Genomic DNA, 56274 nt, shown 5'->3' on the forward strand with positions numbered 1-56274 from the left:
GGGCCCATGATCGCGGTGAACTCGCCCTGGGGGAAGGTGACGCTGACGTTGTCGAGGGCGACGACGCGGGTCTCCCCCTCCCCGTAGACCTTGTTGAGACCGGTGGCGCGGGCGGCCGCCAGGCCGGTGTGGACGGCGGTTGCGGTCGACGGGGTCACGGGGGGCTCCTTGTGCTCGCGGATTTGTACCTCCATGTTCCGCGAGGTGATCATGGTCCTGCGTCGATCCGCCGGACGGTTGGGCCTACCGCCGCTGGGCGTACGGGAGGGTCGGCCCCTCCTCCTGCGGTATGACGCGAACCCTGAGGCAGGGGGGATGGCCGGAAGGCTGTCCTTCGTGGCCGAATTCCAAACGGTTCGTCAGATGGCAAGGAAACATGACAACTTCCGCGGCCGGGAACATGCAAAAGGACGAGCCGGGCGACTAGGCTCTGGGGGGTTCGCAGGACGCCCGGATGGTGGAACGCAGACACGGGCAGCTTAAAACTGCTTGGCCGCGAGGCCGTGCCGGTTCGAGTCCGGCTCCGGGCACCGATATCCCGGCGGGGGCGCCGACGGCGTCCCCGCCGGTGGTCGTTCAGGGGATCCTCCTCGCGGCGTATCCCGAAATTTTTGCCAAGCCATTACCCTTGTACACGGGCGGTGCAGTGCCGCCACGGAGGGAATGAGCAATGAGAAGCAGCAACCCGGTCTTCTCGCGGGAGGGGTCCTTCACCCGCGACACCGGCTACGCAGGGTTCGGCAACACCGCGCAGGCCGGGAGTCCGAACGGCGCCAACCCCTACGCGGGCACGGCCTACGCCCAGCAGCCGCAGGGTCAGGCCCCGCTGACCGACGACCAGCTCTACGAGATGTACAACGGCCCGTCGGCCGGTCCCGCGGCCACCGGGCGGATGACGCTCGACGACGTGGTCGCCCGCACGGCGATGACGCTGCTGACCCTGGTCGCCGCCGGTGCGGTGGCCTGGTTCGCGCTGCCGTTCGAGAACTTCGGCTTCGCGATCGGCGCCAGCCTGGTGGCCATGGTCGTCGGCATGGTGGTCTCCTTCAAGCGCAGCGTGAGCCCGCCGCTGATCCTGGCCTACGCGGCCTTCCAGGGCTTCATGATGGGCGCCGTCTCGCACGCCTTCAACACCATGCTGAACGGCATCGTGATCCAGGCGGTGCTGGGCACCGCGGCGGTCTTCGCGGCGATGCTGTTCGCCTACAAGAGCGGCCGGATCCGGGTCACCGCGCGGTACCAGCGGATCGGCATCGCGATCGCCATGGGCTTCGTGCTGCTGATGCTGGTCAACGTGGTCGCGATGGCCTTCGGCGCCGACATGGGGCTGCGCTCCGGCCCGCTGGGCATCGTGGTCGGCCTGATCGGCATCGGCCTGGGCGCCTTCTTCCTGTCGCTGGACTTCGCGGCGATCGAGGAGGCCATCGCCCAGGGCGCCCCGCAGCGCGAGTCGTGGCGGGCCGCCTTCGGGCTCACCGTGTCGCTGGTCTGGATCTACATGGAGATGCTGCGGCTGATCGCGATCCTGCGCGGCGACGACTGACGGTCCCTCCCGTCGTGAACCACTGCCGCCGGGCCCCGGAGCGACTCGCTCCGGGGCCCGGCGGCTTTCTCGCTTACGCTCCTACCCATGCATGACGTAGAGCCCCTGGTCGAAGCCGTCGAGTCCCTGGCGGATCGTTTCCGCTCGCTGCCGCAGAGCAGGCTGCTGGGCGCCGTGCCCGGGCACGCCTCGCGGGCGGCGGCCGCGCTGGAGCTGGCCCGGCGGCTGGCCGGGACGGCGCTGGCGGCGGAGGGCGGGCCGTGGCGGGAACTCCCGGACGCCGGGGCCTTCGCGGTGGGGGACCAACTGGCCGTCGCCGGGCACGACCTGGCGGCCGCGCTCGCGGCGCTGCCCGGGGGCGCCGAGGTGGCGCTGCCGGACGGGCCGGTGGCGGTGGCCGAGGTGCTGGCCCGGGCGGTGGCGGCGGTGCGGGAGACGGCGGCGCTCTGCGGCTGAGCGCGCCCACCGTCGAGAGGCCGTAGGAGCCCGTCGTCGGCAGGTGTACCTACGGGCCCGTACGGAGGCGCACAGGCCCGTACGGAGGCGGACAGGCCGAAGGCCGGCCGGGTCGGTAACCCCTTGACCCGGCCGGCCTTCGGCGCCTGCGTGCTGGTGAGCTGGTGAGCTGGTGTCAGATGCTCGCGACCACCCGGTCGGCGAGCACGTAGACGGCCTCCTCGTCGGTGGAGAAGGTCAGCGAGTACGAGCCGGAGAAGCGCGAGCCGCCGAGCAGCCGGACGTGCTCACCGGCACGGACCGCGTCGATCAGCCGGTACGCGGCCTCCCGGTCGCCCGGGGCCACGCAGAGCGTGGTGCCGTCGGCGAAGGCGTACACGTCCAGGGTGCCCAGCGGGCCCGGGCGGACGTCGATCAGGGCGACGGCCTCCTCGGCGAGCGCGGCCAGCCGGTCGTCGGTCCACTCCCGGGACGGCGCCTGGCTGGGGACGAAGTCGGGGTGCGAGGGGTGGCGGCGCGGGTCGGGAGCGGGGGCCGGGGCCTCCTCGACGACCGGGTCGGTGTCCAGCAGCCCGGCCTCCAGTCCGGTGGCCAGCAGGTCGGCCTCACGGCGGGCCTTGGCGTCCTTGGCGGTGGCCTCACCGGCCGGGTGGCCGGGGCGCAGCGGCGCGCCGCCCTCGGGGCCGGGCTCGGCCGGGGCGGTGCCGTCCTCGTTGATCAGGTCCTCCAGCGCGGAGCGCAGCGCCTCGCCGAACTCCGGGTCCATCGTCCCGGCGTTGTCGACGGCGTCCTGCGGGCCGGTGGGGCGGGGGAAGAAGAGCGGCCACTCGTCGGTGCCGGAGAACGATCCGGAGAACGCTCCGGTGAACGGGGAGTCGAACAGTGGCGCGTCCTCGGCCGCGCGGGCCTCCTGCTCGGCCCAGAACGTCCGGGCCTCGGTGATCTCCCGCTCGCGGTCGGCGGCGAGCGCCTCGGTGACGGCCCGGCGTATCGCGGCCTCGTCCACCGGTGCGGGCACGGCGCGGGCGGCGGCCCGCGCGTCCAGCCGGCGGGAGAGTCCCCTGAGGTGGAGCAGCACGGCGGTCGACACGGCGATCAGGATCAGCAGCAGGATGGTGTAGACGGCGCTCACGGAACGTACTCCTAGCGAGGAGCGGAACGGGGTTACGTGTCCACATTGCCGCATGCGGGGCTGTTACCGCAGTGGCGAATGTCCAATTCCTCCGGGACTTTCGCTCTTGTCCCCAAATTGTTAGGTAACACCGTTCTACGCAGTGGAGTTGATCCGCTCCGCAGTGTCGATTTCCGGGCCGAAAACGAAAGAAAAGAGGCCCGGATCGACCTCGCGGTGTGATCCGGGCCTCAATTACGCTGCGTCACTCCAAACGGGTGGTCCAGACCCTTCGGAGGGTGACCCGGGGGTCAGCTGAGGCGCTCGACGACCATCGCCATGCCCTGGCCGCCGCCGACGCACATGGTCTCCAGGCCGAACTGCTTGTCGTGCCACTGGAGGGAGTTGATCAGCGTGGTGGTGATCCGGGCGCCGGTCATGCCGAAGGGGTGGCCGACCGCGATGGCACCGCCGTTGACGTTCAGCTTGTCCAGGTCGACGCCGAGGTCGCGGTAGGAGGGGATCACCTGGGCCGCGAAGGCCTCGTTGATCTCGACCAGGTCGATGTCGTCGATGGTCAGGCCGGCGCGCTTGAGCGCCTGCCTGGAGGCTTCGACCGGGCCGTAGCCCATGATCTCGGGGGAGAGCGCGCTGACACCGGTGGAGACCACCCGGGCGAGCGGGGTGATGCCCAGCTCGCGGGCCTTGGTGTCGGACATGACGACCAGCGCGGCCGCGCCGTCGTTCAGCGGGCAGCAGTTACCCGCGGTCACTGTGCCGTCGGGGCGGAACACCGGCTTCAGGCCGGACACGCCCTCCAGGGTGACGCCGGCGCGCGGGCCGTCGTCCGCGCTGACCACGGTGCCGTCCGGGAGCGTCACCGGGGTGATCTCGCGCTGCCAGAAGCCCGCCTCGATGGCGGCCTCGGCGAGGTTCTGCGAGCGGACGCCGAACTCGTCCTGCTCGGCGCGGGTGATGCCCTTGAGTGCGGCCAGGTTCTCGGCGGTCTGGCCCATCGCGACGTAGGCGTCCGGCACCAGGCCGTCCTCGCGCGGGTCGTGCCACGCGCCGCCGCCTTCCTCGGCGCGCTTCCTGGTGCGGGCCTGGGCCTCGTCGAAGACCGGGTTCATGGTGCCGGGCAGGCCGTCCGAGGTGCCGTTCACACTGCGCGAGACGGTCTCCACGCCGGCCGAGACGAAGACGTCGCCCTCGCCCGCCCTGATCGCGTGCAGTGCCATCCGCGTGGTCTGGAGCGAGGAGGAGCAGTAGCGGGTGACGGTGGTGCCGGGCAGGTAGTCCATGCCCATCTGGACGGCCACGATGCGGGCCAGGTTGTGGCCCTGCTCGCCGCCGGGCAGGCCGCAGCCCAGCATCAGGTCGTCGATCTCGCGCGGGTCGAGCTGCGGCACCTTGGCCAGGGCGGCCTGGATGACGTGGGCGGTCAGGTCGTCCGGGCGGACGTCCTTGAGGGAGCCCTTGAACGCCCGGCCGATCGGCGAACGGGCGGCGCTGACGATGACGGCTTCGGGCATGACGGGCTCCTCGCTGAGTGAACGGCGGACCTGACGTCCGGGAGGAAAGTTACCGCCTGGTAGATCAGGCGTCACCCGCTCCGGCGTGTGAGCTGGCCGACGTGCTCCCGGGGGCCGTACCGGTTTCCTTCCCGCCTTCGGAGCGGGGCAGACCGATCCGCAGCCGGTGCCGCAACTGGGCCCAGCGGCGGCCCGGGCCCTCCGCCGGCACGGCCGCCACCTCGGTGCCCTCCCGCCCGGCCGCCGCGGCGGCGGCCACCGCGACCGGCAGCACCGTCCCGCCGGGGACGGCCGTGGCCGGACGCTCCTCCTCGGGCCAGAGGCCGAGCGCGGCGCAGACCGAGGGCAGCACGGCCATCGCGGCGGTCGCGTAGCCCTGGGCGGAGGGGTGGTAGCGGTCGGCGGCGAACATCTCCGGGCGCGCGGCGAACTCCGGCCCCAGCAGCGAGCCCAGCGAGACCGTCCGGCCGCCCGCCTCCACCACCGCGATGGTCTGCGCGGCGGCCAGCTGCCGGCTCAGCCGGCGGGCCACCCAGCGCAGCGGCGGGCGCACCGGCTTGATCGTCCCGAGGTCGGGACAGGTGCCCACGACCACCTCGCAGCCGTTGGCGCGCAGGGCGGCGACGGCCTCGCCGAGCCGGCGGACGGCCAGTTGGGCCGGGCTGTGCCGGGTCACGTCGTTGGCGCCGACCATGACCACGGCGACGTCCGGGTGGTGCGGCAGCGCCTGCTCCAGCTGGCCGGAGAGGTCGGCGGAGCGGCCGCCGGAACGGGCCACGTTGACCAGCCGGACGGGGCGCTCGGCCACCGAGGCCAGTCCGGCGGCCAGCAGCGCGCCCGGGGTCTCGCCGGCCCGGGCCACCCCGAGGCCGGCGCCGGTGGAGTCGCCGAGGACGGCCAGCACGAGCGGGGCCCGCGCGGCGGCGGCGCGGTCGGCGAAGGCCTCGCCGTAGACGCCGTCGGCCCTGGGCGGGTGGGTCTCCAGGACGCCGATGGCCTGGACGGCGAGTCTGCTCTCGGTCAGCAGCACGCCGACCAGGCCCACCCCGAGCAGGCCGAGCCCGCCGCCTCCGTAAGCCGCCGCGGTGGCGATCCTGCGGGCCACCCGGGCCCGCGAGTCCTGTGCCCCTGGCATCCGGTGCCCCCTTGCCGTGCTCCTGCCGGCCCCTCCGGGCCGTGGCGATGCCTGCACAGCGGTCTTACCCGCGCCGGGCGCCGGAGTACCGGGGGCAGCGGTGGGGGTGGGCCATTGGGGGAGGTGTGAAAGAGGGGAACCGCGGGGCGGGTGCCACGGCCTAGGCTTTGCAGTACCGAAAGCACTCGCATGCCCACAGACCGGGAGGACCCCCGTGCGGTACCACAACTCGATCATCGACCTGGTCGGCAACACGCCGCTGGTCAAGCTGAACAAGGTCACCGAGGGCATCAGCGCGACAGTGCTGGCGAAGGTCGAGTACTTCAACCCCGGCGGCTCGGTCAAGGACCGCATCGCGATGCGCATGATCGAGGCCGCGGAGGCCTCGGGTGCCCTCAAGCCGGGCGGCACCATCGTCGAGCCGACCTCCGGCAACACCGGTGTCGGCCTGGCGATCGTGGCCCAGCAGAAGGGCTACAAGTGCATCTTCGTCTGTCCCGACAAGGTCTCCACGGACAAGATCAACACCCTGCGCGCGTACGGCGCCGAGGTGGTCGTCTGTCCGACCGCCGTCGCCCCTGAGCACCCGGACTCCTACTACAACGTCTCCGACCGCCTGGTCAGGGAGACCCCGAACGCCTGGAAGCCGGACCAGTACTCCAACCCCGACAACCCGGCCTCGCACTACCACTCCACCGGCCCGGAGCTGTGGGAGCAGACCGAGGGGAGGATCACCCACTTCGTGGCCGGCGTCGGCACCGGCGGCACCATCTCGGGCACCGGCAACTACCTGAAGGAGGTCTCGGGCGGCAAGGTCAAGGTGATCGGCGCCGACCCGGAGGGCTCCGTCTACTCGGGCGGCACCGGGCGGCCGTACCTGGTCGAGGGCGTCGGTGAGGACTTCTGGCCGACCGCCTACGACCGCGGCGTCGCGGACGGCATCGTCGCCGTCTCCGACAAGGACTCGTTCCAGATGACCCGCCGCCTGGCCAAGGAGGAGGGCCTGCTGGTCGGCGGCTCCTGCGGCATGGCCGTGGTGGCCGCGCTGGAGGTGGCCCGCGGGCTCGGGCCCGACGACGTCGTGGTGGTGCTGCTGCCGGACGGCGGCCGCGGCTACCTGTCGAAGATCTTCAACGACGACTGGATGGCCGACTACGGCTTCCTGCCCTCCTCCACCGACGAGGCGCACATCGGCGAGGTGCTGGCCCGCAAGGAGTCCATCGAGCAGGGCGGCGTCCCGCAGTTCGTCCACATGCACCCCAACGAGACGGTCGCCGAGGCGGTCCGGGTGCTGCGCGAGTACGGCGTCTCGCAGATGCCGGTGGTCTCGCCGGGCGCCGGCCACCCGGACATCATGGCCGGCGAGGTGATCGGCTCGGTGGTGGAGAAGCTGCTGCTGGAGGGCATCTTCGCCAAGGAGATCGAGCTGACGGACACGCTGGACAAGGTGATGTCCAAGCCGCTGCCGGTGGTCGGCTCGGGCGAGACCGTCACCAACCTGATGACCGTGCTGGAGAAGGCCGACGCGGCCGTCGTGCTGGTCGAGGGCAAGCCGCAGGGCATCGTCACCCGCCAGGACCTGCTGGGCTTCCTGACCGGTCGCGGCCAGCACTGACGCGGCGTCACGGCCGCGCCGCGTCGCCGCCACCTCGCCGCCACCTCGTCGCGGGCGGATGCGGAGGATTCGTCCACGGGGAAGTGGTACACCGGCGTCACCTGTCCGCAGCACGTGGTTAACACGGCTCGGGCATCGTGGTGGTCAACGGCAGGACGCCGAGTGAGGCGACGGCAACCGTCCGGGAGCGGCTCCCCGGCGACCGCGGTCGGCTCCGGACACATCGGGTGGCCCTGACCCGGCCGCCGTGTCCTCCCGCCGTGGGAGGCGCCGTCGTCCCGCCCCTGCCCGGCTCCGGCCGGCTGACAGGGTGCGGCGGCTCCCACGGCAGCACCGCGCCGGCCACGGCGCGTGTCCCCGCGGCTCCCGGGTGGGGGAGCCCCCGCGGGGGAGCGGTGGGGCCGGTCCTTCTCCGAGGGGCCGGCCCCTTCCGTCCGCCCCGGGCCTTCGGTCCGCCATGGGCTTGCCGGGCGCCCGGAGCGTGCTCCGGGCAGCCGCCCGTGCGCCGCGCCGGGCGTGGCCGTCCCGTACCCTCGCACGCATGACCAGCACTGAAACGACCGACCAGGACGCCCCGCGCTACGTCCGGGTCAAGATCGAGCTCATCGCGGAGATCACCGACGAGGGCGCGCTCAAGGCCGCCGCCCTGGAGGCGGTCGGCGCGGACGAGTACCTCGACGACGAGGAGCGCGCCCAGTCCGTCGAGGCCATCGAGGTGGACCCGTCGGGCTCGCTCGCCCACTTCATCGACCCCGTCGCGCTGCTCGGCGAGGTGCCCGGGGTGGAGCTCGCCTCGGCGACCTGGGAGTCGGCGCAGACCGAGTTCGACCCCGAGACCGAGGAGTGGGACGAGTACCAGGTGGACGAGTCCGCCGAGTAGGACGGAACACCGGGTGACGGCCTCCGCCGTCACCGCTCGTGAACGCCCGGTCCGCCTCGCGGATCGGGCGTTTCGTCCCTCTCCGTCCGGAAGTTGGGTCATCTCATACGATCGCTTACCCTTCGGTGATGGAACCGTGAACGGGCGGATTGCGTTTCTGTATCCGTAAATGCCCGGGATGATCAGCAGGGAGACGCGACGTGACGGCACGGGACGGACAGGGGCGGGCGGCCGGAAGCAACTGGAGCCGGCGCGGGGTCCTCGCGGGACTGATCGGTGCGCCCGTCCTGCTGCTGGCGGCCTGCAACGACAACAGCGGCGGCGGCAGCAGCAGCAGTGGCAGCGGCAGTGGCTCCGGCGCCGTGAACGGCACCCCGGCCTCCGGAGGTGCGAGCAGCAGCGCCGCCCCGAAGACCTCGGCCGCCGTCATCACGGTCACCCCGGCCGACGGGGCCGCCTCCGCGAGCTTCAGCGAGCCGGTCAAGGTCACCGTCACCGAGGGCACCCTGAGCAGTGTCAAGGTCACCGACACCACCGGCAAGGAGCTGGCCGGCCAGCTCTCCGCCGACGGCACCGGCTGGACCTCGGCCGCCGCCCCCGCCAGCGGTACCAAGTACGCCGTCGCCGCCACCGCCTTCGACAAGGACAAGCTGGAGGCGGACTCCAACGCCGTCTTCACCACGGCGACCCCGGCCAACACCTTCGTCGGCTACTTCACCCCCGAGGACGGTTCGACGGTCGGCGTCGGCATGCCGGTCTCGATCAACTTCAGCAAGCCGGTCACCGACCGCAAGGCCGTCCAGCAGGCGATCACGGTGACGGCCGAGCCGGGTGTCGAGATCGTCGGCCACTGGTTCTCCAGCACCCGCCTCGACTTCAGGCCGCAGGAGTACTGGGCCAAGGGCACCAAGGTCACCCTCAAGCTGCGGCTCAAGGACGTCGAGGGCGCCAAGGGCGTGTTCGGCACCCAGTCCAAGGACGTGAGCTTCACCGTCGGCCGCGCCCAGACCAGCGTCGCCGACCTCGCCACCAAGAAGCTCACCGTCACCACCGACGGCCAGGTCAGCGCGGTCTACAAGATCTCCGGCGGCTCGCCCGAACACACCACCTGGGGCGGCAAGATGGTGATCTCCGAGCAGTACACCCAGACCCGGATGAACTCCCAGACCGTCAACCTGGGCAGCGAGTACGACATCGCGGACGTGCCGCACGCCATGCGCCTCAGCACCTCGGGCACCTTCATCCACGGCAACTACTGGTCCTCGCCGTCGATCTTCGGCGGCCAGAACACCAGCCACGGCTGCATCGGCCTCCAGGACACCAAGGGCGCGCAGGACACCGGCTCGGACGGCTACAAGTTCTACAAGTCCTCGATGGTCGGCGACGTGGTCGAGGTCCTGAACTCCGGTGACAAGACGGTGGCCCCGGACAACGGCCTGAACGGCTGGAACATGGGCTGGGCCGCCTGGAAGGCCGGCAGCGCCGTCTGACCCGGCGGCGCGGTGGACGGCGCCACGAAGGAGCCGTCCACCGCGTTCCCGGCCGTCGGCCGCGCTCCGGCCGACGGCTCAGCGCTTCGCGTAGTCCGCGAAGCCCTGCCAGTCGACGATCACGCAGGGCTCGTCGCCGAGGATCCAGGCGTCGTGCCCGGGCGGGCAGACCATGAAGTCGCCGGGGCCCACTTCGGCCGCCTGGCCGTCGTCCATGACGATCTTCATCCGGCCCGAGACCACGTACCCGGTGTGGGCGGCCTGGCAGCTGTCGGTCCCGGCGATCGGCTTCACGTGCTTGGACCACTGCCAACCCGGCTGGAACACGGCCCGGCCCACCGGGCCGCCGTCCAGGTTGACCAGCCGCAGTTCCCCGGTGCCCGCCTCGAAGGGGCGGACTTCCTCGGGATCGTCGAAGTTCCGCTGGTAGAGACCGGACATGGCGCACTCCTCTCCCACGAGGACGGCCCGGTCACCAGCGGGTGGCCGGGCCGGCCTGCTGGCCCTTCCAGTCTGCGCCCGGATCGGGGAACGGTCACTTTGAGTGGCCGCCGCCGGGTGCCGGAGAGCGGCCCGGGGGTGCGGGAGGTCAGCCCTGGGTGCGGGCGACGCCGATCGGGCAGGAGGCTCCTGTGCCGCCGAGGCCGCAATAGCCGTTGGGGTTCTTGGCCTCGGACAGGTACTGCTGGTGGTACGGCTCGGCCGGGAAGAACGGCCCGGCCGGGGCGATCTCGGTGGTGATCGGGCCGTGACCGAGCGTGGTCAGGGCCGGCTGGAAGGCGTCCCTGGTGGCCGCGGCGGCCTCGGCCTGGGCGGGGGAGTGGGTGTAGACGGCGGAGCGGTACTGGGTGCCCACGTCGTTGCCCTGGCGGTTGCCCTGGGTCGGGTCGTGCGCCTCCCAGAAGGTCTTCAGCAGGCGCTCGTAGGAGATCACCGCGGGGTCGAACACCACCCGGACCGCCTCGGTGTGCCCGGTCAGCCCGCTGCACACCTCCTCGTACGTCGGGTTGGGGGTGTGGCCGCCCTGGTAGCCGACCAGCGTCGTCCACACGCCGGGCAGCCGCCAGAAGGCGCGCTCGGCGCCCCAGAAGCAGCCCAGCCCGAAGTCGGCGACCTCCAGGCCCTCCGGGTACGGGCCGGTCAGCGGGTGGCCCAGCACGGTGTGCGGCTCGGACAGGGTGAAGGCCGGGGTCGGCCGGCCGGGCAGCGCCTGGTCGGCGGGGACGAGCGAGGTCTTGTGGCGGTTGAACAGCACGGCCTGCTCCAGCGGGTCGGGAAAGGTGGCGCAAGGTCCAACGCGGACGGCCGCCCCCGGATTCCGGGAGCGGCCGCCGGGGCCGGGCGCGGGGTCGGTCAGCGCTTCTTCCGGCCGGCCCCCTTGGCCGCCTTGACCCGCAGGTCGACGAAGGACTGCCGGGGGTCGCCGAGGTAGCTGAACGGCTGCGGGACGTACCGGCCCAGGGCCTGGTACTGCTCCAGCGCCTCGGCCGGCCGACCGGCCAGGGTCAGGGTGTACGCGAGCCAGCCGCGGGCGGTGCGGATCCGGGGGTGCTCCGGGTCGGCGGCGGCGAGGTCGGCGAGCGCGGCGTCCAGGGCGGCGCCGACCTCGGGCCGCTTCCAGGCGCTGAGCCGCTCCCCGTCCTGGCCGAACTGCTCGAAGTACGCCTCCAGCTTCATCGGCGCGAGCAGGCTGCCGGCCGGCGCGGCGGCGATCGCCCCGTCGATGAACCCGTGCATCAGCTCGTGGCTGCCGTGCCACTTGGCGCACCAGTACTGGAGGGCCCGGTTGTGCGCCGCCCAGTGGTGCGGGTCGCGCTCGGTCAGCTCGGCCCAGTGCGCCCGGAACCGGTCGTTGGACCAGCCGAGGCCCATGGCGACGGGGACCTGGGCGACCCACGGGTTGGGGTCGCCGGCGGGGGCGAGCGCGGCCGCCTCGACGGCTGCCTCCCCGGCCTCCCCCAGGACCCGGTGGAAGGCCGCGAACTGCTCGCGGGTGACGTGCTGGGCCCGGGCCGAGCTGCGGATGTTCCAGGCCAGGACGACCAGGGCGTCCGCGTGCAGCAGGGCGGCGGCCGGGTCCTGCGGGTGCTCCGCCCGCCAGGCCAGCAGCCAGGCGTCGTCCTCGGCCGCCAGCTCGGCCAGCGCGCGCTGGCGCCGCCAGCGGACGTCGGCGCGGACGTCCCCGGTGAGGTGGGCGGCGGCCGGCCGCCAGTCGCCCGCCTTCGCGGCGGCGAGCGCCGCCTCCTCCTCGGGGCCCGGCTCGCCGTCCAGGACCAGGTCCTCGGCGGGCACCAGCCCGTGGCCGGACGCGGTGGCGGTGTCCCTCCCCCGCTCCTCCTCGGCCTGCCGTGCCTCGTGGTTCGCGATGGTGGTCCTGGCCCGGTCCAGCTGGGCCTGCTTGCGCTTGGCCAGCCGGGTCATGACGACCGGGAACAGCAGCACGAGGCCGACGACGGCGAACACGATGATGCCGGTCAAGGGAGATCCTTCCTGGGTGCGGTGCGGTGCGGTGCGGTGCGGTGGGCTCAGACGGCCGGGGCGGTGGACGACGGGAGGCCGGCCCCGGCGAGCAGTGCCCGCAGCGGCTCGGTGTCCGGCGTGTCGGTGCAGGCGGCGTCGAGGGCGGTGTCGAAGCGCCTGGCGAAGCCGTCCGGCAGGTGCAGTTCGGCCGGTCCGGACCAGGACAGCTCCCAGCCGGCCAGGCCGGCCTCGGCCAGCGTGACGACGGTGGCGTGCGCCAGTTCCTTCCGCAGCACCGGGCGGGCGAACTCGCGGGCGGCCCGGCCGGTCGCGGCGGCGGCCTCCTCGCTCCTCGGCAACCGGCCGGTGAACTCCCAGGCCCGGCCGGCGTCGACGGCGTCGAGCAGCCCGTGGACGGTGGGCGGCAGGCCCAGGGCGGTCAGGGCCCCGCGGGCCGGGACGGCCGCCTCGCGGGCGTGGACGAGCATCGCCGCGCGGACCAGCTCGGGCCAGCCGACCCGCTGCTTGCGGGCCGCCTCCGGGACCAGCGAGACGGCCTCCAGCTCGGTCAGCACCCGCTCGGCCTCGTGCAGCAGGGCGAGGGCCGGGCCGGTGGCACCCGGGCCGCGTCCGTCGTCGGGAAGCGCCTCGATCGCGGCGACCCGGCGGTCGATCGGCGGGTGCGAGTCGTACGGGTCGGGCTGCTCCGAGGGCAGTTCGAGCGCGTACTCGGCGAGCTCCTCCCGGCGCTTCGGATCGGCCAGCAGGTGGGCCAGGCCGCCGTAGACCTGGCCGGCCGGCGGGAGCAGCCCCGCGTCCCAGCCGATGGTGGCGTAGCTGCCGAGGTAGTGGTCCTGGGCGGAGTCCAGGACCGGCATCCGGCGCAGCGCCGCGGCGGTGACGTCCCGGCCCGCGAGCTGGGCGGCGACCTGGTCGGCCGCGTACTCCTGGCGGCGGCCGACCGCCTCGGAGACCCGGAAGTAGAGCTTGGCGTAGAGGGTGAAGAGCTTGGCGAGGACCCGGTCGACCCCGCCGGTGGCCACCGCGCCGGACGGCTTGCGGCCCTTGGCCAGCCGCTTCTCGGCCTTGGCGGCCAGCTTGGCGGCCTCCTCGGCCTTGTGCTCGTCGGCGCGCTCGTGGAGGCCGCCGATGGTGTGCAGGATCGCGCGGCGGCCGGCCACCGTGACGGCGGCCAGCTTGACGTCCCGGTTGCTGTAGTGGCCGAACTCGTGCGCCAGCACGGACTCCAGCTCGCCCTCGGTGAGGCCGATCAGCAGCGGGGCGCCGATGACGAGGTGCCGCTTGCCGGGGACCAGGCCGAGCAGTCTGGTCTCCTCCAGGACGCCCGCGTTGACCTCGGGCACGAGCCGGATCTCGGCCGGTCCGCGGACGCCGGTCCGCTCGGAGATCCGGTCGACCACGGCCCACAGGGCGGGCTGTCGCTCGCGGGTGAGGAGCACGCCGGCCACCTCGCCGTCGTCCTTGCGACGGCGGGTCAGGAACACCACCCGGACCACCGGGTAGGCGACCGCGGCGGTCAGTGCCCAGACCTTGATCAGGGTCGGGCGGAGCTCGCCCGAGGCCTGGTACAACGTGATGTCGAGGACGAGCAGGCCCACGACGATGCCGAGGGCGAGCAGGTAGAAGCCGATGAGCAGGGCCACGGCGGTGGCGGCTCGGGCAGATGTGTTCATGACAGTCGAACGCTGGGGCGCGTCCATGCGGTGACCTTCCCGGGGGCGCGACGGCAGGACGGCGCGCGGTTGTTGCATGGTGAACATGTGTACGACGGGTGCAGATCGTAGCGGTCGCCGGGGGCTCGGCGCACCGTGGTTACGGCCCGCCGCACCCCGCTCCCACCTGCGGGTTCGTCCCGGTTCCCGGTTCGGGAGGGCTTGGCGGCATTCGCCCACTAGGCTCGGACCCATGACCCAGCACCAGCTTCCTCAGGGCTTCGAGACCCTCGCCATCCACGCGGGTCAGGAAGCAGACCCCCAGACCGGGGCCGTCGTCACGCCGATCTACCAGGTGTCCACCTACAAGCAGGACGGGGTGGGCGGACTGCGCGGCGGCTACGAGTACAGCCGCAGCGCCAACCCGACCCGCACCGCGCTGGAGGAGTGCCTCGCGGCGCTGGAGGGCGGGGCCCGCGGCCTCGCCTTCGCCTCGGGCCTGGCCGCCGAGGACACCCTGCTGCGCACGATCCTCAAGCCGGGTGACCACATCGTCATCCCCAACGACGCCTACGGCGGCACCTTCCGGCTGTTCGCCAAGGTGCTCACCCGCTGGGGCGTCGAGTTCTCCGTCGCCGACACCCAGAACCTGGCCACCGTCCGCGAGGCGCTGCGCCCCAACACCCGCGCGGTGTGGGTGGAGACCCCGTCCAACCCGCTGCTGGGCATCACCGACCTGGCCGCCCTCGCCGAGATCGCCCACGGCGCCGGCGCGCTGCTGGTGGTCGACAACACCTTCGCCAGCCCGTACCTCCAGCAGCCGATCTCGCTCGGCGCGGACGCGGTCGTGCACTCCACCACCAAGTACATGGGCGGCCACTCGGACGTGGTCGGCGGTGCGCTGGTGCTGGCCGACGCGGCCCTCGGCGAGGAGGTGGCCTACCACCAGAACGCGATGGGCGCCGTCTCCGGCCCGTTCGACGCCTGGCTGGTGCTGCGCGGCATCAAGACGCTGGGTGTCCGGATGGACCGGCACAGCGCCAACGCGGAGAAGGTCGCCGAGCTGCTGGCGAGCCACCCGAAGGTCAGCCAGGTGCTCTACCCGGGCCTGCCCGAGCACCCCGGCCACGACATCGCCGCCAAGCAGATGAAGGGCTTCGGCGGCATGGTCTCGTTCCGGGTCGCCGCCGGCGAGGAGGCGGCCGTCGAGGTCTGCAACCGCGCGCAGCTGTTCACCCTCGGCGAGTCGCTCGGCGGCGTCGAGTCGCTGATCGAGCACCCGGGCCGGATGACCCACGCCTCGGTGGCCGGCTCGCTGCTGGAGGTGCCGTCCGACCTGGTGCGCGTCTCGGTCGGCATCGAGTCGATCGACGACCTGCTGGCCGACCTCACGCAGGCGCTGGGCTGATCGGGCCGGGGCCCCGGCGGCCCCTCACTGCCCCTGCCGGTCCGCCGAGTACGACTCCATCGCGAGGTTGAAGCGGGCCAGCAGGGCGCAGAACGCGCGCTGTTCCTCCGGTGGCCAGCCGGCCACCAGGCGGCGGGTCAACTCGGCCCGGCCGTCCCGGACTTCGGTGAGTCGGCCGGCGCCGTGCGAGGTCAGCGCGAGCCGTACGGCGCGGCGGTCGGCCGGGTCCTGCACCCGGCCGACCAGCCCGGCGGCGACCAGCGGGGCGACCTGGCGGGTCACCGTGGAGGAGTCCACCCCGAGGGCCTCGGCCAGCGCCTTGACGTTGGCCGGGCCGTGCCGGTCCAGCCGGTCGAGCAGCAGGTAGGCGGCCCGGTCGAGCGCCCCGACGTCGCCGCCGGAGGTCCGGACCTGTTCCATCCGGCGCGCGAACAGCGCCAGCTGGTACTGGAGTTGGGTGTACACGGGGTCGGTGCGGTCGGTGGCCTGGGGCGAGGTCGTCGTCATCGCGGCTCACGATCGTCGTGCGGTGAGGGAGGCTCAGGAGCAGCAGCGTACGCGGGCCGGGCGGGCCCGGGAACAGGCCCGGCATCCCGGATTGCCGTCGGAGCCCCCCGTAGTCTGGCGCCATGCACAACTGGCCGATCACCCTCGACGACGTCCGCGGCGCCCAGAAGATGCTCGCCGGGGTCGCCCGGGTGACCCCGATGGAGGGCAGCCGGCACCTCTCCGCGCTGATCGGCGCGCCGGTCCACCTGAAGTGCGAGAACCTGCAGCGCACCGGGTCCTTCAAGCTGCGCGGGGCGTACGTGCGGATCGCGGGACTCTCGCCGGTGCAGCGGGCCGGCGGGGTGGTGGCGGCGAGCGCCGGGAACCACGCCCAGGGGGTGGCGCTGGCGGCCGCGCTGCTGGGCGTGCGCTCCACGGTGTTCATGCCGGTCGCGGCGCCGCTGCCGAAGGTCGCGGCCACCCGCGAGTACGGCGCCGACGTGCGGTTGCACGGTGCCACCGTGGACGAGGCCCTGTTGGCCGCGCAGCGGTACGCGGACGCGACCGGCGCGGTGTTCATCCACCCCTTCGACCACTGGGACGTGGTCACCGGTCAGGCGACCGTCGGGCTGGAGATCCTGGAGCAGTGCCCCGAGGTGCGGACCATCCTGGTCGGGGTGGGCGGCGGCGGGCTGCTGGCCGGGATCGCGGCGGCGGTGAAGCCGCTGCGGCCGGACGTGCGGGTGGTCGGGGTGCAGGCGGCGGGCGCGGCCGCGTACCCGCCCTCGCTGGCGGCCGGGCGGCCGGTGTCGCTGGAGCGGTTCGCCACCATGGCGGACGGGATCATGGTCGGGCGGCCCGGGGACATCCCGTTCGAGGTGGTCAACACGCTCGCGGACGGCATCCGCACGGTCTCCGAGGAGGCGCTGTCGCGGGCGCTGCTGCTCGGGCTGGAGCGTCTGAAGCTGGTGGTCGAGCCGGCCGGGGCGGCCCCGATCGCGGCGCTGCTGGAGCGGCCGGACTCCTTCGAGGGCCCGGTGGTGGCGGTGCTGTCCGGCGGCAACATCGACCCGCAGCTGATGCAGCGGGTGCTGCGGCACGGGCTGGCGGCGGCCGGGCGCTACCTGTCGCTGCGGGTGCGGCTGGCGGACAAGCCGGGCGCGCTGGCGGACCTGCTGGGCGTGCTGACCAGGGTGGACGCCAACGTGCTGGACGTGGCGCACGTGCGGACCGACCCGCGGCTGGGGCTGACCGAGGTCGAGGTGGACCTGCACCTGGAGACCAAGGGGCCCGAGCACTGCGCGCTGGTGGTCGGTGAACTGCGGGACGCGGGGTACGTGGTCTCCGGCTGAGTTCCATCCCTTGACGCGATATATCGCGTACTGGGAGACTCGCGATACATCGCGTTCGAGTCCCAGGGGTCGAGTACCGACTCGCCCGCGTGCCCGAAAACAGGGCAGAGTGGGACAGATCGCCCCATACGTCCTAGGAGATGAGGCAGGCCATGGCGCCAGCCATCCAAGCCGAGAACCTGGTGAAGACCTTCGGCGACGTACGAGCCCTGGACGGCGTCAGCCTCGACGTCCCCGAGGGCACGGTGCTCGGGCTGCTCGGCCCGAACGGCGCCGGGAAGACCACCACCGTGCGGGTCCTCACCACTCTGCTCCGCCCCGACTCCGGCCGCGCGGTGGTCGCCGGGGTCGACGTGCTGAAGCACCCCAACCAGGTCCGCAGCCTGATCGGCCTCTCCGGCCAGTACGCGGCGGTCGACGAGTACCTGACCGGCTTCGAGAACCTCACCATGGTCGGCGAGCTCTACCAGATGACCCACCGCGAGGCGAAGGCCCGGGCGCTGGAGCTGCTGGAGTGGTTCAACCTCGCCGAGGCCAAGGACCGTACGGCCAAGACCTATTCGGGCGGCATGCGCCGGCGCCTGGACCTGGCCGCGGCCCTGGTCGTCCGGCCGCCGGTGATGTTCCTGGACGAGCCGACCACCGGCCTCGACCCGCGCAACCGGCTCGCGCTCTGGGAGGTCATCGAGACCCTGGTCGAGCAGGGCACCACGCTGCTGCTCACCACCCAGTACCTGGAGGAGGCCGACCGCCTCGCCCACGACATCGCGGTGGTCGACCACGGCCGGGTGATCGCCCGCGGCACCGCCGACCAGCTCAAGGCGCAGATCGGCGGCGAGCGGATCGAGGTCGTGGTGCACGAGCCAGGACTGGTCACCGACGCGCTCGCGGCGCTGTCCGGCTACGCGCTGGGCGAGCCGACGGTGGAGAAGAACACCCGCCGGATCACCGTGCCGATCAGCGGCGGCGCCCGGGTGCTCGCCGACGCGATCCGCGAACTGGACTCCCGCGGGATCGAGATCGACGACATCGGGCTGCGCCGCCCGACCCTGGACGACGTCTTCCTCACCCTCACCGGCCACGTCGCCGAGGAGCGGCCCGAGGAGGAGGACGGCGACGACGCCGGCGCGGACGGCCGGGGCAGGGGCAGGGCCGGCGGCAAGGGCGGCCGCGGGCCGGACAAGCAGGCCGTGACGGCCGGGAAGGAGAGCTGAGATGGGCACCGCCACCGAACACGCCATCGGCCCGGCGATGCCCAGGCAGCGCCGGGGGGTCTCCGCCGCCCTGCACGACTCCTGGGTGGTCGCCAAACGGAACCTGCGCCGGACGACCCGCATACCCGAGATCGTCGTCTTCGGGCTGATGCAGCCGGTCATGTTCGTGCTGCTGTTCTCGTACGTGATGGGCGGGGCGATCAAGATCCCCGGCACGAACTCCAGCTCGGACACGTACATCCAGTTCCTGATGGCCGGCATCTTCGCCCAGACCGTCACCTTCGCCGTCGCCGGTGCCTCGGCGGGCATCGCGGAGGACATGAGCAAGGGGCTGGTGGACCGGTTCCGCTCGCTGCCGATGGCCCGTTCCGCGGTGCTGGTCGGCCGCACCCTCGCGGACCTGTGCCAGACCGCGTTCACCCTGGTCGTGCTGGCGCTGGTCGCGCTGCTGGTCGGCTGGCGGATCCACGACGGCCTGCTCAAGGCGCTCGGCGCCTTCGGCCTGCTGCTCCTGCTCGGCTACGCCTTCTCCTGGATCGGCGCGCTGATCGGCCTGTCGGTGCGCAGCCCCGAGGCTGCCACCTCGGCCGGACTGATCTGGCTGTTCCCGCTGACCTTCGTGTCCAACGCCTTCGTGCCGGTCACCTCGATGCCGGGCTGGCTCCAGGGGATCGCGTACTGGAACCCCTTCAGCGCCACCGTGCAGGCCTGCCGGGTGCTGTTCGGCAACCAGGTCGGCCCGGTGGACAGCGCCTGGTCGATGCAGCACGCGGCGCTGGTGTCGGTGCTGTGGTCGGTGGTGATCACCGCGGTGTTCTCGTGGCTGGCGGTGCGCAAGTACCGGTCGTCCAGCGCCTGACCCGGCCCGGCCCGGAACGCCGAGGGCGGCCGCGGAAGTCCCTGACCTCCGCGGCCGCCCTCGTGTCGTGGCGCCGGATCAGCCGGCGTGCGGCACGACCTTGACGATCTTCACCATGGCCGGCCTGCCGTTCGGCAGCTCGTAGGTGGCCTCGTCGCCGATCCGCTTGCCGTCGATCGCGCGGCCCAGCGGGGACTGCGGCGAGTAGACGTCCAGGTCGTCGGCGCCGGCGACCTCGCGGGAGGCGAGCAGGAACTCCATGAGGTCGTCCTCGTCGCCGTCGAAGGCGACCGTGACGACCATGCCCGGGGCCACCGTGCCCGAGTCGGCCGGGGCCTCGCCGACCTTGGCCCGCTCCAGCAGCTGGGTCAGCTGGCGGATGCGCAGCTCCTGCTTGCCCTGCTCCTCCTTCGCCGCGTGGTAGCCGGCGTTCTCCTTGAGGTCGCCCTCCTCGCGCGCCGCCTCGATCTTCTGGGCGATCTCGATGCGCCAGGGCCCGGTCAGGTGGTCCAGCTCGGCCTTGAGCTGGTCGTAGCCGGCCTGAGTGAGCCAGGTCACGTTCTCACTGGTCTGGGTCACGGGTGCTCCTCGTAGGTGCTGGGGGGCTGTGCTGAGGGTGTGAGTCGTCAGCAGGGTCGGTGGTGATATCGGTCTCAACTACAAAGCAACGCCCGCTCCCGTACCATCCGGTGCGGAAGGGGCGAAACCACGAGCCTAACAAGTCCTGCCGACATGCGGGAGAGGCGTTCGCGCGCCATTGACGGCGGCGTTGCGCCGGGGTGTACGGCAACGGGGCGCGGAACCCTCTACGGATGCCCGCTCCCCGGATCGAATATGCGCGCCGCCGGTGACGGGTGCGCCGTGCGGGGCGCGCGGCCGGGCGTGTGGCGCGGGGGCGCGAGGGGCGTGGCGCCGGGGCGCCGGGGCGTGACGCGGGGTGCGCGCTACTTGGCCGGGGTGCAGCCCAGCAGTTCGGCGGTGGTGCCGCGCGCGGTGGTGCGCAGGGTGACCACCGCGTCGTAGCTGGAGCCGGCCGCCGGGACCGGGAAGTCGGCCACCCCGACCACCGCGTGGTCGTCGGCCTGCGAGCGGACCGTACAGGTGCCGGCCTGCCCGTCGCCCTTGCGCACGGTGAGGTGCAGCTGGACCTCGGAGTCGGAGAGTACCTGGAAGGTCGGCACCGAGCCGTTGATCTTCGACTCGCGCAGCAGGTAGGAGCCGCCCAGCCAGGCGATCAGGCCCAGGCCGAGCAGGCCGCAGACCGCGCCGATCACCTTCAGGCGGCGGTCCGAGTCACGGGTGCCGCCGCGGCCGTAGCGCCCCTCGGGCAGCCGGGCGGCGGTGGTGTCTGCACTCATCGGACTCCGTCCTCTCCTGGGGGAGGGGCCGCGCGGGGTGGTGCGGGGGAATGCGACGGACCTCCAGTCCGTCACTATAGGAGGGGCACGCCCGCGGCCGGTCCGGCGGGGGCAGGGCTCGGCCGCGCCGGCGACGTTCAGCGGCCCGGCCCCGCGGCGACGCGGTCCCGAAGTGAGCGGTTCGTACGGTGGGCAGACCCGGACTCCGCGGAACGCCCGACGAGTGTGGAAGGAACGCAAGGCGTTGACTGAGCAGTTGCGACTGATGGCGGTGCACGCCCACCCGGACGACGAGTCCAGCAAGGGCGCGGCCACCATGGCCAGGTACGTCGAGCAGGGCGTGGACGTGCTGGTGGCCACCTGCACGGGGGGCGAGCGCGGGTCGGTCCTCAACCCCAAGCTCCAGGGGGACCCGTACATCGAGGAGAACATCCACGAGGTGCGCCGCAAGGAGATGGACGAGGCGCGGGCGATCCTCGGCGTCCGGCAGGCCTGGCTGGGCTTCGTGGACTCCGGGCTGCCCGAGGGGGACCCGCTGCCCCCGCTGCCCGAGGGCTGCTTCGCCCTCCAGGACGTCAAGGAGGCGGCGGAGCCGCTGGTCCGGCTGATCCGCGAGTTCAGGCCGCAGGTCATCACGACCTACGACGAGAACGGCGGCTACCCGCACCCGGACCACATCATGACCCACAAGATCACCATGCTGGCCTTCGACGCCGCGGGCGACCCGGACGCCTACCCGGAGGCCGGCGAGCCCTGGCAGCCGCTCAAGCTGTACTACAACCACGGCTTCCCGATGGGCCGCATCCGGGCCCTGCACGCGTACCTCACCGAGCACGGCCACGAGTCGCCGTACGGGGAGTGGATCGAGGGCTGGGAGAAGAGCGGCCGCAAGGAGCGCGAGATCACCACCCGGGTCCGCTGCGACGACTGGTTCGAGACCCGCGACCGCGCGCTGATCGCCCACGCGACCCAGATCGACCCGGACGGCCCGTGGTTCCGCGTTCCCCTGGAGGTCCAGCGCGAGGTCTGGCCCACCGAGGACTACGAACTCGCCCGTACCCTGGTCGACGTGGACCTGCCGGAGGACGACCTGTTCGCCGGTCTGCGCACCCCCACCCTGGTGGCCGAGGCCGCCGACACGCGCGACTGAACCACCCCCCGAGGGCCCGGCTCCCCGTGAGCCGGGCCACCATAGAGATATGAGTGCCTCCGTGAACCTCGTCCATCTCGCCGCTGACCTCGCCGTCGACGACGCCAAGGTCACCCCCGGCCTGCTCGGCTTCGTCGTCTTCGCCGCCCTCGGCGTCGCGACCTGGTTCCTGGCCAAGTCGATGAACCGGCAGTTCAAGAAGGTCGATTTCGTCGAGGAGCCGGAGGCCCCGAAGGAGTGAGCCGGCGGCCGACCCCGCCCGTGGGGCCGGCCTTCGGTGAAGCGGTCCCGGCGGCCCGTCCGGCTTCGTAGGATCCCGAGCCATGACGTGGCCGTGGCAGACCGTGGTGCGCTGGGCGGGGTACGGGGCGGCCGCTCCGGCTGCTCCACGGATGCGAGTCCGCCTCGGCCCGGGGGCCGTCGGCCGGACACGGCGGACGCCGGAAGTGCCGAAGCTCGGGTGCTCATCGAGGACTTGGACACGGCCCGCCGGCCGTCACACCACACAAGATCAAATAATCTCCCGGCGCCCCGGCGTACGCCGGGGCGCCGGGACCTAGGTCCTATTTTGACCAAGCGGGAACCATGCGAGGCTGAGGCCGCGCGATCAACATGTTGGGGAACCACCCGGGGATCCGCCAGGACCGAATCCGTTCACTGGCCGACTGATTTTCGCGTACCGCGGCCCGGGCATCGGATTTCGAGCAATCGGAAGGTGGGGTCTTGGTGGTGAGCGGCCTGTCAAGCCAACCGCAGTCGGGCTCGAACGAGCTGAGAGTGCACTGGAACTCGCCGCTCAGCGGGCAGCGGAAGGCGTCGGGGAAATACCAGGTCGGCCAGCTCGACTTCGACGAGATCGTCGAATTCGCCCAGGAAGCGGACAGCCTGGGCGTGGACTCGCTCCTCATGGGGATCGGCTTCCACATGCCTGATCCGCTCCCGATGCTCGGCGCCCTGGTCCGCGAGACCAAGCGCGTCAAGTTCCTCCTCGCCTACCGTCCCGGACTGCTTTCGCCGACGCTCTTCGCCCAGGTGGTCAACACGGTCTCGTGGATGTCGGACGGGCGGATATCCCTCAACCTGGTCGCCGGCACCTCCCCGGCCGAGCAGGCCTATTACGGGGACTTTCTCGCGCACGACGAGCGCTATGCGCGCTCCAACGAGTTCCTGGACATTCTCCACCGATTCTGGCGGAATGAGACCCCGCTGTCCTTCGAGGGCGAGCACTATCGCATCAAGGACGCGCAGATCGGCCTGGGATACAAGGGCGGAGGCCGTCCCGAGATCTACATCAGCGGGGCCTCGGAGGTGGCGCAGCAGACCGCTGTGGACCACGGCGACTGCTGGCTGCGGTACGGCGACACCCCCGAGGGAATGGCCGCGGCGGCGAAGTCCGTGCTGACGCAGGGCGGCCGGGTGGGAACCCGCATGCACGTGCTGGCGAGGGAGAGCCGCGAGGAAGCGCTGGCGGATCTCGCCGAGCTGATGGGCAATCCCGACGAGGAGCACCGGAAGCGGATCGCAGCCGCGGTGGCCTCCTCCGATTCCGTGGCGGTGAAGACGTCCTTCCAGCTGGCCGACACCGCGGAATCCGACTGGATTTCTCCCATGCTGTTCTCCGGTGCCGTCGCGTATCGCGGCGGGCCGGCTCTCTGCGTGGTGGGCAGCTACGAGGAGGTCGCGGCGTACCTCTACGAGTACAAGGCGGCCGGGGTCAGCGAGTTCATCTTCTCGGGCTGGCCGACGCAGGAGGAGATGCGGATCTTCTACACCCGGGTGCTGCCGCTGTTGCGCCGGCACGAACGCGCCGGGCAGGTGGTGTGAGGGCCGGCGCCCCCAGCGCCGCGCAGCGTGAGTCGGTCACGCTGCGCGCGGGCGTGGGCGGCGCCGGTGCCTTCCCGGGTGTCGAGATGCCCTGAGGTGCCGGGTGCCGGCGGGTTGCCGGGTGTGGGTGCGTCCCGGCGGTTCCGAACGTTTCGCCCGCCTCGCCAGGACGAACCGCTTCCGGAGGCCACCCGCTCCGACCGCTGCCGTGTTCCGCCGCCTCGACCACGGTGCGGGCCCTGTTTCCGGCGCCCCGAGCGCCCGGCGGACCCCTGCCGCCGGCGCACCCGCCGCCATCGCAGCCGCCGAGGCCGCCTCCGGGACGCGAGCCGGGAGCACGGCCCCGCGCGAGGGCCACCTCCGGTGACGACGCGGGCGCCTTGCCTCGGCGGTGACGCCAGCGGCCGGGCCGCGACGGATTTCTCCTTCGACAATGCCGTCAGCTGGGCTTTTCTCGGTTTTCCCGAGGTCGCATGCGTCCGCCGGCGCACATTCGCCACCCGCACCGGGGCCCGGCCGGCGGCCGAAACCGGATCGCCGGCTTCCGGGCAATCCCACGGCTGCCCGACACCGGAGCCCGGTCGGCTGCGAATGGGCCCGCCGGGCCGGCCCGATGTGGAATCCGCCGTTCCACCGCCCCTCGCCCCATGACGGGGTGCCGGTGGCTTTGGGTGGGCGCCGGATTTTGACAGCGAACACTGGCCGACCGATTGGACCAGCGTGTAGCCTGGAATGTGTTTGAGCAGTTTCAGTCTGCGTCTTGAGCGAGCATCAAGGGGGACACCTTCGCCTGACCGTGAAGCGCTGCTTCGTGGTCGAGCCACCGATTCTTCACAGCGTTGCCATTTTCGTCTGCGAACAATTGGTGCGCTCACACAGGGGGAGATTGCATTGACGTCCTGCCTATGTGCACTTCCCATCGATTCGCCGGGCTTCTGTATTCAGGGCGGTACTCCCCATCCGGGAGCCGTCGATCCGGCAGCGAAATTCTATCCACCCGGCAGGATTACGGCTTGGCCGGTGCCGGTGCCGGTGCCGGTGCCAATGCCGGTGCCGGTGCCGGTGCCGATGTCAGGGCCCGGCCCGGCCGGGAGAGGCCGGAAGCGAGGTCGCCGCCCCGGCCGGTGCCCCCCGGTGACGAGTGGCGGAAGACCGTCGTGGACGCCACCCTCCGGAATCTCCGCCCCCTTGCCCGGATCGAGGCCCCCTCCGCCCCCCTCCGCCCCCCTCCGCCCCTTCCGACGTCCTGCCGGCCCGCACGTCGGGGCCGGGCCGGATGTCGGGCCGCCTGCCGTGACCGCCGCCGCCGGGTGACCTGCCGGCACTCACCGCTCACCGCTCACCGCTCACCGCTCAGCGCTCAGCGCCGGGGGTGCCGTGTGATTGAAGCCCCTGGACGTTTTTTCTCATGCTCTTCGAGAGAAGGAAAGAGGAGACAGGACGTGGAAGAAGCGCTGGCCACAAAACTCACCTGCCGGGAGTTAGATGTGCTCGGACTGCTGGCCGGGGGGCTGAGCAACCGGCTCATCGCCCGAAGGCTGGACATCTCCGAGAAGACCGTGAAGAACCACCTCAGCAGCATCTACCTGAAGATCGGCGCCACCGACCGCACGCAGGCCGCGCTCTACGCCCGACACGTCGGCCTGCCCGATCCGGGGAAAGCGACTCCGTCCGCCCCGGCCTCCGCTCCGGCGTCCGATCCCGTCCCCGAGGAGGGCTCGCCGCCGACCGGCCCGGCCCTCACCGCGCGCGAGCGGGGCGTACTCCGGTTGCTGGCACGGGGGTTGAGCAATCGGGTCATCGCCCGAAGACTTGACATCTCCGAGAAGACCGTGAAGAACCACCTCAGCAGCATCTACCTGAAGATCGGCGCCGCTCACCGCACCCAGGCCGCGCTCTACGCCCAGTGCGTCGGCCTCGCTTCCTGAGCGGCTCGCAGCCGGACCTCCTCCCCGGGGGATCTCCGCTGCCGCCCGGTGCGCTCGTTCCTCCGCGGTCGCGTCGGGTCGGTGTCGCGAGCCGGTCCGCTGACCCGGGGCCGTCGCACCGCCGACGCCGACGCCGGGACCACGGCCCGGGTCTCGCCGTACCGGCCGGTCGACGGCAGGGCGCTGCCGCTCACCGTCATCCCTCCTCGACGAGGAACCTCCGCACCAGCCGGCCCGCCTCGTCCCGGCACTCCTCGAAGTAGGCGTGCCGGGCGCCCGGGAAGAGGTGCGTCCGGGCACCGGGGATGCGCGAGGCGAGCAGCCGGAGGTTGTCCGGCGGGGTGAGCCGGTCCTGGCCGCCGTGGAGGACCAGGGTGGGGGCCCCGATGCCCGGCAGTTCGCTCCACGCGTCGTGCCCGTTGCTGGCGACGAGGTGGGCGCGGCGCGCGTGGGAGGGCATGTGGGGGTCGCCGAGGGTGCGGTAGGGGCCGGGATGCGCGGCCTGCCAGGCGGGGGAGTACATCAGGTCGGTCAGCTCGCGGCGGACGGCCTCCGGATCCGGCCGCGCGAGGGACCGCCGTACCGACGCGTCGCGCTCCACGGCGTGCGGACCGCCCGGGGAGGTGCAACCCAGGACCAGCCGGCGGACCCGCTCCGGGTGGCGGATCGCGAGCCACTGCGCGACCCGGCCGCCCATCGAGGTGCCGTACACGTCGGCGCGCGTGATGCCGAGCGCGTCCAGGACCGCGACGACGTCGTCCGCGAACTGCCGGACGGAGTACGGCCCTTCGGGCTTGTCGCTGGCGCCCGTGCCGCGCGGGTCCAGGGTGACGGTGGAGCGCACGGTGTGGAAGTCCTCGCGCACGCCGTCCCACCAGTGGTGGTCGTTGGCCTGCCCGGGGAGCAGTACCAGCGGCGGCCCCTCCCCGCGGTGCTGGTAGGCCAAGGCGGTGCCGTCCTGGGCGCGGGCGAAGGTCGGGGCCGGCCGGCCGGGTTCGGTCATCGACGTCCTTCGAACGGGCACACGGGGCACGGGGGCGGCGCGTGGTGTCATGGGTCCTCCTCACGGTAGCCCGAAGAAGCACGCGGCAGGAGCGCTATCGAGGTTCTGCCGAACGGGGGCTGCTGCGCGGGATCCGCGGCGGGTCCCTCTCAGATCCGCCAGTCGCCCGCGATCTTCAGCAGCCGGTCGTTCTGCTCGGGAGTGCCGATGGTGATCCGCACCCCCTCGTCGCCGAAGGGGCGCACCATGACTCCCGCCGCCTCGCACGCGTCGGCGAACGCCGGCGAGTGCGAACCGAGGCGCAGCCAGACGAAGTTGGCCTGGCTGTCGGGAACGCTCCAGCCCGCGGCCCGCAGGGCGCGGGTGACCCGGGTGCGCTCGGCCACCAGGGTCCGGACCCGCTCCAGCAGTTCGGGTTCCGCCGCCAGCGAGGCACGCGCGGCGGCCTGGGCGAGGCCGCTGACGCCGAACGGCACGGTGCAGGCGCGCAGCGCGGCCGCGACCGGCGGATGCGCGACCGCGTAGCCGACGCGCAGCCGTGCCAGCCCGTACGCCTTGGAGAAGGTGCGCAGGACGGCGACGTTGGGACGGTCGCGGTAGAGCTCGATGCCGTCGGGTACGTCGGCGTCGTCGACGAACTCGCGGTACGCCTCGTCGAGCACCACCAGCACGTCGCCGGGCACCCGGTCGAGGAAGCGCTCGAGTTCGCCGCGGTGCACGGCCGTGCCGGTCGGGTTGTTGGGGTTGCACACGACGACCATGCGGGTGCGTTCCGTCACCGCGTCGGCCATGGCCTCCAGATCGTGCCGCTCGTCACGCAGCGGAATCTGCACGGGGGTGGCCCCGGTGGCCCAGACGAGCATCGGGTACGCCTCGAACGAGCGCCAGGCGAACAGCACTTCGTCCCCGTCACCGGCCGCGGCGCACAACAGGTCCTTGGTGACGCCGAGCGATCCGGTGCCGGGCACGAGGTGCTCCGGGGGCACCGCGAGGGCCGCGGACAGCTCCGCGACCAGTTCACCGCTCTTCGCGTCGGGGTAGCGGTTGACGCGTCCCAGCTCCTCGCGCACCGCGGCGACGACCGACGGCAGCGGGGGGTAGGGGTTCTCGTTCGACGACAACTTGTCCACCAGGTCGCTGGGCGCGGCCCGGCCCGGGACGTAGCGCGGCAGCCCGGAGACATCGGCGCGCAGCCGGGGGACAGGTGCAGAGGGCATGGGGGAACTTCCTGAACGGGGGAGCGGACGGTGGTGCGGGGGCGTCGTTCATCCGGGAGTCCGGGAGTCCGGGAGTCCGGGAGTCCGGGAGTCCGGGCGCCCCGGACCCGGGGAGCCGTGCGCCGCGACGAGGCGCGCGGGCGGGAGATCCGGCCCGCGCGCCGACACCCCTGGGATCAGCCGGCGGCCCCGGCGGGCGCGTCCTCCTCCTCGACGGCCGTGGTCAGGACCCCCGCCCTGGCGAACTCCTCCATGAAGCTGGGGAAGGACAGCCGGACGTCCTCGTAGCCCGAGAACCGGTTGGCGGACTGCATCCGCAGGCCGGCCACGAACAGCGACATGAAGATGCGGTGGTCGCCCCAGCTGGACAGCGTCACTCCGCCGGGGTACGTCCGCGCGCCGCGGACCTCGAAGCCGTCGCAGACCCCGTCGTCGTACAGGACCTCGATGTCCACGCCCGCGCGGGTCAGTTCGGCGGCCATGGCCTCGATGCGCGACGCCTTGTGGAACCGGGTGAGGCGCCCGCCGGTCACCCGCAGGCTGCCCTGCACGTACGCCCCGAGGGCGGCGAGCGTGGGCACGATGTTGGGGCAGTCCCGCACATCCACCGCGAAGTCGCCGCACAGGCTGCCCGGCGGGTTGTCGACGGTCAGCGACAGGGTGTCCCGGTCGAAGGTGACGCTCACCCCGAGCTGCTCCAGGATCGGGACGATCGCGAACTCGCCCTGCATGCTGTCGCCGTACACGTTGGTCAGGACGGTCCGGCCGGGGAAGAGCGCGGCGGCGGCCAGCAGGTACGAGGCGGAGGTGTAGTCCTCGTGCGTGGTGACGTCCTGGGCCTGGTAGGAGGAGGGCTCCACCTGGTAGTGACGCATGTCCTCCGACGCGGACACCTTGATGCCGGCGTCGGTCAGGCTCGCCAGCGTCTGCCGGATGTACGACTGGGAGTAGACCTCGCCCGTCACCTCGATCTCCACCGGGCCTTCGGCCAGCGGCGCGGCGAACAGGATGGCGGTGATGAACTGCGAGCTGATGTCGCCCGGCAGCCGGCAGGTGCCGCCCTTCAGGCCGCCTCCCCAGTTGACGACCGGGGCCTTGTTCTCGTCGACGATCGACTCGATGTCCGCGCCCAGTTCGCGCAGCGCCTCCAGCAGGGGCTCCATCACGCGCCTGCGCAGGGTCGCGTCGGCCGTCACCACGACCGGCGACGGCAGCGCGGAGGCCAGCGCCGTCACGACGCGGAACACCAGACCCGAGCCGCGGGACTGGATGACCCGCCGGATGTCCGGGAGAGCCCCTCCGATGCCCTGGATCTCCAGGAACCCGTCGTGCTCGGTGATCTCGGCGCCGAAGGCACGGCACGCGTTCTTCATCGTCTCCGTCTCGTCGCAACGGAGGTCGTTGTAGACGCGTGACGTTCCCTCGGCCAGTGTGCCGGTCAGAATTGCCCGTTGCGTCTCCGGTTTCGAAGAAGGGACGCGAAAAGTTCCGGAGAAGGAATCGATCGGATCAACCTTCAGCAGCATCCTCATGTCTCCCGTTTCGCATCGTTCGCCGTCTGGTTTCTTGCAGGCGATGTCGCTTTGACGTCCGGGGCCGGCATTGTCCGCGGAGCGAGAACAGGTCATCCCACCGCTCGGCGCTTCGATGTCGGGGCGGGAGTTCGGAGAACCCTCCTGGCGCGCGTGGCAGCCCTCCGCCGGCGTGGAGGGCGCAATGGGAATTCTGTGTCCCGTGGAGCGGGGGCGGCAATAGGTCCATCTACCCATGGCGTTTCCGGCCGCCGGGCAGCCCCGCCTTCTCAGGCCAGGACCCGGAAGGACTTCTCGTAATAGATCATGGGCGTTCCCGTGCCTTCTTCCAGGCGCGCGCCCGACACCCGGCCGATCAGGATCGTGTGGTCCCCGGCCGGGTGTCTGGCGTACATCTCGCAGTCCAGCTCGACGAGCGCGCCCGCGACGGCCGGCAGTCCGCCGGGCGTCAGGGACAGACCGCCCGAGGCGAACTTGTCGGCACCCTTGGTCGCGAACTGCTCTGCCAGCGGCCGGTGTTCGGGGCCAAGCACGCTCACCGCGAAGTGCCCGCACGAGTCGAACGCCGCGAAGGAGTCGGCCGAGTTCGCCAGACAGACCAGGACCAGCGGCGGGTCCAGCGACACCGAGCAGAACGAACTCGCCGTGAAGCCGCGCGGCAGTCCGCCGTCGTCCAGGGTCGTCACCACCACGACCCCGGCCGCGAACCGGGCCATCGCCGACCGGAATTCCTCGGAGCTCGCCCGCCGTACGGTCTCCGTTCGCTCCGTCACGACAGCATCACCACCTGTCCCGCGAATTTGAGTCCGGATGTGAAGCCCGGCTGCGGGGCCGTGTCCCCGCTGGGTGCGGCATCGGCGTTGTCCGCGGCGCGGGAGCGTGTCGTTCCACCGTCGGGCGCTTCGATCGGGCGCTTCGGTGCCGGGGCGGAAGTTCGTGGAACCCTCCCGGCGCGCAGGGCGGCCCTCCGCCGAAGGTGGAGGGCACGATGGGAATTCTGCGTCCCGTGCGGCGGGTGCGGCAATAGGTCCATCTGCCCATGGCGTTTCCGGTGCCGGGCGGTCGGGGTCCTTCGTCGCCGAGGGAAGACGCCGTCGCCGGTGCTCAGCGGTATCACCGGGCCCCGGGGGGCGGGACCTAGGTCCTATTCTGACCAGGCCGGTCCCGTGCGAGGCTGTGGCAGCGCGATCAACACGTCGAGGGCTGTTCCCGGGATTCAGGTCCGGGTTCGTCCTTCGGGCCCGAAAGGCCCGCCGTTCGCCGCTGTCAAACCGGCCTGTGGCCGGGCGCATCCATGCTTCCTGTGAACCGTGAGGCGATCCATGTCCAGCGCAATCCTGTTCTTGACCCGCTGGCCCTTGTACGAGGACGAGCGACGCTGGGAGAACCGCCTCGCCGCTCCCGACCTGGTCTTCGACCCGGAGACCGACCGCGTCACGTACCTCTGCGACGAGGGCGGTCGCAGCGGAGTGCCCGCCGACGCCGAACGGGTGCACGTCGTACCGGACTTCGGCGACGTGGACGGTGTGCTGAGGCTCGTCGACGCGGTCGTCCGCGACGAGGGCCCGTTCGACCACGTCATCGGCTTCTCCGAGATGCTGCTCGACCTCGCGGCGACCCTGCGCGAGCGGTACGGCATCCCGGGCTCCGGCATCGAGGAGACCGCCCGGTTCCGCGACAAGACCGTCATGAAGGAGCGGGTGTCGCGGGCCGGCCTCCGCGTGCCGCGCTGGGCGTCCTGCCGCACCGAGGAGCAGATCCTCGCGGCCGCCGAGGAGTTCGGCTACCCCGTGATCGTCAAGCCGGTGCGAGGGGCGTCCAGCCAGGGCGTGCGCGAGATCGCCTCGGCCGAGGAACTGCGGGCCCTGTGCGCCGAACGGAGCCTGGACGACCTGGAGATCGAGGAGTTCGTGCAGGGCGAGATCCTGCACGTCGACGGTGTCCTGGACGCCGAGGGCAAGCCGCTGTTCCTGTGCACCTCGCGCTACATCTCCACCTGCCTGGACTTCGAGGTGCTGGGCGCGCCGCTCGGCTCGGTCTTCCAGACCGACCCCGCGGTGCGCGGCCGCTGCGAGGACTTCGCCGTGCGCTGCCTGGTCGCGCTCGGTCTGCGCAGCTCCGCCTTCCATCTGGAACTCTTCGACACCGGCGACGAGTTGGTGTTCCTGGAGGTCGGGGCGCGGGTGCCGGGTGCCGACGTGTCCTATGTCATCGACGACGTCCACGGCGTGAACCTGTGGCGGCTGTGGGTCGACGTGCTGCTCGGCCGTCCGGTGGACCTGCCGGTCCCCGACCCGGAGCTGAGCGGCGGCTGGCTGATCATCCAGGGGCCCAAGCCGCTGCCCCAGAAGGTCACCGCCGCCACCTCGCTCCTGGGTCACATCCCGTATGTGTACCGCGAGTTGGTGCCAAGGCCGGGTGAGGTCCTGATCTCCAGGCCCGGCTCGTACGCCACGCTCCAGGGCGGCCGTTTCCTGTTCCGGGGCGGCACCCAGGAGCAGATCGAGGAGGCCGTGCGCCAGGCGAGTGCGCAGTACCGCCTGACGGCCGAGCCCGTCCCGTAGACCGCCCGAACCATCGCGTGCCCCGGCCGTAGAACCGTCGAGTCCATGGAGGAAGACGTGGGCCAGTTGAGCCATGCGGAGCTGGTTGAGAAGAAGTTCGTACTGTTCGCCGAAGAATGCTTCGGACTCTTCACGAGCAAGATCGCCGCCTCACTGGTCCGCTACAACGGGGACCGCTGCGTCGCCGTGATCGACAGCCTCCAGGCCGGCCGGACCGTGCAGGACGTCCTCGGCTACGGCGGCGCGATCCCGATCGTCAGCCGGGTCGAGGACGCTCTGCACCTGGGCCCCGAAGTCATGATCATCGGCAAGGGCCTGCACTCCGCGGACCTGCCCCCGAACTGGAAGCCGCACATCCTCGCCGCCGTCCGGAACGGCCTGCACCTGATCAACTCGATCCACTACCGCCTCGCCGGCGACCCGGACATCGCCGGTGCCCTCCGGGAGAAGGGCGTCACCGTCTGGGAGACCAAGGACACCCCGCCGGTGCGGCTCAACAGGGCCCGGGTCCTGGACCTGGACACCTGGGTCGTCCACACCTGCGGCAGCGACTCCAACATCGGCAAGAAGACCGCGGCCCTGCAGATCTGGCACGAGGCCAACCGCATCGGCATCAGCACCGGCTTCGCCGCCACCGGCCAGAGCGGCATGCTGATCTCCGGCCACGGCTTCGCGGTCGACGGCGTGCCCGGCGACTTCATGGCCGGCGCCGTCGAGCAGGTCGTCATGGAGGCCGCGGCCGGCAACGAGTGGGTCGTCGTCGAGGGCCAGGGTTCGCTCAACCACATCGGGTTCAGCGGTGTCGCCCTCGCGATCCTGCACGGCGCCCTGCCGCACGCCCTGGTCTTCTGTCACCGCCTCGGCGCCGAGCGCACCAAGGTCTGGGACACGCCCATCATCCCCATCCCCGAGCTCATCCGTATGAACGAGGAGCTCTCCGTCTTCGAACGGCCCGCCAAGGTCGCCGCCGTCAGCGTCAACAGCTTCGGCTTCTCCGAGGAGGACTACCGCCGCGAGGCCGAGAAGCTGGAGGCCGACACCGGACTGCCCGTCGTCGACCCGGTCCGCGAGGGCGGCGCCGCCCGGCTCGTGGAGATCCTGCGCGCCCACCAGCGCGAGACCGCGGACCGGCTGTCCGGCCGCCGGCGCTGAGAGCGGCCCCGGAACTCCGAGGAGATGCACCGATGAAGAGAGCGATCCTGCTCCTCATGCACCAGGGCAAGTCGTACACCGAGGAGATCGCCGCAGCCACCGCCGGGCTCGATCTGGCCCTGGTCGCCCTCAGCTCCCGGCCGGAGGCGCCGGAGGTCCTGGAGGCGAGCCGCCGCCACCTGGCGGACAGCGTGGTCACCGAGGAACCCGAACTGTGCTCCGGCGACCTCGACAAGGCCGTCCGTGAACTCGCCGACCGGGGCTACCGGGTCGAGGCCGCCATCGCCAGCTTCGAGGGCTACCGGCTGCTGATGGCGGAGCTCAACGAGCGGCTCGGCGCGCACGACTCCGCCGCGGCCGTGCTGCGCCTCTGCCTCGACAAGTACGAACTGCGCCGGCACCTCTTCGCCGCGGGGCTGAGCGAGGTCAGGCTCCACCGGCTCGCCCCCGGCGCGAAGCCCGAACTCGACCCCTCCACACGGTGGTTCGTCAAGCCGGTGCGCGGCGCCTCGTCCTTCGCGACCTTCCTCCTGGACGACGTCGACGACCTGGCCGACCTGCCCGCGCTCCAGGAGCAGATGCGCGCCGACCGGCGGATGAAGGCGATCTTCATGGACCGGTACGACTTCCTCGTCGAGGAGTACGTCGAGGGCCCGGAGTTCAGCTTCGAGACCTTCGTCCTCGACGGCCGGGTCCACCACCTGTGCGTCCACGAGAAGGCCCGCGTGGAACGCCTGGAGCGGACCACCCTGGAGGGGATGTCGGTCAGCCCGCCGGTGAGCCTCGACCGTGAACTCGTCCTGGAGGGGGCCGACCACGTCACCCGCTGCCTCGCCGCGCTGGCGGAGCACGGGATGATCGCCGGCGTCTTCCACATCGAGGTCAAGTACTGGGAGTCGAGGAAGCGCTGGGAGATCATCGAGATCAACCCCCGGATGGGCGGCAGCCTCATCAACGCCAGCGTCCGGACCGTCACCGGCCACTCCCTCCTGGACCTGTGGACCGAGTCCCTGCTGCTGCCCGACGCCGAGCAGGACGCCTTCCACGACCGGCTCACCCGCGCCTCCCAGCTGGAGGCCCTGCGCACCGGCGCGCCCACCCGGGCGACCGTGTTCCTCAGCAAGTACGGCGAGAAGGGGCGGACCGTCGACGCGATCCGCTTCGAGCCGCCCACCCGTCCGCCCCGGATCCTGCGCGTCCACGTGGCGGAGGGAACCGAACTCGAGGCGTCCGACCGGGGAATCTGCCTGATGGACGCCCTGTGGGACGTGGCGGCGGACGACCTGGAGGCCGAGACCGCCTTCCTCGACCGGCACGCGACGGAGCACTTCCACGTCCGCTACCGCTGACCACGGCACCACACTCCGACCCTTCCGTGAACGTCCCACGCGAACCCTCTTGTGAAGGAGAACGCGATGAACCGCGTGCAGAACTCCGGGATCACCTACCCGAAGCCGTTCTACAACGAGGAGCAGAGCCGTCTGAAGAAGGCCGAGCTCGACCGCTACATGGACAAGAAGATGGCGGAGTGGAAGGCCACCGTCCCCTTCGCGTCCCACCTGACCGAGCCCGAGCTCCACCAGGCGTACTACCGCCGCACCCTCATCGAGCACGTGTGGCGGATCCGCCTCTCCCGGGTCAGCCAGTCCAAGGCCATCTACAAGATCGCCCAGATCGCGCCGAGGGCCGCCCGCGACTACGCGCAGTACCAGGCCGACGAGATGCTGCACGACAAGCTGTACGTCAGCGACGCCGAGGCCGCCGGTGTCACCGAGGAGGAGATCCTCGCCACCGAGCCCTACCTCTCCACCCGTCTTCTGGAGGGCTTCTTCTACTACGCCCTGGAGCACGAGTCGGTCCTCGCGCCGGTCGTCTCCAACTACCTGGTGGAGTACACCCAGGTGAAGCTCCAGCCGGCCATCGTCGAGAACCTCCAGGACCGGCTCGGCAAGGAGAACGTCAAGGGGCAGGCCGCCCACCTCCACGTCGACACCACCGAGGACCACTCCCAGGAGATGTGGGACATCCTCCACCAGCTGATCTTCAGCGAGGAGGACTTCCAGAAGGTGTTCAAGTACATCGACGACGTCCAGGAGATCCTCGCGCTGTTCTTCCGGGAGATCTACGAGGACACCGTCGCCAAGCACGCGCGGGCCACCGTCTGACCCGTACGTCCAGGGCCCGCGCCGACGACCGGGCCGGCGTGCGGGGACCTCGGGCGCCTGCGGGGTGAACCGGTCGGGGGAACCACGGGGACCGTACGCGGCCCCGCACCGGACGCACCGGACGCACCGGACCGGAGGCACGGCGGGCGGTCCTCCGGTGCCCGGGCCGGGGCACTCGCGGCCGCCCGCCCCGGCCCGTGCGGGGTTACCGGTCGACGGCGCCCTCCAGCTGTCGCGGGTCCGCCGGGCGGTCGTCGCCCGGCGGACCCGCACCAGCCGCACCCTCATCGCACCGCCGCCACGCAGGAGAGAGGAACTCCGCCATGTCCGTACCCGACACAGCCGCGTTCGTCAAGGAGTACCGCGAGAACGGCTTCGTGGTCGCCGAACGCCTCTTCGATCCGAGTGAGGTCGCCGAGCTCAACAGCGCCATCACGGAGATCCTGAACGTCTCCGACATCGGCGCCGTCGCCGAAGTGGAGCCCGGCGACAACGGCATGGCGCGCCGGATCTGGTCGCCCACCAAGCAGCACTCCGCGTTCGAGCGGGCCGCCGCCCACCCCCTGCTGCTCGACCGCGTCGAGGCGCTCATCGGCCCCGACATCCTGTTCCACTACAGCAAGCTCCACCTCAAGGCCCCGCAGGTGGGCAGCGTCGTGGACTGGCACCAGGACTTCGCCTACTACCCGCACACCAACACCGACCTGGTGACAGCCCTCGTCTACCTCGACGACACCACCACCGAGAACTCCGCACTCCAGGCCGTCCCCGGCTCCCACCACCGCCTCGCCGACCACTACGTCGACGGCTTCTTCCGCGGCAAGGTCGTGGGCGCCGACGCCCCCGACCCGGCGCAGGCCGTGGCCATCGAGGCACCCGCGGGCAGCGTGGTCTTCATCCACCCCCTGCTCCTGCACTACTCCTCCCCGAACCGCTCCGACCGGTACCGCCGTGCCTTCCTCCCGGCCTACCGGGCGGCCGACGCCTACCCGATCCACTTCGGCGCGCACGCCGGCCACAACGAGGCGGGCGTGAAGTTGCTGCGCGGCAAGGTGTCGGACACGGCGCGGGTGGAGGCCGGGACGTGGCGCCTCCCGCTCGCGGAGCGCCCCTTCGGCTCGCTCTTCCAGCTCCAGGAGGGCGCCAACCAGGGCGCGGCCGCGGCGGCCACCGGGTACGCCACACTGGACGAGGCGAAGTGACAGCCCCGTGAGCACGCCGAACGTGACGGTCGTCCGCGCCTGCCTGCGGGGCGGCGCGGGCGGCAGCCCCACGGCCGTCGTCCTGGAGGACGACGCGGACGACGCGGACGGGGCGGCCGACGTGGGGGGCACGGACGGCGCGCGGCCGGGCGACGACGAGCGGCGCCGGACCGCGGTGGCCCACGGCGTCTCGCACGCCGTGTACGTACGTCGGGCCGGCGACACGACCGAGCTGCGCTTCTTCACCGCGGAGGAGGAACTGCCCGCCTGCGGGCACGGCACGATCGCCGCCCTCGCCCTCCTCGCCGCACGGCACGGCGGCGCCGGGCCCTACCGCGCCACCCTCCGGGCCGGGGGCCGGGTCTTCGCCGGGCGGGCCGAGCGGTCCGGCGAGCTGATCACCGCCGCCTTCGACCCGGGCCCCGTCGATCTGCGCGAACCCACCGAGGAGGAACGCGCCCTCGTGCTGCCGGCCCTCGGCCTCGCACCGCACGAGACCGGGCCCAACCTCCGGATCGCCGGCGTGGGCCGCGAACGCATCCTGGTGCCGGTCCCCACCCGGGCCGTGGTCGCCGGGCTGCGCCCCGACCTCGACCGCCTCAGGGCGGTCTGCGACCGGCTCGGCCTGCTCGGCGCGTACGTCCACTCGGAACCCTCGCCCGACGGCGGGCTGGCGGCCCGGATGTTCGCCCCCTCGATCGGCGTTCCCGAGGACCTCGCCAACGCCAACAGCACGGCCTGTCTCGCCGCGCACCTGGCCGGCCGGGGCACCCACCGGATCGCCGTCGACATGGGCGATTCCCTCGGCAGCCCGGCCACCGTCACCGCCACGTCGGGACCGGACCTGAGCGTCGAAGTCGGTGGCGCCGCACGGGTCCTGACCGAGGGACCGGGAGTCCAGGACTCCTGAGGGCAGCCGGGGCCACTGACTGACGTCTCGTCAGTTCGGCGTGTCCGTACGGTGACTACCCGCCCGGCCGACTCTCGCGCCCGGGCCGTCGACCCCTGGGTCAGAGACCCGGCCGGCGGGCCCGGGCCGCCTCGATGTCCGGGACGTGTTCCTCGGCCCAGCGCCGTACGGCACGGAGCGGGACGAGCAGGGAGCGGCCCAGCGGGGTGAGCGCGTACTCGACGCGGGGCGGATTCTCGTCGTACTCGTGCCGGCTGACCAGACCGTCGGCCTCCAGGGAGCGCAGCGTCTCGGTCAGGACCTTCGGGGTGATGTCCCGGATGTGCCCCTTCAACTCGCCGAAGCGGCGCGGTCCGTCCTCCAGGGCGTTGACGACGAACACGGTCCACCGGGCGCCGATGCGGTGCAGCACCATGCGGCTCGGGCAGGTCGCCGCCATCACGTTGTACGCCTTGCCCATCACTGCCTCCGGTTTCGTTGAAGATACCGGTATCAAATCCATACCGTTGCACCCGATCCTACGAGAGGGAGTGCGAACCATGGAGCGGATCCTGGTCATCGGCGGTGCACGGGCGCTCGGCGCGGCCGTCGCGAGGCGGGCGAAGAAGGACGGGTACGACGTCGTCGTCGGTGCCCGCGACCTGGCCGCGGCCGAGGCGCTGGCGAGCGAGATCGGCGCCACGGCGGTGCGGATCGATCTACAGGACGAGTCGACGATCGCGGCCGCGGCGGACCGGCTGAAGGACGGCGTCGACCACATCGTGACGACCGGTTCGGCGCCGCACGACGTCCGCGCGACCGAGCTGGACCGCGACAAGCTGGTGGCCGCGTTCACGGCGAAGGTGGTCGGCCCGATGCTGGTCGCCAAGCACTTCGCGCCGGTGCTCCGGCCGACCGGGTCGTTGGTGCTGTTCTCCGGCGTGGTCGGCTGGCGCCCCGGGCCTGGCTCGCTGGTCAAGGGAGTCACGAACGGTGCGCTCGAGTACGCCGCGCGCCACCTGGCGGCGGATCTGGCGCCGGTCCGGGTCAACGCCGTCTCGCCCGGCGTCGTGGACTCGGGCTCGTGGGACCGCCTCGGCGACAAGAAGGCCGCCCTGCTGGACAAGAGCGCGGCCGGGACCCTCGTCGGGCGGCACGGCGAGACCGACGACGTCGTCGACACGGTGATGTGGCTCCTCCGGGCGGGCTTCGTCTCCGGCGAGACGATCCACATCGAGGGCGGCGCCCGCCACAAGACCGCCTGACGCGCGGACCGTCCTCGTCCTCCGGGCCCTCCGGGCCCATCGGGCCCGGAGGGCCCGGCACATGAGGGCGCCCGGGCACAGCCATCACGGAGTCGGAGGGACAGTCAGTTGGACACCACCAGTCAGCGCCAGCCCGGCGAACGGATCGAGCCGCCGGCCGGGAAGGACGCCGGGCGAGGGTTGTCGGCCTGGCTGGTGGCCCGCGGCCTCATACCCGAGACGGGCCCCAAACGGGCCTTCGCCGGCACGACCTTCGTCAACCAGATCGGCAAGGGCCTCTTCATCGCCGGGGCCGCGCTGTTCTTCACCCGCTCCGTGGGCCTCCCGGTCGCCCAGGTCGGATTCGCCCTGGGCGCCGCCGCCCTGATCGGACTCGCCGCCGGCATCCCCGTGGGCCACCTGGCCGACCGGTACGGACCGCGCGAGGTCTTCCGGCTCACGCTCCTGGTGCAGGCCGTCGCCGTGGCGGGACTGGTGTTCGTGCGCTCCTTCCCGGCGCTGATCGCGTGCCTGTGCGTGGCCGAGCTCGCCGTCTCGGCCGGCACGGCCGCCCGCGGCCCGCTGACCCGCGCCCTGGGCGCCCCGAACCCCACCCGCTACCGCTCCTACCTCCGTGCCCTCAACAACATCGCCGTCGGCTGCGGAGCCCTCGCGGCCGGCGTCGCCGTCCAGCTGGACACCAGGACCGCGTACGTGTGCCTCATCCTCGGCACCGCCGTCATGTTCCTGGTCTCCGCGGCCGTCTCCTTCCGCGTCCCGTCCGTGCCACCGGTGGAGGTCCCGGCGGGAGGCAGCCGCTGGCCGGCCCTGAAGGACAAGCCGTACGTGGTGCTCACCGTCCTGGACGGCATCATGTCCATCCAGAACCAGGTGCTGATCTTCGCCCTGCCGCTGTGGATCATCGGGCGCACCGACGCGCCCCGGTGGTTCGTCGGCGCGAGCGTGGCCGTCAACACCGCCCTCGTGGTCTGCCTCCAGGTGCGGGTCAGCCGCGGCGTCGACGACAACGCGTCGGCCGGCCGCACGGCGCGCCGCGCGGGGGTCGCGTTCCTCTTCTCCACCGCCCTCATCGCGGCGGCGGGCGGCGCGCCCGGCTGGGTCGCCGTGGTCGTCGTCGTGCTCGGCGTAGTCGCCCTCACCGTGGGCGAACTGTGGTACACCGCCGCCTCGTTCGAGCTGTCCTTCGGCCTCGCCCCCGAGCACGCGCAGGGCCAGTACTCGGGCCTGTTCGCCATCGGCCAGGGCCTGTCCAACGCGATCGGCCCGCCGGTGCTCGGCCTGGTCTGCATCGGCTGGGGCGCGCCGGGCTGGCTCGCCATGGGAGCGCTCTTCCTCGTCGCCGGGCAGGTCGTACCGCTCGTCGTGAGGTGGTCCGACCGCACGCGCACACACAGCCCGGGTTAGACCGCCCGCCTCCGCCCGCCGGCCGGTGATGTCCCGGGCGGCACGAGCAGGTCCCCGTGTCCCGGCCGGTCGCTTCGGGGCCGGCCACCCGGCTGCGGGTCCGGCACGGACGGGCGGCGGCGTGAGAGGGTGGCAGGGTGAATCGTCTCGCCGACGCGACCTCGCCGTATCTGCTGCAACACGCCGACAACCCGGTCGACTGGTGGCCCTGGGGGCCGGAGGCGTTCGCCGAGGCGGAGCGGCGCGGCGTGCCGGTGCTGCTGAGCGTCGGCTACGCCGCCTGCCACTGGTGTCACGTGATGGCGCATGAGAGCTTCGAGGACGCCGGGCTCGCCGGGTACCTCAACGAGCGGTTCGTCGCGGTCAAGGTGGACCGGGAGGAGCGGCCGGACGTCGACGCCGTGTACATGGAGGCGGTGCAGGCCGCGACCGGGCAGGGCGGGTGGCCGATGACGGTGTTCCTCACCCCGGGGAAGGAGCCGTTCTACTTCGGCACCTACTTCCCGCCGCAGCCCCGGCACGGGATGCCGTCCTTCCGGCAGGTGCTGGAGGGCGTCGACGCGGCCTGGCGGGACCGGCGGCAGGAGGTCGGCGAGGTCGCCGGGAGGATCCGCGCCGACCTGGCCGAGCGGGCCGCCGTCTACTCGGCCGGCGCCCACCACCCGCCCGGCGAGGCCGACCTGCACCAGGCGCTGGTGACCCTCAGCCGCGACTTCGACCAGAACCGCGGCGGCTTCGGCGGCGCGCCCAAGTTCCCGCCGGCCATGGTGCTGGAGTTCCTGCTGCGCCACCACGCCAGGACCGGCTCGGAGGCGGCGCTGGAGATGGCCGTCCGCACCGGCGGGGCGATGGCGCGCGGCGGCATCCACGACCAGCTCGCCGGCGGCTTCGCCCGGTACGCGGTGGACGCCGGCTGGGTGGTGCCGCACTTCGAGAAGATGCTCTACGACAACGCCCTGCTGCTGCGCGCCTACCTGCACCTGTGGCGGGCGACCGGCGATCCGCTGGCCCGCCGGGTCGCGCTCTCCACGGCAGACTTCCTGCTGCGCGAACTCCGCACGCCCGAGGGCGCGTTCGCCTCCGCGCTGGACGCCGACAGCCTGGACGAGGAGACCGGGAAGTCCGCCGAGGGCGCCTACTACGTGTGGGAGCCCGGCCAGCTCGTCGACCTGCTCGGCCCCGCCGACGCGGCCACCGCCGCCCGGCTGTTCACCGTCACCGCCGAGGGCACCTTCGAGCACGGCACCTCGGTACTCCAACTCCTCGCCGAACCCGAGGACTTCGCCGAGTACGAGGCGATCCGGGCGCGGCTGGCCGAGGCCCGGACGGCCCGGCCCGCCCCGGCCAGGGACGACAAGGTGGTCGCCGCCTGGAACGGCCTGGCCGTCGCCGCGCTCGCGGAGACCGGCGCGCTGCTGGAGCGCCCCGACCTGGTCGAGGCCGCCGAACGCGCCGCCGACCTGCTGCTCGCCGTCCACCTCACCCCGGACGGCCGGCTGCTGCGCACCTCCAGGGACGGCCGGGCCGGCGCCAACGCCGGTGTGCTGGAGGACTACGCGGACACCGCCGAGGGCTTCCTCGCGCTGTACGCCGTCACCGGCGACGCCTCCTGGCTCCAGCTCGCGGGCGGTCTGCTCGACACCGTGCTCAAGCACTTCACCGACGAGGCCTCCGGTGCGCTCTACGACACCGCCGACGACGCCGAGGAGCTGATCCGCCGCCCGCAGGACCCGACGGACAACGCCACTCCGTCCGGCTGGACGGCGGCCGCCGGCGCCCTGCTCACGTACGCCGCGTACACCGGCTCCGACCGGCACCGCACGGCCGCCGAGCGCGCCCTCGGCGTGGTCGGCGCGCTCGCCGGACGGGCCCCGCGGTTCATCGGCTGGGGCCTCGCCGTCGCGGAGGCGCTGGTCGACGGGCCGCGCGAGGTCGCGGTGGTCGGCCCGGACGGCGACCCGGCCACCGCGGCGCTGCGGCGGGCCGCGCTGCTCGGGACGGCGCCGGGGACGGTCGTCGCGGTCGGCGCGCCGGGGGAGGCCGAGGTGCCACTGCTGGCCGACCGGCCGCTGGTCGGCGGGGCGCCCGCGGCGTACGTCTGCCGGCACTTCGCCTGCGACGCCCCGACCACCGATCCGGCGGTGCTGGCGGAGAAGCTGGGCGCGGCGGTCGAGTAGCGGCGGCCCGGCCGGCGGCCCGGCGGCGGCTCGACGGATCGGCGGACGTTCGCGGTACTTCGAGATCGGTCGAAATATCGTTTGCGAGCGAACCCGGGCCGGCGTCATCATGGGTCATGACCTGGACTTTCACCACCTCCCTCGACGAGTTCCGCGAGGAGGCGGGCGCCTTCCTGGCCGCCCGCCCCGCCGAGAACACCGTTCTGCTCACCATCGCGCACCGGCTGGCCGAGTCCGGACTGACCGTGTTCGGTGACCGGCCGGTCTTCGGCTGGTGGCGGGCCGAGGAGGACGGTCCGGTCGGCGGCGCCTTCCTCCAGACGCCGCCGTTCGCCCCCCGGCTCTCCTTCATGCCACCGGCCGCGGCCGCCGAGCTGGCGGTCGAACTGGCCGCAGCCGGGCCGGAGTTCACCACGGTCACCGGGGTCGGCGGGGGCGCCGAGGCGGTTCGCGCCTTCGCCGGGGCCTGGACGGCGGCCACCGGCGCCGGGCAGTCCGTCCGTTTCGACGAACGGCTCTACCGGCTCGGCGAGTTGGCCGACCCGCCGCGCCCGCCCGCGGGCCGCCACCGGCTGGCCGAACCGGCCGACCGCGAGCTGGCGATCCGCTGGTACGAGGAGTTCCTGGTCGAGGCCGGGGTCGAACTCCCCGACGTGCCACGGGCGGTGGACGAGCGGACCGCGGCCGGCTGCCTGCACCTGTGGGAGGACGAAGGCCGCCCGGTCGCCCTGGCCGGCAGCAGCCCGATCCTCGTCGGCATGTCCCGCGTCGGCCCGGTCTACACCCCCGCCGAGAGCCGCGGCCGCGGCTACGGCACCGCCGTCACTGCCGCCACCTCGGCCCACCTCCTCGCCCGCGGCGCCACCGAGGTCCTGCTCTACACGGACCTCGCCAATCCGACCAGCAACTCCATCTACCGGCAGATCGGCTACCTGCCGGTGGAGGACGCCCTGACCGTGGACTTCGGGCCGGCCTAGAGGCGCCGCGGCGGCCGGGCCCGCACCGGCCGACGGCCGCCGTGGGCCCGGCCGGCCGTCACTCCCAGTCCCACCGGATGCCCAGGAGGCACGGCCGCAGTGCCGTGGCGACCAGGTGGACGCAGTGGTGGCCGTCGAGGGTGAGTTCCTCGGTCTCGTACGGGAGCTCGCCGGGGGAGTGGAGCGCGAAACGGTGGCACCGGACGGGGAGGGCGGCGGGGTGGAAGGCGATCTGGAGGACGTACTGGCCGGCGCCGGAGTTGAGGCCGCGGACGTACTCGCAGCTGGGGCCGGGGGAGGGGGCGTCGTCGAAGCCGTAGCCGAGCAGGTGGGTGTCGCCTGCGCGTAGCCGGCGGTCGAGGAGGAGTTCGGCGGCGAGCAGGTGGTGGGCCTGGTCGCGGCGGATGCGGCCGGGGCGGCAGTTCTCCTCGGCGCGGACGCCGACGCGGGTGATGTCGCTGCCCGGGTCGCCCTGGTAGAGGGCGAGGTAGCGGTCGATGCCGTCGCGGTGGGCGCGCAGTGCGTGCTGGGAGTCGCGGCGGGTGAGCCGGCGGTCGGGGCCGATCCGGACGCGTTCGATGTGGGTGATGGTGTGCAGCCCGGTGTCGCGCGGGCCGGCCAGGGTGGCGAGCAGGCCGTCGACGGCGACGGCCGGGGAGATGAGGTCGCGGTACGGGAGCACGGGCGGGCCGGCCGGGGCGGGCTCGGCGGCGCGGCGGGGGCCGAGCAGCCGGGTGAGGGAGTGCTCGGGGAGGTCGAGGACCTCTTCGAGGGCGGCGACGGCGCGCAGTGACTCGGCGCGTTCGGGGCGGCGGCGGCCCTGCTGCCAGTAACTGAGGCTGGTGAGGCCGACGGTGACGCCGCGCAGGGCGAGGTGGCGGCGGATGCGGTGCAGGGCGAGGCCCCGGGCGGAGATCGCGGTGCGCAGGGCGAGGTGGAACGGGCCGGTGCGCAGGGCGGCGGCGAGGTCGGCTGGGTCGCTCCGGTGGATGGCGGCCTCCTGGGGGCGGGCGGTCCGGCGCCCGGACCGCTCGGACGGACCGCCCGGACGCACCGGTGTTTGACCGTGAATATTCACATCGGTGTGGCGGTTTGTCACCGGTTCCGGCCTGCCACGCGGAGGTTTCCCGGGCACCGTTCACATCCGGGTCCGCCCGTTCACACCTCGGTCCCGGCCCCACCGAGGGCCGTTGACCCGCCCCTGACGAGGCGCGATGCTCGGGGCGCGATCCGGACCGCGCCCCCACACAGCACCTCGCTCCACTCGTGCAAGGAGGCATCCCCCCATGCCAGTTCCACGGATACGGCTGCGCCGCGCGGTCTCACTGCTCGCCCTCGGCGTGCTGGGCCCGGCGCTCACCGCCGCGGTGGCGGCGCCCGCGATCGCCGCTCCCGCCCAGGGTCAGGCCCAGGACCGGGCCGTGCACCAGGTCCGCCGGGCCGCCGCGCCCGGCAGCACGGCCGACCTGGCCGGCACGTACAAGAAGCTCAACATCACCATGCAGCAGCAACAGCAGACCAACTGGTGCTGGGCGGCGAGCGGGAACACCATCGCCACCTGGTACGGCTACAACTACAGCCAGAACCAGTTCTGCAACGTCTCGTTCGGCCGCTCCGCCGACTCCGGCTGCCCCAACAGCCAGGCCACGCTGGGCGATGTGCAGAACGGGCTGAGCCGGGTCGGCATCACCCCGGGTTCCTACGTCAACGGGTACCTGAACTACGGCACCGTGCAGTCCGAGGTGAACGCCGACCGCCCGGTCGAGACGCGCATCCAGTGGAGCTCGGGCGGCGGACACATGCACGTCCTGTACGGCTACGACACCGCGAACAACTGGGTCTACTGGGGCGACCCATGGCCCTCCAACTACCGCTACAACTGGGCGGATTACCGGTACTACGTGAACAACAGCACGTTCTCGTGGACCCACTCCCTGTACCGGATCGGCGCGTGAGGGCGACCATGACCGAGACCAAGAGCCGCCGCCGGACCACCACCGCCACCGGCACCGTCGCCGCCGCCCTGCTCACCGCCGGCCTCGCGCTGGCGCTCGCCCCGGCCGCGCACGCCGCGGAACCGGCCGCCCAGGCCGCCGCCGTCCCGTCCCCGGTGCCGGCCGCCGAACTGGCGCAGGCCCGCGGCGCGGTCCAGGACCCGGCCGTCCTCGACCAGGTCGGCCACTTCTTCGCCCGCAAGGGCGTCCCGCCGACACAGCAGCTGACCATCGGCGCCGCCGAGGAGGCCCGGGCGGCGAGCGCGGCCGCACCACGGCTGGCCGGCGACACCGTGCCGGTGTACGTCCTGGACCGGGGCTTCGTGGCCGGCAGCCCGGGCGCGCCGGTGGCGAAGGCCGAGTTCACCGCCAGCAAGGTGGTCGCGGCGGACGGGCAGACCGCCTCGGTCTGGACCGTCCGGCAGGACGGGGCCTGGAAGGTGGTCAACATCGCCTCGGGCGGTGACGAGAGCGACTACGCGGCGAAGGCGGCGGGCAGCGGAGGAGGCACCGTCTTCCGCGAGCCGCAGGTCAACGCCTGGTACGTGCTGCGCGACGGCCGGGTGCTGCCGCTGGACGACGAGGCCGGGCGCTCGGTGGGCGCGGGCGGGGTCACGCTGGCCGCGTACCAGCAGCTGGTGCACCAGCGGTACGGGGACAAGCTGCCCGGCTCGGCGTACGACCGGGAGGGCAGGGGCGGCGGCTACCAGGCGGACGCCGCCCCGCAGGCCGAGGCGGCCCCGCAACCCGGGGGCGGACCGCAACCGGCGGCCGTGGCGGAAGCCGCGGGCGGCGGTTCGGCGCTGCCGGCCGTGACGGCGGCGGCCGCCCTGGGTGCCACCGCGCTGGTGGGCGCGGGTGCCGTGCTGCGGCGGAGGACGACGGGCGTCCGCCGCGGCTGACGGCAGGCGGGGCCCGGTCGGTCGGGCCGGGCCCCGCGGTCCGCACGCGTCGTTCGTCGGGCACCGCGCACACGCCCCGCACCCGTCACCGAGCGGCTCGCACCCGTCACCGAGCGGCTCGCACCCGTCACCGAGCTGCCCGCGCAGCCGGCGAGGGGGTCTCACACCCCGGCGAACCCGCTCTCCAGCAGCGCGAAGGTGCGGTCGACCAGCGTCGCGATGTCCTCCTGTCCGTCGCCCGCGGCCCAGTGCAGCACCGCCTCGGTGCTGGCGGCGCCGATGGCGGCCGCGGTCACCCGCATCTCGTAGCTGGGCTCCTCGACGCCCGCCCGCCGGGTCAGCACCGAGAGGTAGAGCTCCTGCGGGCTGTTGCCGCCGCTGTGCAGTCCGGCGCGCAGCGCGGGGACCTCGGTGATCAGCCGCATCCGGGTGAGCAGTTCCTGGCGCTCGTGCTGGAGCAGCGCGCGGATCAGCCCGACGATGGCCTCCCGGCAGGAGGTGAGGAAGGGCTCGTCGGCGGGGCGGGCCAGCAGGGCGGAGATCATCGCCGGGTCGTACTCGTCGGAGTGAACCAGGTCCTCCTTGGTGGCGAAGTACCGGAAGAAGGTGGACGGGGAGACCTCGGCGGCGGCGGCGATCTGCTCCACCGTGGTGTTCTCGTAGCCCTGCCCGGCGAACATCCGGTACGCCTCGCGGCGGATGGTCTGGCGGGTCTTCAGCTTCTTGCGTTCGCGCAGCGACAGCGGCGCCTCCAGTATCGCCTGGACCGGGTTGGTCGGGGCGTCCGGAGGGGCCGCGGTCGGCTGCTGGGGAGTCATGCCCCGATTATCCGTGATCTCCCGCGCCGGCGGGGGTGCCCGAAGGGGCGTCCGCCCGGGTACCCGAAGGGGCGTCCGCCGGGGTGTCCGCCGGCATCCGGGCCGCGACCAGCACCGCCGAGAGCACCGCGACCAGCCCGGAGACCAGCAGCACCACCCCCATCCCGTGCACGTACGCCGTGTGCGCGGAGGCACTGAGCGCCTGCCCGCCCGCGCCCGCCCCCCGGGCGACGGCGTCGGCGGCGACCACCGACTCCCCGGCCCGGTGCGCGGCCTCGGCCGGCAGCCCGCCGGTGTCCAGCGCGCCGCGGTACGCCCCGGACAGCAGGCTGCCGAAGGCGGCGATCCCGATCGCGCCGCCGACCTGCCGCAGCGTCTGGAGCAGCCCCGAGCCCACGCCGGCCCTGGCCGGCGGCAGGGTGACCAGCGCGGAGGACTGCGCGGTGATCAGCGACAGGCCCATGCCCACGCCGAGCACGCTGAGCCAGATCGCGGCCCGCGCGTAGCCGTCGCCGGGGCCGGTCCGGCTGCCGAACAGCAGCGCGGCGGCGAGCAGGGCCAGGCCGAGGGTGATCACCGCTCGGACGCCGAGCCGGCCGACCAGGCGGTCGGTGGCCTTGGCGGCGACCATCAGTCCGAGCATCATCGGCATCAGCCGCAGCCCGCTGCCCAGGGCGTCCGTGCCGAGCACGCTCTGGAAGTAGAGCGGCAGGACGAAGAAGGCGCCGAACAGGACGAGCGAGATCAGCGTGGCCGCGACGGCGGACCAGCGGAAGGTGCGGTCGGCGAGCAGGCCGAGGTCGAGCATCGGATCGCGCTGCCGGCGGCTGCGCAGTACCAGCGCGGTGAGGGCGAGCAGCGAGCCGGCCAGCGTGCCGAGCACCAGCGGGTCGGTCCAGCCGCGTTCGGCGCCCTCGATGATGCCGTAGGTGAGTCCGGCCAGGCCGCCGGCGGCGAGGACGGTGGCGAGCAGGTCGATCCGGGGCGCGGCCGGGTTGCGGGTCTCCGGCAGCAGCAGGACGCAGGCGGCGATGCCGAGCGCGGTGAGCGGGACGTTGATCGCGAAGACCGAGCCCCACCAGAAGTGCCGGAGCAGGAAGCCGCCGACCAGCGGCCCGAGCGGGGCGCCGAGGGATATGGCGGCGGCCAGGATCGCGGTGGCCCGGCGCCGCTCGGCGGCCGGGAAGAGGCCGGGGATCACCGCCATCGACATCGGCATCACGAGTGCGGCGGCCAGGCCCATCCCGGCGCGGGCGGCGATCAGGGTGGCGGGCGAGCCGGTGAGCATGCCGGCGGCGGAGGCGAGGCCGAACAGGGCGAGGCCGGTGGTGAGCGTGCGGCGGCGGCCGAACCGGTCCCCGAGCAGGCCGGCCGGGAGCATCGCGGCGGCGAAGACCACGGTGTAGGCGTCGACGATCCACTGCTGCTGCCCGGTGGTGGCGCCCAGCTGTTCGGCGAGCGTGGGCAGGGCGACGTTGAGCACGGTCATGTCGAAGCTGATCACCAGGACGCTCAGGGTGACGGCGACCAGGGCGAGCCACCGGCGCGGATCGGCGGTGACGGGTGCGGCGGTGGCCGCGGGCACGGGCGGGGCTGCGGGCACGGTGTCCTCCGGGTCCCTTAATTGAAAGTCTCTCTCAAATGAGAGTAACTCTCAAAAAGTGTCGACCGTCAACACGACCCCGTGGTTACGCTCCGTGATGTGTCCTGGAAGTGCTTCTTCCGCACAAGGAATTGACGCAACGTTGATCTGTCGTTCGCCGCCCCTGGGCAGTCGGCCATGACTGTCGGTAGATACGATGTGGCAATCGGTCAGTGCTGGCCGACGCGTGCCGAGAGCGGAGAAGGGGTGGGGCGGCGGGAGCCGACCACGAGCCCGGCACCGGGAAAGGGGACCGAAGTGGCCGACGCGGACGACAGGCAGACGAGCACCCAGATGTGGGGTTCGGTGACGGTGGTGGGCTCCGCGCTCGCCGTGGTCGCGGCCTATCTGATCAACGGCGCCCCGCTGGTACTGGGGGTCGCCGGGATCGAGACCCTGCTGCTCATGCTCTACGTCGCCCGCCGCTGGCGTGCGCTGCGCGGCGGGCCCGCCCCGGTCCGGCACCGCCCGCGCCGGGGCATCCCGGACGCCGCGCACTGCGAGCGCTGCCGCCGGGCCCGCGAGGCGCTGGACGCCCGGCAGGCGCGCGCCCGCGCGGCCGGTGCGGCGTGGACGCCGGAGTCCCCGGGGTTCCGGGCGCCGGCCGGGGCGTCGTGGGAGCCGTACCGGGAGTCGCGCGGCGAGCAGCACCACGCGCACGGTGAGTACCACCTGCGCGGCGGACACCACGACGCGTACGCCGGGCACCAGCACGGGCCCGGGCCGCTCCACGGCCAGGAGCCGCAGCCGGAGCCGGGCGCCGCCGATCACCCGCCGTATTCGCGCCGCCCGCAGATCCGGGCCCCGTACGAGCGGCCCTGGACGGCGGAACGGGCGGTCGCCCGGTCCGTGGACCGTTCGACCGCCCGTCGGGGTGCGCCGGGATCAGCCGGCCGTGCTGTACGCCACCAGTGAGACGCCGACGTACTGGACGATGAACGCCCCCAGGGTGAAGGCGTGGAACACCTCGTGGAACCCGAACCAGCGCGGTGAGGGGTTGGGCCGCTTGAGCCCGTACACCACGCCGCCGATGCTGTAGAGCACCCCGCCGACGATCATCAGCACCAGGACGGCGACTCCGCCGGTGCGCAGGAAGTCGGGCAGGAAGAAGGCGGCGGCCCAGCCCAGCGCGAGGTACACCGGCGTGTACAGCCAGCGCGGCGCGCCGACCCAGAACACCCGGAACGCGATGCCGGCCAGCGCGCCGCCCCAGACCGCCCAGAGCAGCAGCTGCTGGTCGGCGCCCTCGAGCAGCAGCATCGTGAACGGCGTGTAGGTGCCCGCGATGATCAGGAAGATGTTCGCGTGGTCCAGCCGGCGCAGCACGGCGTCCCCACGGGGCCCCCAGTCGAAGCGGTGGTACACCGCGCTGACCCCGAACAGCAGCCACGCGCTGACCGAGTAGATCGCGCAGGCGATCTTGGCGGGCGTGGAGTCCGCCAGGCAGATCAGCACGATCCCGGCGGCCACCGTGGCGGGGAACATCCCGGCGTGCAGCCAGCCGCGCCACTTCGGCTTGCTCTCCATGAGTGCACTCTCCCCGAGTGCAGCAGCAGTCATGCGCTGCATGCTACCCGCTACCTACGGATCCGTAGGTTACTCACGCGTAGGAAGTGGCGATCGTCACTCTTGGACGTTTTGGAGTATTTGAAGTGTGGCGCCGCGCACTCCGTCGGGGGAGACCGCGGTTTGTTACTCATGAGTAATCATACTTGCAGTAGTAAAGGGTGCGTCAATTTCGACGCTTCGCCGCGTTCCGGCCCCAAGTCCGGAGCTACGCTGCAAGCACCCTCAGACCCCCGCGACGCCGTCTCCTCGCCGAGATGGCGTGAAACGGAGCGATCGTGTCGTACGAGATCTCTGCTCTCAGCGCATCCGCGCCCACCCGCCACAAGCAGCTGCTCGCTTGGGTGAGCGAGATCGCCGAGCTCACCCAGCCGGACCGCATCGAGTGGTGCGACGGTTCCGCCGAGGAGTACCAGCGCCTCGCGGACCTGCTGGTGGCTCAGGGCACCTTCAAGAAGCTCGACGAGGAGAAGCGCCCCAACTCCTACTACGCCGCCTCGGACCCCACGGACGTGGCACGCGTGGAGGACCGCACCTACATCTGCTCCGAGCAGGAGAAGGACGCCGGCCCGACCAACAACTGGAAGGCCCCCGCCGAGATGCGCGAGGTCTTCCAGGGCGAGCAGGGCCTCTTCCGCGGCGCGATGAAGGGCCGCACGATGTACGTCGTGCCCTTCTCGATGGGCCCGGTCGGCTCCCCGCTGGCCGCGTACGGCGTCGAGATCACCGACTCCGCCTACGTCGCCGTCTCCATGCGCGTGATGACCCGCATGGGCCAGGCCGTGCTGGACCAGCTCGGCGAGGACGGCGACTTCGTCAAGGCCGCGCACACCGTCGGCGCCCCGCTCGCCGAGGGCGAGGCGGACGTGGCGTGGCCGTGCAACAGCACCAAGTACATCTCGCACTTCCCGGAGACCAGGGAGATCTGGTCCTACGGCTCGGGCTACGGCGGCAACGCCCTGCTCGGCAAGAAGTGCTACGCGCTGCGCATCGCCTCGACCATGGCCCGCGACGAGGGCTGGCTGGCCGAGCACATGCTCATCCTGAAGCTCACCCCGCCGGCCGGTGCCACGGGCGAGCCGGAGGCCAAGTACGTCGCGGCCGCCTTCCCCTCGGCCTGCGGCAAGACCAACCTGGCCATGCTCCAGCCGACCGTCCCGGGCTGGAAGGTCGAGACGATCGGCGACGACATCGCCTGGATGCGCTTCGGCGCCGACGGCCGCCTGTACGCCATCAACCCCGAGGCCGGCTTCTTCGGCGTCGCCCCCGGCACCGGCGTGGACACCAACGCCAACGCCATCGACACCCTCTGGGGCAACACCGTCTTCACCAACGTCGCCCTCACCGACGACGGTGACGTGTGGTGGGAGGGCCTCACCGAGGAGCCCCCGGCGCACCTGACCGACTGGCGCGGCAACGACTGGACCCCCGAGTCCGGCACCCCGGCCGCCCACCCGAACGCCCGCTTCGCCGTCCCGGCCGCGCAGTGCCCGACCATCGCCCCGGAGTGGGAGGACCCGGCGGGCGTGCCGATCTCGGCGATCCTGTTCGGCGGCCGCCGCGCCACCGCCGTCCCGCTGGTCACCGAGTCCTTCGACTGGCAGCACGGCGTCTTCCTCGGCGCCAACATCGCCTCCGAGAAGACCGCCGCCGCCGAGGGCACCGTCGGTGAGCTGCGCCGCGACCCGTTCGCGATGCTGCCGTTCTGCGGCTACAACATGGGCGACTACTTCGCCCACTGGCTGAAGGTCGGCGCCCGGGCCGACGCCGCCAAGCTGCCGAAGATCTACTACGTCAACTGGTTCCGCAAGAACGCCGAAGGCAAGTTCGTCTGGCCCGGCTACGGCGAGAACAGCCGCGTGCTCAAGTGGATCGTCGAGCGCCTGGACGGCACCGGCGAGGGCGTCGAGACCCCGATCGGCGTGCTGCCGACCGTCGAGGGCTTCGACCTCGGCGACCTGGACCTGTCCAAGGAGGACCTCGACCTGCTCTTCACCGTGGACGCCGACATCTGGCGCCAGGAGGCCGCCCTCGTGCCGGCCCACCTGGAGACCTTCGGCGACCACACCCCGAAGGAGCTGTGGGACGAGTACCGGAACCTCGTCGCGCGCCTCGGCTGAGCCTGAGCCTCAGCCGCGAGAGAGGCGGGCGCGCGGCACGAACCGCGCGCCCGCCGAGCGACAGGACGGCCGGAGTTCCGCCGGGCGATCTTTCCCCGACCAAGGAGATCGCCCGGGCCGGGACTCCGGCCGTAGTGTCTTCCGGGCCGTGGTGCTTTCCGCCCCCGGCGGCCCGCCCTACGGCTGGACGTAGCCGTCGAGGAAGTCGCCGATCCTGGTCACCGCGTCGGTGATCTCCTCCGCCCGGGGCAGCGTGACCAGCCGGAAGTGGTCGGGCTCCGGCCAGTTGAAGCCGGTGCCCTGGACCAGCAGGATGCGCTCGGAGCGCAGCAGGTCGAGCACCATCCGGGCGTCGTCCTTGATCTTGTGGACCTTGGGGTCCAGCCGGGGGAAGGCGTACAGCGCGCCCTTGGGCTTGACGCAGCTGACCCCGGGGATGCGGTTCAGCAACTCGTACGCGGCGTCGCGCGAGGCGTGCAGCCGGCCTCCGGGCAGCACCAGGTCGCGGATCGACTGCCGCCCGCCGAGCGCGGCGGCCACCGCGTGCTGCGCCGGCATGTTGGCGCACAGCCGCATCGAGGCGAGCACGGTCAGGCCCTCGATGTAACTGCGGGCCCGCTGCCGCTCGCCGGAGAGCACCATCCAGCCGGAGCGGAAGCCGGCCACCCGGTACGCCTTGGACAGCCCGTTGAAGGTGACGCAGAACAGGTCCGGGGCCAGGGTGGCCAGCGGGACGTGCTCGGCGTCGTCGTAGAGGATCTTGTCGTAGATCTCGTCCGCGTAGACCACCAGCCGGTGCCGGCGGGCGATCTCGACGATGCCCTCCAGCACCTCGCGCGGGTAGACCGCGCCGGTCGGGTTGTTGGGGTTGATCACCACGACGGCCCTGGTCCGGTCGGTGACCCTGGCCTCCATGTCGGCGAGGTCCGGGTACCACTCGGACTGCTCGTCGCAGCGGTAGTGCACCGCGGTGCCGCCGGCCAGGGAGACCGAGGCGGTCCACAGCGGGTAGTCAGGTGCGGGGACGAGTACTTCGTCGCCGTCGTCCAGCAGCGCGGTCATGGCCAGCTGGATCAGTTCGGAGACGCCGTTGCCGAGGAAGACGTCGTCGACGGAGAGGCCGTGCAGCCCGCGGTCCTCGTAGTGCATGACCACCGCGCGGCGGGCGGAGAGCAGGCCCTTGGAGTCGCCGTAGCCGTGCGCGTTGGCGAGGTTGCGCAGGATGTCCTGGAGGATCTCCGGGGGCGCCTCGAATCCGAAGGTGGCGGGGTTGCCGGTGTTGAGCTTGAGGATGCGGTGGCCCTGTTCCTCCAGCCGCATCGCCTCGTCGAGCACCGGGCCGCGGATGTCGTAGCAGACGTTGGCGAGCTTGCTGGACTGGATGACCTGCATGTCCGCCTACTTTAGGGGTACGGAGGGGCCGTGCGGCGGGTCTCCGGAGGGGTGCTTCCGGGGGCTCGAACGGCCCCCTTGGATCGGCAGGCGGGGGTGGCGGGCGGCCTTCCGAACCGGCGGTCGGATGTCCGGAATGCTCCTGTACGCGAGGAGCGCCGTCGCGCGGTGACGCGGAAGGAGACGGACGGCACACCGCCCGGCGCGGGAGGATGTGGCCGGTGCGTCGATCGAGGAGGGGGTGCGCGGGTGGGTCCGGTCGTGGTCGCGGCGGTGCTGGTCGGTCTCCTGGTGGCTCCGCTGTTGCGCGGACTGGTCGCCCGGTTCGCGGTGCCGGAGGGCGAACCCTGGTGCGAGTACTGCCCGTCCTGCGGGCGCCCGGCGCGCCTGCTGCCGCCGACCGGGCGCTGCCCCGGCTGCCGGGAGCGGCTGGGCGCCGGCCCCTGGACGGTGGAGGCGGTCGCGGCGGCGGTCGCCGTCGCGGTGGGGTACGCGGCGGACCGGCCGGTGGTGGTGACCGTGGCGCTGGGCTGGGCGGCGGCGCTCGGCGTGGCCCTCGGCTTCGTCGACGCGCGGGTGCGCCGGCTGCCGTACCGGCTGACCCTGCCGCTGCTCGGCGGGGTGGCCGCGATGCTGCTGGCGGCGGCGCCGACCGCGGGCCCAGGGGTGCCGCTGCGCTGCCTGCTGGTCGCGCTCACGGTCGGAGGTGTGCTCGAACTGGCCGTCTGGCTGGGCGCGTTGGGCCCCGGCGACTCCCCGCTCGGCCTCGCGCTGGGCGGGCTGCTCGGCTGGTACGGCTGGTCGGTGGCGCTCGGCGGGCTGTTCGCCGCGATGGTGCTCGCCGGGCTCTGGGCCACCCTGCGGGCCGCCGCCGCGCTGGCCCGCCGCCGGCCGGTGCGCGGGCTCGACCTCCCGGTCGGCCCGTTCCTGCTGCTCGGCGCGCTCACCGCGGTCCTGGCGCGGTGAGCGCGAGCCCGGCACGAGTGGAGCCGTTCCCCGCGGGACCGTCCCGCGGGACCGCCCCGAAGAGCCGTCCCTAATAGAGGGGACAGCGGGAACGGAAGAGCCCGTCGTACCGGTTCGGTACGACGGGCCCCGCCGCCGACGCGCAGGCCCCACCCTCAAGGAGCGGCGCGCCGGGGGAGTTGAGCTCTTGGAGGCCTCGGCCTCGTGCCGTTACGGCATCTTGTGGACGAACGGGCCGACCGCGTTGGAGAACGCGTTGCCGTTGTTGACGTCCCAGTTGGTCGACCAGGTCATCGCGCCGCGGATGGTGGGCCACTTGGCCGGCGGCACGAAGCTGCCGCAGTTGTTGCCGGTGGCCAGGCAGTCCAGCGCGTTGTTCACCACGGTCGGCGAGACGTAGCCGCCGCCCGCCGCCCTGGTGGAGGCCGGGACGCCGATGCCCACCTGGTCCGGCCGCAGGCCGCCCTGGATCTGGGTGCAGACCTGGGAGGTGATGAAGTCGATGGTGCCCTGGGTGTAGACCTTGCCGTCGCAGCCGTTCATGCCGCCCGAGTTGTAGAACTGGGTGTTGACGACGGTGAGGATGTCCTTGGTCTTCAGCGCCAGCTGGAAGTAGGCGCCGGAGGTGCTGTACATCCCGATGGTCTCGGGCGCCATGGTCAGGACGAAGCCGGGGCCGACCTTGGCCTGCAGGGCGTGCAGCGCGTCGCCGAGCGGACCGGCCTGGACGCCGTTCTCCAGGTCGACGTCGATGCCGTCGAAGCCGTAGTCCTTGATGATCGCGTAGGCGCTGTTGACGAAGTTGGCGCCGGCCGTGGCGTCCCCGACGGTGATCGCGCCGTTCTGGCCGCCGATGGAGAGGATGACCTTCTTGCCGGCCGCCTGCTTGGCCTTGACGTCGGCGCGGAACTGGGCGTCGGTGTAGCCGCCGAGCGCCTTGGACAGGCCCGGGTCCAGGGTGAAGCTGATCGCGCCGGTCTTGGTCGGCACGGAGTCGGCGAAGGACACCGCGATGATGTCGTACGCGCTCTGGACGTCGCTCAGCCGCTGCACGGTCGAGTTGTTGTCGAAGTTCTGCCAGTAGCCGGTGACCACGTGGGCGGGCAGACCGGTGACCGGCGGGTTGGTGCTGGTCGGCGTGGCGGTGGGGGTCGCCGTCGCGGTCTGGGTGGGCGTCGGGGTCGCGGTCTGGGTGGGCGTCGCGGTGGCCGTCGGGGAGGCGGTGGCCGTGGGGGTCTGGGTGGGAGTGGCGGTCGGCGAGGGGGTGCCGGTGCCGCCGGGGCCGATCAGCGCGACGTCGTCGGCCAGGTAGGCGCTCTGGCCGTACCAGCCGTGCAGGTAGACGGTGACGCTGGTGGCGTTCGCCCCGGTGGTGAAGGTGGTGGACAGCTGGTTCCAGCTGTTCTGGTTCGACCAGACGGACGGGTCGGTGCCGCCGGTGCCGCGGGCGCCGAGGTAGGTGTACGGGCCCTGGACCCACGCGCTCAGCGTGTAGCTGGTGTTGGGCAGCACGCTGATGGTCTGGGTGCACTCGGCGGTGTCGCCGGCGCCCGGGGTGGCCTGGAGCGCGCCGGTGCCGGAGTGGACCGGGGAGGAGACCGTGGTCGCGGCGCCGGCGCAGACCCAGCCCCCGAGCCCGCCGTCGAAGCCGCCGTTGGTGACCAGGTTGCCGACCGCGGCGCTGGCGCCGCCGGCGAAGAGGGCGAGGCCGCTGCCGGCCAGGGCGAGGGCGGTGGCACCGGCCGCGACGACCGGGAGGGGGCTGCGCCGACGCTTGTGCGAAGGCTGGTTCAGCGTACGGGCCATGGGGTGACGCTCCTGGGGGAGGAGCGGCCGCCGCGGTGGGGGGC

49 protein-coding genes, 1 tRNA gene and 1 pseudogene are annotated in these 56274 nt (G+C 72.5%); 29 read left to right on the forward strand and 22 right to left on the reverse strand.

Features of this window, described 5'->3' with window-relative positions; genetic code table 11:
• Positions 1-194 (reverse strand): annotated as a pseudogene (locus ACZ7C5_RS13960) (ABC transporter ATP-binding protein); the annotation flags it as partial.
• A gap of 254 nt (positions 195-448) precedes the next feature.
• Here ACZ7C5_RS13960 and ACZ7C5_RS13965 point away from each other — a divergent pair.
• The 3 genes from ACZ7C5_RS13965 to ACZ7C5_RS13975 all read left to right on the forward strand — a co-directional run bounded on the left by ACZ7C5_RS13965 (position 449) and on the right by ACZ7C5_RS13975 (position 1999).
• Positions 449-530, forward strand: a tRNA-Leu gene (locus tag ACZ7C5_RS13965).
• 140 nt (positions 531-670) lie between these two features.
• Positions 671-1543 (forward strand): Bax inhibitor-1/YccA family protein, encoded by an 873-nt coding sequence (locus tag ACZ7C5_RS13970; protein WP_401082920.1) that lies wholly within the window; start codon positions 671-673, stop codon positions 1541-1543.
• A gap of 87 nt (positions 1544-1630) precedes the next feature.
• Complete coding sequence (locus ACZ7C5_RS13975) at positions 1631-1999, forward strand: hypothetical protein (RefSeq protein WP_401082922.1); 369 nt, start codon at positions 1631-1633, stop codon at positions 1997-1999.
• Between the two features lie 175 nt (positions 2000-2174).
• Here ACZ7C5_RS13975 and ACZ7C5_RS13980 read toward each other — a convergent pair whose 3' ends face one another.
• The 3 genes from ACZ7C5_RS13980 to ACZ7C5_RS13990 form a co-directional block, all read right to left on the reverse strand.
• On the reverse strand, positions 2175-3131 hold the full coding sequence (locus tag ACZ7C5_RS13980) for a hypothetical protein (RefSeq protein WP_401082925.1): 957 nt from the start codon (positions 3129-3131) through the stop codon (positions 2175-2177).
• 290 nt (positions 3132-3421) lie between these two features.
• Positions 3422-4642: an acetyl-CoA C-acetyltransferase gene (locus tag ACZ7C5_RS13985; RefSeq protein ID WP_470322672.1), complete on the reverse strand. Its 1221-nt coding sequence runs from the start codon at positions 4640-4642 to the stop codon at positions 3422-3424.
• Positions 4643-4706: 64 nt separating this feature from the next.
• The gene (locus ACZ7C5_RS13990) at positions 4707-5777 is read right to left on the reverse strand and encodes an SGNH/GDSL hydrolase family protein (protein ID WP_401082931.1); all 1071 of its coding nucleotides are present in this window, start codon (positions 5775-5777) and stop codon (positions 4707-4709) included.
• Between the two features lie 214 nt (positions 5778-5991).
• Here ACZ7C5_RS13990 and ACZ7C5_RS13995 point away from each other — a divergent pair, with 214 nt between their 5' ends.
• The 3 genes from ACZ7C5_RS13995 to ACZ7C5_RS14005 all read left to right on the forward strand — a co-directional run bounded on the left by ACZ7C5_RS13995 (position 5992) and on the right by ACZ7C5_RS14005 (position 9762).
• The gene (locus ACZ7C5_RS13995) at positions 5992-7392 is read left to right on the forward strand and encodes a cystathionine beta-synthase (protein WP_188297627.1); all 1401 of its coding nucleotides are present in this window, start codon (positions 5992-5994) and stop codon (positions 7390-7392) included.
• 541 nt (positions 7393-7933) lie between these two features.
• Positions 7934-8272, forward strand: coding sequence for a hypothetical protein (locus ACZ7C5_RS14000; protein ID WP_188297628.1), 339 nt, complete (start codon positions 7934-7936; stop codon positions 8270-8272).
• Positions 8273-8472: 200 nt separating this feature from the next.
• Complete coding sequence (locus tag ACZ7C5_RS14005) at positions 8473-9762, forward strand: L,D-transpeptidase (protein WP_401082936.1); 1290 nt, start codon at positions 8473-8475, stop codon at positions 9760-9762.
• 78 nt (positions 9763-9840) lie between these two features.
• Here ACZ7C5_RS14005 and ACZ7C5_RS14010 read toward each other — a convergent pair whose 3' ends face one another.
• From ACZ7C5_RS14010 to ACZ7C5_RS14025, 4 genes are all read right to left on the reverse strand, one after another.
• A complete protein-coding gene (locus tag ACZ7C5_RS14010; protein ID WP_401082939.1) occupies positions 9841-10203 on the reverse strand; it encodes a cupin domain-containing protein in 363 nt (120 codons plus the stop codon).
• Positions 10204-10351: 148 nt separating this feature from the next.
• Positions 10352-11017 carry a peptide-methionine (S)-S-oxide reductase MsrA gene (gene msrA / locus ACZ7C5_RS14015; RefSeq protein ID WP_401082942.1) on the reverse strand — a complete coding sequence of 222 codons (666 nt, stop codon included), beginning with the start codon at positions 11015-11017 and terminating at the stop codon, positions 10352-10354.
• A 98-nt stretch (positions 11018-11115) separates the two neighbouring features.
• Positions 11116-12240 (reverse strand): hypothetical protein, encoded by a 1125-nt coding sequence (locus tag ACZ7C5_RS14020; RefSeq protein ID WP_401082944.1) that lies wholly within the window; start codon positions 12238-12240, stop codon positions 11116-11118.
• 47 nt (positions 12241-12287) lie between these two features.
• Positions 12288-13916: a M48 family metalloprotease gene (locus ACZ7C5_RS14025; protein ID WP_401082947.1), complete on the reverse strand. Its 1629-nt coding sequence runs from the start codon at positions 13914-13916 to the stop codon at positions 12288-12290.
• 232 nt (positions 13917-14148) lie between these two features.
• Between ACZ7C5_RS14025 and ACZ7C5_RS14030 the strand changes: the two genes are divergently transcribed.
• On the forward strand, positions 14149-15303 hold the full coding sequence (locus ACZ7C5_RS14030; RefSeq protein WP_188297633.1) for a cystathionine gamma-synthase: 1155 nt from the start codon (positions 14149-14151) through the stop codon (positions 15301-15303).
• Between the two features lie 24 nt (positions 15304-15327).
• Here ACZ7C5_RS14030 and ACZ7C5_RS14035 read toward each other — a convergent pair whose 3' ends face one another.
• On the reverse strand, positions 15328-15810 hold the full coding sequence (locus ACZ7C5_RS14035; protein WP_401082951.1) for a MarR family winged helix-turn-helix transcriptional regulator: 483 nt from the start codon (positions 15808-15810) through the stop codon (positions 15328-15330).
• 122 nt (positions 15811-15932) lie between these two features.
• Here ACZ7C5_RS14035 and ilvA point away from each other — a divergent pair, with 122 nt between their 5' ends.
• From ilvA to ACZ7C5_RS14050, 3 genes are all read left to right on the forward strand, one after another.
• Positions 15933-17144 carry a threonine ammonia-lyase gene (ilvA, locus tag ACZ7C5_RS14040; RefSeq protein ID WP_188297635.1) on the forward strand — a complete coding sequence of 404 codons (1212 nt, stop codon included), beginning with the start codon at positions 15933-15935 and terminating at the stop codon, positions 17142-17144.
• A gap of 152 nt (positions 17145-17296) precedes the next feature.
• On the forward strand, positions 17297-18358 hold the full coding sequence (locus ACZ7C5_RS14045; protein ID WP_470322673.1) for an ATP-binding cassette domain-containing protein: 1062 nt from the start codon (positions 17297-17299) through the stop codon (positions 18356-18358).
• Position 18359: 1 nt separating this feature from the next.
• A complete protein-coding gene (locus ACZ7C5_RS14050; RefSeq protein WP_401082958.1) occupies positions 18360-19217 on the forward strand; it encodes an ABC transporter permease in 858 nt (285 codons plus the stop codon).
• Between the two features lie 78 nt (positions 19218-19295).
• Here ACZ7C5_RS14050 and greA read toward each other — a convergent pair whose 3' ends face one another.
• Both greA and ACZ7C5_RS14060 read right to left on the reverse strand, forming a co-directional pair.
• Entirely contained in the window at positions 19296-19796 is a 501-nt protein-coding gene (gene greA / locus ACZ7C5_RS14055) for a transcription elongation factor GreA (RefSeq protein WP_401082961.1), read from the reverse strand.
• Positions 19797-20161: 365 nt separating this feature from the next.
• A complete protein-coding gene (locus ACZ7C5_RS14060; RefSeq protein ID WP_401082963.1) occupies positions 20162-20575 on the reverse strand; it encodes a DUF4307 domain-containing protein in 414 nt (137 codons plus the stop codon).
• Between the two features lie 244 nt (positions 20576-20819).
• On the opposite strand from ACZ7C5_RS14060, the gene mca reads away from it, so the two are divergent.
• The 4 genes from mca (at position 20820) to ACZ7C5_RS14080 (ending at position 25477) form a co-directional block, all read left to right on the forward strand.
• Complete coding sequence (gene mca / locus ACZ7C5_RS14065) at positions 20820-21725, forward strand: mycothiol conjugate amidase Mca (RefSeq protein ID WP_188297640.1); 906 nt, start codon at positions 20820-20822, stop codon at positions 21723-21725.
• 49 nt (positions 21726-21774) lie between these two features.
• Complete coding sequence (locus ACZ7C5_RS14070; protein ID WP_188297641.1) at positions 21775-21966, forward strand: hypothetical protein; 192 nt, start codon at positions 21775-21777, stop codon at positions 21964-21966.
• A 485-nt stretch (positions 21967-22451) separates the two neighbouring features.
• Positions 22452-23549 (forward strand): LLM class flavin-dependent oxidoreductase, encoded by a 1098-nt coding sequence (locus ACZ7C5_RS14075; protein WP_401082968.1) that lies wholly within the window; start codon positions 22452-22454, stop codon positions 23547-23549.
• A gap of 1442 nt (positions 23550-24991) precedes the next feature.
• Complete coding sequence (locus ACZ7C5_RS14080; RefSeq protein ID WP_401082971.1) at positions 24992-25477, forward strand: response regulator transcription factor; 486 nt, start codon at positions 24992-24994, stop codon at positions 25475-25477.
• Between the two features lie 196 nt (positions 25478-25673).
• On the opposite strand, the gene ACZ7C5_RS14085 is transcribed toward ACZ7C5_RS14080, so the two are convergent.
• From ACZ7C5_RS14085 to ACZ7C5_RS14100, 4 genes are all read right to left on the reverse strand, one after another.
• On the reverse strand, positions 25674-26480 hold the full coding sequence (locus tag ACZ7C5_RS14085) for an alpha/beta fold hydrolase (RefSeq protein ID WP_401082974.1): 807 nt from the start codon (positions 26478-26480) through the stop codon (positions 25674-25676).
• A gap of 149 nt (positions 26481-26629) precedes the next feature.
• Complete coding sequence (gene hisC / locus ACZ7C5_RS14090) at positions 26630-27697, reverse strand: histidinol-phosphate transaminase (RefSeq protein WP_401082977.1); 1068 nt, start codon at positions 27695-27697, stop codon at positions 26630-26632.
• Positions 27698-27873: 176 nt separating this feature from the next.
• Complete coding sequence (gene aroA, locus ACZ7C5_RS14095) at positions 27874-29466, reverse strand: 3-phosphoshikimate 1-carboxyvinyltransferase (protein ID WP_401082980.1); 1593 nt, start codon at positions 29464-29466, stop codon at positions 27874-27876.
• Positions 29467-29498: 32 nt separating this feature from the next.
• Complete coding sequence (locus ACZ7C5_RS14100; RefSeq protein WP_401082983.1) at positions 29499-30002, reverse strand: flavin reductase family protein; 504 nt, start codon at positions 30000-30002, stop codon at positions 29499-29501.
• A gap of 549 nt (positions 30003-30551) precedes the next feature.
• Between ACZ7C5_RS14100 and ACZ7C5_RS14105 the strand changes: the two genes are divergently transcribed.
• The 6 genes from ACZ7C5_RS14105 (at position 30552) to ACZ7C5_RS14130 (ending at position 37222) form a co-directional block, all read left to right on the forward strand.
• Positions 30552-31793 carry an ATP-grasp domain-containing protein gene (locus tag ACZ7C5_RS14105; protein ID WP_401082986.1) on the forward strand — a complete coding sequence of 414 codons (1242 nt, stop codon included), beginning with the start codon at positions 30552-30554 and terminating at the stop codon, positions 31791-31793.
• A 45-nt stretch (positions 31794-31838) separates the two neighbouring features.
• A complete protein-coding gene (locus tag ACZ7C5_RS14110) occupies positions 31839-32945 on the forward strand; it encodes a DUF1611 domain-containing protein (protein WP_401082989.1) in 1107 nt (368 codons plus the stop codon).
• Positions 32946-32977: 32 nt separating this feature from the next.
• Positions 32978-34294 carry an ATP-grasp domain-containing protein gene (locus ACZ7C5_RS14115; protein WP_401082992.1) on the forward strand — a complete coding sequence of 439 codons (1317 nt, stop codon included), beginning with the start codon at positions 32978-32980 and terminating at the stop codon, positions 34292-34294.
• A gap of 66 nt (positions 34295-34360) precedes the next feature.
• Positions 34361-35110, forward strand: coding sequence for an iron-containing redox enzyme family protein (locus tag ACZ7C5_RS14120; protein ID WP_401082995.1), 750 nt, complete (start codon positions 34361-34363; stop codon positions 35108-35110).
• 323 nt (positions 35111-35433) lie between these two features.
• Positions 35434-36312, forward strand: a complete 879-nt coding sequence (locus ACZ7C5_RS14125; protein ID WP_401082997.1) for a phytanoyl-CoA dioxygenase family protein — start codon at positions 35434-35436, stop codon at positions 36310-36312.
• Positions 36313-36319: 7 nt separating this feature from the next.
• Complete coding sequence (locus ACZ7C5_RS14130) at positions 36320-37222, forward strand: PhzF family phenazine biosynthesis protein (protein WP_401083000.1); 903 nt, start codon at positions 36320-36322, stop codon at positions 37220-37222.
• 100 nt (positions 37223-37322) lie between these two features.
• Here ACZ7C5_RS14130 and ACZ7C5_RS14135 read toward each other — a convergent pair whose 3' ends face one another.
• Positions 37323-37682, reverse strand: coding sequence for a winged helix-turn-helix transcriptional regulator (locus ACZ7C5_RS14135; RefSeq protein WP_188299683.1), 360 nt, complete (start codon positions 37680-37682; stop codon positions 37323-37325).
• Between the two features lie 79 nt (positions 37683-37761).
• On the opposite strand from ACZ7C5_RS14135, the gene ACZ7C5_RS14140 reads away from it, so the two are divergent.
• The 4 genes from ACZ7C5_RS14140 to ACZ7C5_RS14155 all read left to right on the forward strand — a co-directional run bounded on the left by ACZ7C5_RS14140 (position 37762) and on the right by ACZ7C5_RS14155 (position 43024).
• On the forward strand, positions 37762-38466 hold the full coding sequence (locus ACZ7C5_RS14140) for an SDR family oxidoreductase (RefSeq protein WP_401083005.1): 705 nt from the start codon (positions 37762-37764) through the stop codon (positions 38464-38466).
• A gap of 108 nt (positions 38467-38574) precedes the next feature.
• Positions 38575-39870, forward strand: a complete 1296-nt coding sequence (locus ACZ7C5_RS14145) for an MFS transporter (RefSeq protein ID WP_401083008.1) — start codon at positions 38575-38577, stop codon at positions 39868-39870.
• Positions 39871-40007: 137 nt separating this feature from the next.
• Positions 40008-42047: a thioredoxin domain-containing protein gene (locus ACZ7C5_RS14150; RefSeq protein ID WP_188299681.1), complete on the forward strand. Its 2040-nt coding sequence runs from the start codon at positions 40008-40010 to the stop codon at positions 42045-42047.
• Positions 42048-42163: 116 nt separating this feature from the next.
• A complete protein-coding gene (locus tag ACZ7C5_RS14155) occupies positions 42164-43024 on the forward strand; it encodes a GNAT family N-acetyltransferase (RefSeq protein WP_401083014.1) in 861 nt (286 codons plus the stop codon).
• A 58-nt stretch (positions 43025-43082) separates the two neighbouring features.
• Here ACZ7C5_RS14155 and ACZ7C5_RS14160 read toward each other — a convergent pair whose 3' ends face one another.
• Complete coding sequence (locus ACZ7C5_RS14160) at positions 43083-44015, reverse strand: hypothetical protein (RefSeq protein ID WP_401083723.1); 933 nt, start codon at positions 44013-44015, stop codon at positions 43083-43085.
• A 295-nt stretch (positions 44016-44310) separates the two neighbouring features.
• On the opposite strand from ACZ7C5_RS14160, the gene ACZ7C5_RS14165 reads away from it, so the two are divergent.
• On the forward strand, positions 44311-44979 hold the full coding sequence (locus ACZ7C5_RS14165) for a papain-like cysteine protease family protein (protein ID WP_401083017.1): 669 nt from the start codon (positions 44311-44313) through the stop codon (positions 44977-44979).
• Between the two features lie 8 nt (positions 44980-44987).
• Positions 44988-45920: a hypothetical protein gene (locus ACZ7C5_RS14170; protein ID WP_401083020.1), complete on the forward strand. Its 933-nt coding sequence runs from the start codon at positions 44988-44990 to the stop codon at positions 45918-45920.
• Between the two features lie 161 nt (positions 45921-46081).
• Here ACZ7C5_RS14170 and ACZ7C5_RS14175 read toward each other — a convergent pair whose 3' ends face one another.
• Positions 46082-46738 carry an acyl-CoA-like ligand-binding transcription factor gene (locus ACZ7C5_RS14175; RefSeq protein WP_401083023.1) on the reverse strand — a complete coding sequence of 219 codons (657 nt, stop codon included), beginning with the start codon at positions 46736-46738 and terminating at the stop codon, positions 46082-46084.
• Positions 46739-46745: 7 nt separating this feature from the next.
• A complete protein-coding gene (locus tag ACZ7C5_RS14180; protein ID WP_470322674.1) occupies positions 46746-48341 on the reverse strand; it encodes an MFS transporter in 1596 nt (531 codons plus the stop codon).
• Positions 48342-48638: 297 nt separating this feature from the next.
• Between ACZ7C5_RS14180 and ACZ7C5_RS14185 the strand changes: the two genes are divergently transcribed.
• The gene (locus tag ACZ7C5_RS14185; RefSeq protein WP_401083028.1) at positions 48639-49295 is read left to right on the forward strand and encodes a hypothetical protein; all 657 of its coding nucleotides are present in this window, start codon (positions 48639-48641) and stop codon (positions 49293-49295) included.
• Here ACZ7C5_RS14185 and trhA read toward each other — a convergent pair.
• Complete coding sequence (gene trhA / locus ACZ7C5_RS14190; protein WP_401083031.1) at positions 49266-49940, reverse strand: PAQR family membrane homeostasis protein TrhA; 675 nt, start codon at positions 49938-49940, stop codon at positions 49266-49268. The two genes, ACZ7C5_RS14185 and trhA, sit on opposite strands and share 30 nt — an antisense overlap.
• 284 nt (positions 49941-50224) lie before the next feature.
• On the opposite strand from trhA, the gene ACZ7C5_RS14195 reads away from it, so the two are divergent.
• Complete coding sequence (locus ACZ7C5_RS14195; protein WP_470322675.1) at positions 50225-52066, forward strand: phosphoenolpyruvate carboxykinase (GTP); 1842 nt, start codon at positions 50225-50227, stop codon at positions 52064-52066.
• Between the two features lie 177 nt (positions 52067-52243).
• Here the strand turns inward: ACZ7C5_RS14195 and ACZ7C5_RS14200 are convergent, their stop codons facing one another.
• Positions 52244-53458, reverse strand: coding sequence for a pyridoxal phosphate-dependent aminotransferase (locus tag ACZ7C5_RS14200; protein WP_401083036.1), 1215 nt, complete (start codon positions 53456-53458; stop codon positions 52244-52246).
• A gap of 249 nt (positions 53459-53707) precedes the next feature.
• On the opposite strand from ACZ7C5_RS14200, the gene ACZ7C5_RS14205 reads away from it, so the two are divergent.
• A complete protein-coding gene (locus ACZ7C5_RS14205; RefSeq protein WP_470322676.1) occupies positions 53708-54424 on the forward strand; it encodes a prepilin peptidase in 717 nt (238 codons plus the stop codon).
• 210 nt (positions 54425-54634) lie between these two features.
• On the opposite strand, the gene ACZ7C5_RS14210 is transcribed toward ACZ7C5_RS14205, so the two are convergent.
• Positions 54635-56230, reverse strand: coding sequence for a chitinase (locus ACZ7C5_RS14210; protein ID WP_401083041.1), 1596 nt, complete (start codon positions 56228-56230; stop codon positions 54635-54637).
• Positions 56231-56274 lie beyond the last annotated feature (44 nt).

This window comes from Kitasatospora sp. NPDC036993 (assembly GCF_055607525.1).

What these genes read in the sequence shown, in the direction of transcription:
- ACZ7C5_RS13975 (WP_401082922.1), top strand. Translation starts at nt 1,631, where the DNA reads ATGCATGACGTAGAGCCCCTGGTCGAAGCCGTCGAGTCCCTGGCGGAT.
- ACZ7C5_RS14110 (WP_401082989.1), top strand. Translation starts at nt 31,839, where the DNA reads ATGGAGGAAGACGTGGGCCAGTTGAGCCATGCGGAGCTGGTTGAGAAG.
- ACZ7C5_RS14010 (WP_401082939.1), bottom strand. Translation starts at nt 10,203, where the DNA reads ATGTCCGGTCTCTACCAGCGGAACTTCGACGATCCCGAGGAAGTCCGC.
- ACZ7C5_RS14060 (WP_401082963.1), bottom strand. Translation starts at nt 20,575, where the DNA reads ATGAGTGCAGACACCACCGCCGCCCGGCTGCCCGAGGGGCGCTACGGC.
- ACZ7C5_RS14125 (WP_401082997.1), top strand. Translation starts at nt 35,434, where the DNA reads ATGTCCGTACCCGACACAGCCGCGTTCGTCAAGGAGTACCGCGAGAAC.
- ACZ7C5_RS14155 (WP_401083014.1), top strand. Translation starts at nt 42,164, where the DNA reads ATGACCTGGACTTTCACCACCTCCCTCGACGAGTTCCGCGAGGAGGCG.
- ACZ7C5_RS14115 (WP_401082992.1), top strand. Translation starts at nt 32,978, where the DNA reads ATGAAGAGAGCGATCCTGCTCCTCATGCACCAGGGCAAGTCGTACACC.
- trhA (WP_401083031.1), bottom strand. Translation starts at nt 49,940, where the DNA reads ATGACTGCTGCTGCACTCGGGGAGAGTGCACTCATGGAGAGCAAGCCG.
- ACZ7C5_RS14165 (WP_401083017.1), top strand. Translation starts at nt 44,311, where the DNA reads ATGCCAGTTCCACGGATACGGCTGCGCCGCGCGGTCTCACTGCTCGCC.
- ACZ7C5_RS14000 (WP_188297628.1), top strand. Translation starts at nt 7,934, where the DNA reads ATGACCAGCACTGAAACGACCGACCAGGACGCCCCGCGCTACGTCCGG.
- ACZ7C5_RS14085 (WP_401082974.1), bottom strand. Translation starts at nt 26,480, where the DNA reads ATGACCGAACCCGGCCGGCCGGCCCCGACCTTCGCCCGCGCCCAGGAC.
- ACZ7C5_RS13970 (WP_401082920.1), top strand. Translation starts at nt 671, where the DNA reads ATGAGAAGCAGCAACCCGGTCTTCTCGCGGGAGGGGTCCTTCACCCGC.
- ACZ7C5_RS14135 (WP_188299683.1), bottom strand. Translation starts at nt 37,682, where the DNA reads ATGGGCAAGGCGTACAACGTGATGGCGGCGACCTGCCCGAGCCGCATG.
- ACZ7C5_RS14050 (WP_401082958.1), top strand. Translation starts at nt 18,360, where the DNA reads ATGGGCACCGCCACCGAACACGCCATCGGCCCGGCGATGCCCAGGCAG.
- ACZ7C5_RS13990 (WP_401082931.1), bottom strand. Translation starts at nt 5,777, where the DNA reads ATGCCAGGGGCACAGGACTCGCGGGCCCGGGTGGCCCGCAGGATCGCC.
- ACZ7C5_RS14120 (WP_401082995.1), top strand. Translation starts at nt 34,361, where the DNA reads ATGAACCGCGTGCAGAACTCCGGGATCACCTACCCGAAGCCGTTCTAC.
- hisC (WP_401082977.1), bottom strand. Translation starts at nt 27,697, where the DNA reads ATGCCCTCTGCACCTGTCCCCCGGCTGCGCGCCGATGTCTCCGGGCTG.
- ACZ7C5_RS14030 (WP_188297633.1), top strand. Translation starts at nt 14,149, where the DNA reads ATGACCCAGCACCAGCTTCCTCAGGGCTTCGAGACCCTCGCCATCCAC.
- ACZ7C5_RS13985 (WP_470322672.1), bottom strand. Translation starts at nt 4,642, where the DNA reads ATGCCCGAAGCCGTCATCGTCAGCGCCGCCCGTTCGCCGATCGGCCGG.
- ACZ7C5_RS14210 (WP_401083041.1), bottom strand. Translation starts at nt 56,230, where the DNA reads ATGGCCCGTACGCTGAACCAGCCTTCGCACAAGCGTCGGCGCAGCCCC.
- ilvA (WP_188297635.1), top strand. Translation starts at nt 15,933, where the DNA reads ATGCACAACTGGCCGATCACCCTCGACGACGTCCGCGGCGCCCAGAAG.
- ACZ7C5_RS14105 (WP_401082986.1), top strand. Translation starts at nt 30,552, where the DNA reads ATGTCCAGCGCAATCCTGTTCTTGACCCGCTGGCCCTTGTACGAGGAC.
- aroA (WP_401082980.1), bottom strand. Translation starts at nt 29,466, where the DNA reads ATGGGTAGATGGACCTATTGCCGCCCCCGCTCCACGGGACACAGAATT.
- ACZ7C5_RS14035 (WP_401082951.1), bottom strand. Translation starts at nt 15,810, where the DNA reads ATGACGACGACCTCGCCCCAGGCCACCGACCGCACCGACCCCGTGTAC.
- ACZ7C5_RS14025 (WP_401082947.1), bottom strand. Translation starts at nt 13,916, where the DNA reads ATGAACACATCTGCCCGAGCCGCCACCGCCGTGGCCCTGCTCATCGGC.
- ACZ7C5_RS14175 (WP_401083023.1), bottom strand. Translation starts at nt 46,738, where the DNA reads ATGACTCCCCAGCAGCCGACCGCGGCCCCTCCGGACGCCCCGACCAAC.
- ACZ7C5_RS14070 (WP_188297641.1), top strand. Translation starts at nt 21,775, where the DNA reads ATGAGTGCCTCCGTGAACCTCGTCCATCTCGCCGCTGACCTCGCCGTC.
- ACZ7C5_RS14140 (WP_401083005.1), top strand. Translation starts at nt 37,762, where the DNA reads ATGGAGCGGATCCTGGTCATCGGCGGTGCACGGGCGCTCGGCGCGGCC.
- ACZ7C5_RS14045 (WP_470322673.1), top strand. Translation starts at nt 17,297, where the DNA reads ATGGCGCCAGCCATCCAAGCCGAGAACCTGGTGAAGACCTTCGGCGAC.
- ACZ7C5_RS14170 (WP_401083020.1), top strand. Translation starts at nt 44,988, where the DNA reads ATGACCGAGACCAAGAGCCGCCGCCGGACCACCACCGCCACCGGCACC.
- ACZ7C5_RS14200 (WP_401083036.1), bottom strand. Translation starts at nt 53,458, where the DNA reads ATGCAGGTCATCCAGTCCAGCAAGCTCGCCAACGTCTGCTACGACATC.